This is a genomic window from Pseudomonas sp. NFACC42-2 (assembly GCF_900116055.1).
Lineage (GTDB): Bacteria > Pseudomonadota > Gammaproteobacteria > Pseudomonadales > Pseudomonadaceae > Aquipseudomonas > Aquipseudomonas marginalis.
Map to the genome: position 1 here is coordinate 1 of NZ_FOZO01000012.1, position 57671 is coordinate 57671.

The 57671-nt window shown below is 61.4% G+C and carries 51 protein-coding genes, 2 tRNA genes and 2 pseudogenes (1 of these 55 running past the window's edge); 27 read left to right on the forward strand and 28 right to left on the reverse strand.

Features of this window, described 5'->3' with window-relative positions:
• Positions 1–299: pseudogene (locus BM416_RS20200) on the forward strand (IS481 family transposase); the annotation flags it as partial.
• A gap of 143 nt (positions 300–442) precedes the next feature.
• Here the strand turns inward: BM416_RS20200 and typA are convergent.
• Together typA and thiI are read right to left on the reverse strand one after the other, a co-directional pair.
• Positions 443–2263: a translational GTPase TypA gene (gene typA / locus BM416_RS20205; protein WP_024072901.1), complete on the reverse strand. Its 1821-nt coding sequence runs from the start codon at positions 2261–2263 to the stop codon at positions 443–445.
• Positions 2264–2402: 139 nt separating this feature from the next.
• Positions 2403–3857, reverse strand: coding sequence for a tRNA uracil 4-sulfurtransferase ThiI (gene thiI / locus BM416_RS20210; RefSeq protein WP_065940748.1), 1455 nt, complete (start codon positions 3855–3857; stop codon positions 2403–2405).
• A gap of 334 nt (positions 3858–4191) precedes the next feature.
• Between thiI and glnA the strand changes: the two genes are divergently transcribed.
• The 5 genes from glnA to ntrC all read left to right on the forward strand — a co-directional run bounded on the left by glnA (position 4192) and on the right by ntrC (position 9582).
• Positions 4192–5598: a glutamate--ammonia ligase gene (gene glnA / locus BM416_RS20220; RefSeq protein ID WP_024072899.1), complete on the forward strand. Its 1407-nt coding sequence runs from the start codon at positions 4192–4194 to the stop codon at positions 5596–5598.
• 104 nt (positions 5599–5702) lie between these two features.
• Positions 5703–6242, forward strand: a complete 540-nt coding sequence (locus BM416_RS20225; RefSeq protein WP_092489240.1) for a chorismate mutase — start codon at positions 5703–5705, stop codon at positions 6240–6242.
• A 99-nt stretch (positions 6243–6341) separates the two neighbouring features.
• Positions 6342–6767 carry a cupin domain-containing protein gene (locus tag BM416_RS20230; protein ID WP_092489241.1) on the forward strand — a complete coding sequence of 142 codons (426 nt, stop codon included), beginning with the start codon at positions 6342–6344 and terminating at the stop codon, positions 6765–6767.
• Between the two features lie 296 nt (positions 6768–7063).
• Entirely contained in the window at positions 7064–8149 is a 1086-nt protein-coding gene (gene glnL, locus BM416_RS20235) for a nitrogen regulation protein NR(II) (RefSeq protein ID WP_024072896.1), read from the forward strand.
• On the forward strand, positions 8146–9582 hold the full coding sequence (gene ntrC / locus BM416_RS20240; RefSeq protein WP_027605069.1) for a nitrogen regulation protein NR(I): 1437 nt from the start codon (positions 8146–8148) through the stop codon (positions 9580–9582). Before glnL ends, ntrC begins: the two co-directional genes overlap by 4 nt.
• 469 nt (positions 9583–10051) lie before the next feature.
• Here ntrC and BM416_RS20250 read toward each other — a convergent pair whose 3' ends face one another.
• On the reverse strand, positions 10052–10492 hold the full coding sequence (locus BM416_RS20250; RefSeq protein ID WP_092489242.1) for a hypothetical protein: 441 nt from the start codon (positions 10490–10492) through the stop codon (positions 10052–10054).
• On the opposite strand from BM416_RS20250, the gene BM416_RS20255 reads away from it, so the two are divergent.
• Positions 10491–10946: a tRNA (cytidine(34)-2'-O)-methyltransferase gene (locus BM416_RS20255; protein ID WP_010563141.1), complete on the forward strand. Its 456-nt coding sequence runs from the start codon at positions 10491–10493 to the stop codon at positions 10944–10946. The two genes, BM416_RS20250 and BM416_RS20255, sit on opposite strands and share 2 nt — an antisense overlap.
• A gap of 126 nt (positions 10947–11072) precedes the next feature.
• Here BM416_RS20255 and secB read toward each other — a convergent pair whose 3' ends face one another.
• From secB to BM416_RS20270, 3 genes are read right to left on the reverse strand one after another with little or no spacing between them, the layout of a single operon-like run.
• Positions 11073–11552, reverse strand: coding sequence for a protein-export chaperone SecB (gene secB / locus BM416_RS20260; protein WP_014716520.1), 480 nt, complete (start codon positions 11550–11552; stop codon positions 11073–11075).
• 42 nt (positions 11553–11594) lie between these two features.
• Entirely contained in the window at positions 11595–11849 is a 255-nt protein-coding gene (gene grxC / locus BM416_RS20265; RefSeq protein ID WP_010213876.1) for a glutaredoxin 3, read from the reverse strand.
• Position 11850: 1 nt separating this feature from the next.
• A complete protein-coding gene (locus BM416_RS20270) occupies positions 11851–12264 on the reverse strand; it encodes a rhodanese-like domain-containing protein (protein WP_092489243.1) in 414 nt (137 codons plus the stop codon).
• Between the two features lie 151 nt (positions 12265–12415).
• Here BM416_RS20270 and gpmI point away from each other — a divergent pair, with 151 nt between their 5' ends.
• From gpmI to BM416_RS20290, 4 genes are all read left to right on the forward strand, one after another.
• Positions 12416–13942, forward strand: a complete 1527-nt coding sequence (gene gpmI, locus BM416_RS20275) for a 2,3-bisphosphoglycerate-independent phosphoglycerate mutase (protein WP_092489244.1) — start codon at positions 12416–12418, stop codon at positions 13940–13942.
• Positions 13943–14127: 185 nt separating this feature from the next.
• Complete coding sequence (locus tag BM416_RS20280) at positions 14128–15423, forward strand: murein hydrolase activator EnvC family protein (RefSeq protein ID WP_092489245.1); 1296 nt, start codon at positions 14128–14130, stop codon at positions 15421–15423.
• A gap of 30 nt (positions 15424–15453) precedes the next feature.
• On the forward strand, positions 15454–16770 hold the full coding sequence (locus BM416_RS20285; RefSeq protein ID WP_065940744.1) for a S41 family peptidase: 1317 nt from the start codon (positions 15454–15456) through the stop codon (positions 16768–16770).
• 1 nt (position 16771) lies between these two features.
• Positions 16772–17551, forward strand: a complete 780-nt coding sequence (locus BM416_RS20290; protein WP_065940743.1) for a divergent polysaccharide deacetylase family protein — start codon at positions 16772–16774, stop codon at positions 17549–17551.
• On the opposite strand, the gene BM416_RS20295 is transcribed toward BM416_RS20290, so the two are convergent.
• The 7 genes from BM416_RS20295 to BM416_RS20325 form a co-directional block, all read right to left on the reverse strand.
• Positions 17542–18297, reverse strand: a complete 756-nt coding sequence (locus BM416_RS20295) for a substrate-binding periplasmic protein (protein WP_092489246.1) — start codon at positions 18295–18297, stop codon at positions 17542–17544. The genes BM416_RS20290 and BM416_RS20295 overlap by 10 nt on opposite strands.
• 66 nt (positions 18298–18363) lie before the next feature.
• On the reverse strand, positions 18364–19134 hold the full coding sequence (gene hisF, locus BM416_RS20300; protein WP_003171107.1) for an imidazole glycerol phosphate synthase subunit HisF: 771 nt from the start codon (positions 19132–19134) through the stop codon (positions 18364–18366).
• A gap of 9 nt (positions 19135–19143) precedes the next feature.
• Positions 19144–19881, reverse strand: coding sequence for a 1-(5-phosphoribosyl)-5-[(5-phosphoribosylamino)methylideneamino]imidazole-4-carboxamide isomerase (gene hisA, locus BM416_RS20305; protein WP_027605077.1), 738 nt, complete (start codon positions 19879–19881; stop codon positions 19144–19146).
• Positions 19882–19920: 39 nt separating this feature from the next.
• A complete protein-coding gene (locus BM416_RS20310; RefSeq protein WP_027605078.1) occupies positions 19921–20178 on the reverse strand; it encodes a DUF2164 domain-containing protein in 258 nt (85 codons plus the stop codon).
• A complete protein-coding gene (hisH, locus tag BM416_RS20315) occupies positions 20179–20817 on the reverse strand; it encodes an imidazole glycerol phosphate synthase subunit HisH (protein WP_065946680.1) in 639 nt (212 codons plus the stop codon). It abuts the gene before it with no gap.
• Positions 20817–21410 (reverse strand): imidazoleglycerol-phosphate dehydratase HisB, encoded by a 594-nt coding sequence (gene hisB, locus BM416_RS20320; RefSeq protein ID WP_017849940.1) that lies wholly within the window; start codon positions 21408–21410, stop codon positions 20817–20819. The genes hisH and hisB overlap by 1 nt, the downstream gene beginning before the upstream one ends.
• A 169-nt stretch (positions 21411–21579) precedes the next feature.
• Positions 21580–23241: an OFA family MFS transporter gene (locus BM416_RS20325; protein WP_065940740.1), complete on the reverse strand. Its 1662-nt coding sequence runs from the start codon at positions 23239–23241 to the stop codon at positions 21580–21582.
• 325 nt (positions 23242–23566) lie between these two features.
• Between BM416_RS20325 and BM416_RS20330 the strand changes: the two genes are divergently transcribed.
• The 4 genes from BM416_RS20330 (at position 23567) to BM416_RS20345 (ending at position 27289) form a co-directional block, all read left to right on the forward strand.
• The gene (locus BM416_RS20330) at positions 23567–25777 is read left to right on the forward strand and encodes an AsmA family protein (RefSeq protein WP_092489247.1); all 2211 of its coding nucleotides are present in this window, start codon (positions 23567–23569) and stop codon (positions 25775–25777) included.
• Complete coding sequence (gene mutY, locus BM416_RS20335; RefSeq protein WP_092489248.1) at positions 25774–26841, forward strand: A/G-specific adenine glycosylase; 1068 nt, start codon at positions 25774–25776, stop codon at positions 26839–26841. Before BM416_RS20330 ends, mutY begins: the two co-directional genes overlap by 4 nt.
• Positions 26838–27110: an oxidative damage protection protein gene (locus tag BM416_RS20340; RefSeq protein WP_027605083.1), complete on the forward strand. Its 273-nt coding sequence runs from the start codon at positions 26838–26840 to the stop codon at positions 27108–27110. The genes mutY and BM416_RS20340 overlap by 4 nt, the downstream gene beginning before the upstream one ends.
• Positions 27111–27213: 103 nt before the next feature.
• Positions 27214–27289, forward strand: a tRNA-Phe gene (locus BM416_RS20345).
• Between the two features lie 129 nt (positions 27290–27418).
• Here BM416_RS20345 and BM416_RS20350 read toward each other — a convergent pair.
• The 3 genes from BM416_RS20350 to BM416_RS20360 all read right to left on the reverse strand — a co-directional run bounded on the left by BM416_RS20350 (position 27419) and on the right by BM416_RS20360 (position 30438).
• Positions 27419–27694, reverse strand: a complete 276-nt coding sequence (locus BM416_RS20350) for a hypothetical protein (protein WP_092489249.1) — start codon at positions 27692–27694, stop codon at positions 27419–27421.
• Between the two features lie 88 nt (positions 27695–27782).
• Positions 27783–29387, reverse strand: coding sequence for a glycosyltransferase family 39 protein (locus BM416_RS20355; protein WP_092489250.1), 1605 nt, complete (start codon positions 29385–29387; stop codon positions 27783–27785).
• A gap of 85 nt (positions 29388–29472) precedes the next feature.
• On the reverse strand, positions 29473–30438 hold the full coding sequence (locus BM416_RS20360) for an arsenic resistance protein (protein ID WP_092489251.1): 966 nt from the start codon (positions 30436–30438) through the stop codon (positions 29473–29475).
• A 172-nt stretch (positions 30439–30610) separates the two neighbouring features.
• Here BM416_RS20360 and BM416_RS20365 point away from each other — a divergent pair, with 172 nt between their 5' ends.
• Entirely contained in the window at positions 30611–31549 is a 939-nt protein-coding gene (locus tag BM416_RS20365; RefSeq protein WP_092489252.1) for an alpha/beta hydrolase family protein, read from the forward strand.
• Between the two features lie 17 nt (positions 31550–31566).
• A complete protein-coding gene (locus BM416_RS20370; protein WP_092489253.1) occupies positions 31567–31980 on the forward strand; it encodes a hypothetical protein in 414 nt (137 codons plus the stop codon).
• Positions 31981–32120: 140 nt separating this feature from the next.
• Here the strand turns inward: BM416_RS20370 and gabP are convergent, their stop codons facing one another.
• On the reverse strand, positions 32121–33512 hold the full coding sequence (gene gabP / locus BM416_RS20375) for a GABA permease (RefSeq protein WP_090401045.1): 1392 nt from the start codon (positions 33510–33512) through the stop codon (positions 32121–32123).
• Between the two features lie 555 nt (positions 33513–34067).
• On the opposite strand from gabP, the gene BM416_RS20380 reads away from it, so the two are divergent.
• The 5 genes from BM416_RS20380 to BM416_RS20400 all read left to right on the forward strand — a co-directional run bounded on the left by BM416_RS20380 (position 34068) and on the right by BM416_RS20400 (position 38231).
• Positions 34068–34841, forward strand: coding sequence for an ABC transporter ATP-binding protein (locus BM416_RS20380; protein WP_027605090.1), 774 nt, complete (start codon positions 34068–34070; stop codon positions 34839–34841).
• A 13-nt stretch (positions 34842–34854) separates the two neighbouring features.
• Entirely contained in the window at positions 34855–35607 is a 753-nt protein-coding gene (locus tag BM416_RS20385) for an ABC transporter substrate-binding protein (RefSeq protein WP_065940732.1), read from the forward strand.
• 74 nt (positions 35608–35681) lie between these two features.
• Positions 35682–36374 (forward strand): ABC transporter permease, encoded by a 693-nt coding sequence (locus BM416_RS20390; protein WP_027605092.1) that lies wholly within the window; start codon positions 35682–35684, stop codon positions 36372–36374.
• Complete coding sequence (locus tag BM416_RS20395; protein ID WP_027605093.1) at positions 36374–37063, forward strand: ABC transporter permease; 690 nt, start codon at positions 36374–36376, stop codon at positions 37061–37063. Before BM416_RS20390 ends, BM416_RS20395 begins: the two co-directional genes overlap by 1 nt.
• Complete coding sequence (locus tag BM416_RS20400; protein WP_092489254.1) at positions 37044–38231, forward strand: methyltransferase; 1188 nt, start codon at positions 37044–37046, stop codon at positions 38229–38231. The genes BM416_RS20395 and BM416_RS20400 overlap by 20 nt, the downstream gene beginning before the upstream one ends.
• Before the next feature lie 241 nt (positions 38232–38472).
• Here BM416_RS20400 and bcsQ (BM416_RS20405) read toward each other — a convergent pair whose 3' ends face one another.
• The 11 genes from bcsQ (BM416_RS20405) to BM416_RS20455 all read right to left on the reverse strand — a co-directional run bounded on the left by bcsQ (BM416_RS20405) (position 38473) and on the right by BM416_RS20455 (position 55029).
• Positions 38473–39402, reverse strand: coding sequence for a cellulose biosynthesis protein BcsQ (gene bcsQ / locus BM416_RS20405; RefSeq protein ID WP_092489255.1), 930 nt, complete (start codon positions 39400–39402; stop codon positions 38473–38475).
• Positions 39403–39577: 175 nt separating this feature from the next.
• Positions 39578–40702, reverse strand: coding sequence for an alginate O-acetyltransferase AlgX-related protein (locus BM416_RS20410; protein ID WP_092489256.1), 1125 nt, complete (start codon positions 40700–40702; stop codon positions 39578–39580).
• A 12-nt stretch (positions 40703–40714) separates the two neighbouring features.
• Positions 40715–42130, reverse strand: a complete 1416-nt coding sequence (locus BM416_RS20415) for an MBOAT family O-acyltransferase (protein ID WP_092489257.1) — start codon at positions 42128–42130, stop codon at positions 40715–40717.
• A gap of 17 nt (positions 42131–42147) precedes the next feature.
• Complete coding sequence (locus tag BM416_RS20420; RefSeq protein ID WP_092489258.1) at positions 42148–42813, reverse strand: DUF4397 domain-containing protein; 666 nt, start codon at positions 42811–42813, stop codon at positions 42148–42150.
• Positions 42813–43478 carry an SGNH/GDSL hydrolase family protein gene (locus BM416_RS20425; RefSeq protein WP_027605099.1) on the reverse strand — a complete coding sequence of 222 codons (666 nt, stop codon included), beginning with the start codon at positions 43476–43478 and terminating at the stop codon, positions 42813–42815. The genes BM416_RS20420 and BM416_RS20425 overlap by 1 nt, the downstream gene beginning before the upstream one ends.
• A gap of 17 nt (positions 43479–43495) precedes the next feature.
• Positions 43496–47335 (reverse strand): cellulose biosynthesis protein BcsC, encoded by a 3840-nt coding sequence (locus tag BM416_RS20430; protein ID WP_092489259.1) that lies wholly within the window; start codon positions 47333–47335, stop codon positions 43496–43498.
• The gene (gene bcsZ, locus BM416_RS20435; RefSeq protein WP_027605101.1) at positions 47317–48513 is read right to left on the reverse strand and encodes a cellulose synthase complex periplasmic endoglucanase BcsZ; all 1197 of its coding nucleotides are present in this window, start codon (positions 48511–48513) and stop codon (positions 47317–47319) included. Before bcsZ ends, BM416_RS20430 begins: the two co-directional genes overlap by 19 nt.
• On the reverse strand, positions 48510–50777 hold the full coding sequence (gene bcsB, locus BM416_RS20440; protein WP_092489260.1) for a cellulose biosynthesis cyclic di-GMP-binding regulatory protein BcsB: 2268 nt from the start codon (positions 50775–50777) through the stop codon (positions 48510–48512). The genes bcsZ and bcsB overlap by 4 nt, the downstream gene beginning before the upstream one ends.
• Complete coding sequence (gene bcsA / locus BM416_RS20445; RefSeq protein ID WP_027605103.1) at positions 50774–52993, reverse strand: UDP-forming cellulose synthase catalytic subunit; 2220 nt, start codon at positions 52991–52993, stop codon at positions 50774–50776. The genes bcsB and bcsA overlap by 4 nt, the downstream gene beginning before the upstream one ends.
• Positions 52990–54045 (reverse strand): cellulose biosynthesis protein BcsQ, encoded by a 1056-nt coding sequence (gene bcsQ, locus BM416_RS20450; protein ID WP_371856062.1) that lies wholly within the window; start codon positions 54043–54045, stop codon positions 52990–52992. The genes bcsA and bcsQ (BM416_RS20450) overlap by 4 nt, the downstream gene beginning before the upstream one ends.
• A 573-nt stretch (positions 54046–54618) precedes the next feature.
• Positions 54619–55029 (reverse strand): hypothetical protein, encoded by a 411-nt coding sequence (locus BM416_RS20455; RefSeq protein WP_092489261.1) that lies wholly within the window; start codon positions 55027–55029, stop codon positions 54619–54621.
• 188 nt (positions 55030–55217) lie between these two features.
• Between BM416_RS20455 and BM416_RS20460 the strand changes: the two genes are divergently transcribed.
• The 5 genes and pseudogenes from BM416_RS20460 to BM416_RS20480 form a co-directional block, all read left to right on the forward strand.
• Positions 55218–55293 (forward strand) — tRNA-Thr (locus BM416_RS20460).
• A 183-nt stretch (positions 55294–55476) separates the two neighbouring features.
• Positions 55477–55692: pseudogene (locus BM416_RS30925) on the forward strand (CopG family ribbon-helix-helix protein); the annotation flags it as partial.
• Between the two features lie 364 nt (positions 55693–56056).
• Positions 56057–56563: a sigma-70 family RNA polymerase sigma factor gene (locus BM416_RS20470; RefSeq protein ID WP_092358685.1), complete on the forward strand. Its 507-nt coding sequence runs from the start codon at positions 56057–56059 to the stop codon at positions 56561–56563.
• A complete protein-coding gene (locus BM416_RS20475; protein ID WP_092489262.1) occupies positions 56560–57522 on the forward strand; it encodes a FecR domain-containing protein in 963 nt (320 codons plus the stop codon). Before BM416_RS20470 ends, BM416_RS20475 begins: the two co-directional genes overlap by 4 nt.
• 98 nt (positions 57523–57620) lie before the next feature.
• Positions 57621–57671, forward strand: partial view of a TonB-dependent siderophore receptor gene (locus BM416_RS20480; protein ID WP_092489263.1) — the beginning only. It continues 2373 nt past the right edge of the window; only the first 51 of its 2424 coding nucleotides appear in the window; it begins with the start codon at positions 57621–57623; its stop codon lies beyond the right edge, outside the window.

The window sequence follows — 57671 nt, forward strand, 5'->3', positions numbered from 1 at the left end:
TACGCCCTCACGAAGCGCTCGGCATGAAAAGTCCGGGAGACTTGTATGTGCCGTCCACCCGAATTTATCCAGGGTGCTTGCCCGATGTGGAATATCCGGCAGAAATGAAAGTTCGAAGCGTCAGGCAGGACGGATCGATCAAGTGGAACGGCAAGTTGGTATTTATCAGCGAGGCGCTGTCCGGGGAAAGGATAGGGCTCAAAGAAGCTGAAGATGATGCTTGGGATTTGTACCTGTGTGATTATCCCTTGGGGAGGCTTGGACGAGGTATGACCCGCGTCCAGGCCTCAAATGTGTAAACGATGTCCCCGGTTTCAGATGTAAACGATGTCTACGGTTCTACACCCCGATGAGGCCAGTACAGCCACCACAGAAACTGCAGGCATAAAAAAACGCCCCCGGCCTTTCGACCGGGGGCGTTTTTCATTCAGCCTGAGTTAACTCAGTTCTTGGCTTTCTTGGCAGCGCGGGTACGCTCGCCTTCGTCCAGGATCTTCTTACGCAGGCGGATCGACTTCGGCGTCACTTCGCACAGTTCGTCGTCCTGGATGAATTCCAGGGCCTGTTCCAGGGTGAAGCGAACAGGTGGAACCAGGGCGATGGTTTCGTCTTTACCCGAAGCACGCATGTTGTCGAGCTTCTTGCCTTTGGTTGGGTTGACGCCCATGTCGTTGTCACGGCTGTTCAGACCAACGATCTGACCGTTGTAGATCTCTTGGCCGTGTTCAACGAACAGCTTGCCACGCGCCTGGAGGGTTTCCAGGGAGTAGGTCAGTGCCTTGCCGGTTTCTACCGATACCAGGACACCGTTCTGACGGCCGGACATGTCGCCGGACTTCATGGTGTCGTAGCGATCGAAGATCGAGGTCAGGATGCCAGCGCCGTTGGTCAGGGTCAGGAACTGGTTACGGAAACCGATCAGACCACGAGCAGGGATGTTGTATTCCAGACGCACACGGCCTTTGCCATCCGGCACCATGTTGGTCAGGTCGCCCTTACGCAGGCCCATCTCTTCCATGACCTTGCCCTGGGATTCTTCAGGGGTGTCGATGGTGACGTTTTCGAACGGTTCCTGCTTCACGCCGTCAACGGTACGGATGATCACTTCTGGACGACCAACGCCCATTTCGAAGCCTTCGCGACGCATGGTTTCGATCAGTACCGAGAGGTGCAGCTCACCACGGCCGGAAACCTTGAACTTGTCAGCCGAGTCGCCTTCTTCAACGCGCAGTGCAACGTTGTACAGCAGCTCTTTGTCCAGACGTTCCTTGATGTTACGGGAAGTCACGAACTTGCCTTCTTTACCGCAGAAAGGCGAGTCGTTTACCTGGAAGGTCATGGAAACGGTTGGCTCGTCGACGGTCAGAGGCTTCATTGCCTCGACAGTATCCGGCTGGCACAGGGTGTCGGAGATGAACAGCGAGTCCATACCGCTGACGCACACGATATCGCCGGCGAAAGCTTCTTCAACGTCGATGCGGTGCAGGCCGTGGTGACCCATCAGCTTCAGGATACGACCGTTACGCTTCTTGCCGTCGGCGCCGATAGCGACAACCGGGGTGTTCGGCTTGACGCTGCCACGGGCGATACGGCCAACGCCGATCACACCCAGGAAGCTGTTGTAGTCCAGTGCCGAGATTTGCATCTGGAACGGACCGTCACGGTCAACCTTCGGTGGTGGAACGTGGTCAACGATCGCCTGGTACAGCGGGGTCATGTCTTCCGCCATGGCGGTGTGTTCCAGACCGGCAATGCCGTTCAGGGCCGAGGCGTAGATCACTTGGAAATCAAGTTGCTCTTCGGTGGCACCCAGGTTGTCGAACAGGTCGAAGATCTGGTCCAGAACCCAGTCCGGACGCGCGCCTGGACGGTCAACCTTGTTGATGCACACGATCGGACGCAGGCCGGCTTCGAAAGCCTTCTTGGTCACGAAACGGGTTTGCGGCATAGGGCCGTCTTGAGCGTCAACCAGCAGCAGAACGGAGTCAACCATCGACATTACGCGTTCTACTTCGCCGCCGAAGTCGGCGTGGCCCGGGGTATCCACGATGTTGATGTGGTAGCCGTTCCAGTTGATAGCGGTGTTTTTTGCCAGGATGGTAATACCGCGCTCTTTTTCCTGGTCGTTGGAGTCCATCACGCGCTCGTCGTTGAGCTCGTTGCGCTCCAGGGTGCCGGATTGACGCAGGAGTTTGTCTACCAGGGTGGTTTTACCATGGTCAACGTGGGCAATGATGGCGATGTTACGTAGATTTTCGATCACTTGTGTATCTCGATCAGAGGATTCGGTGTGCTGACAGGTCGTGGCAGCGATTAACAGTAGAGTCAGGCCTTGCCGTTACAGCTTGACGGCAGAGTCGGGGGGCCGGTGACGCAGGCCACAGGCAAACAGCCCCGGGCTCTTAGCTCGGTCGATAAACGCGCACATTGGCATGCCCCTCACTGAGCAAATGGTGGGCATGCAGGCGACTCATCACGCCTTTGTCGCAATACAGCAGGTACTGACGGCTGTTATCCAGTTCCTTGAAACGCGCGTTCAATGCATAGAACGGCAGCGTTTGTACGTCGATGCCGGCGATTTCCAGCGGCTCATCTTCAGCGGCATCCGGGTGACGGATGTCGATGACGATCTGGCCGGCCAGGGCTTCGCTGACTTCTTCGATCTGCACATCCTGGCCCAGTTCGTCGATAACACGATCGATCGGGACCAGCTTGGCGTTCTCGAGCGCACGCTCCAGAACCGCCATATCAAACTGTTGTTCTTCGTACTCCACGCGGTTGCGCTTGGCGTGGGTCTTGGGGTTCACCGAAATGACCCCGCAGTATTCAGGCATGTGCTTGGCAAAGTCGGCGGTGCCGATTGTTTCTGCCAAGTCGATGATGTCCTGCTTGTGGCTGGCGATCAGCGGGCGCAGTACCAGCTTCTCGGTCACGCAGTCGATCAGCGACAGGTTCGGCAGCGTCTGGCTGGAAACCTGGGAAATCGCCTCACCGGTCACCAGCGCGTCGATCTGCAACTGATCGGCGATTCGGGACGCGGCGCGCAACATCATACGCTTCAAAACTACGCCCATATGACTGTTATCGACTTTACCGAGAATTTCGCCCAGCACTTCCTCGAACGGTACGCTCACAAATAGCACGCGCTGGGAGCTGCCGTACTTCTTCCAGATAAAGTGCGCAACTTCCATCACGCCCAATTCGTGTGCACGCCCGCCCAGGTTAAAGAAGCAGAAGTGGCTCATCAGGCCGCGGCGCATGATCTGGTAGGCCGCCACCGTGGAATCGAAACCGCCGGACATGAGGACCAGGGTCTGTTCCAGGGCGCCCAGCGGGTAGCCGCCGATGCTGTCGTGCTGGCTGTGAATCACAAACAACCGTTGGTCGCGAATTTCCATGCGCACTTCAATTTGCGGCGCCTTGAGGGAAATTCCGGCGGCGCCGCACTCGCGACGCAGCTTGCTGCCGACGTATTTCTCGACGTCCATGGAACTGAACGGGTGCTTGCCGGCACGCTTGCAGCGCACCGAAAAAATCTTGCCTTCAAGGCTGTCGCCGAAGTGCCGTTTGCATTTTTCGGTGATGTCGTCGAAGTCCCCCAGGGGGTACTCATCCACCTGCAGGAAATGCGCGATACCCGGCATGCAGCTCAGGCGCTCGGTCATGTCCTTCAAGGCTTTGGCGTCGGTCAGGCGGGTTTCCAGCTCGAGGTTGTCCCACACACCGTTCACCACCACAGCCGGGTCCAGATCGCGGAGCACGGCACGGATGTTCTTGGCCAACTGACGGATGAAACGCATCCGTACCGGTCGGCTCTTGATGGTGATCTCGGGGAAGACTTTAACGATTAATTTCATGGAAACAGCGCGCGCAGGGCCTGCCGAAAAAGGGGGGCGCGGATTATAGCGGAAATCGCTCAAGGTTTAACCAGTTAATATGCACAACACTCGACTCGCACTAAAGAGGTGCATTTGCACTCGCGCGCGCCACATTGCGGTGCGCCAATTTCGGGCATTTGTCGCAATGCACCTTTATAGGGGCGTTTTTGGAGCAAAAAACCCATGTTGGCGCACTGGCATGCAATTTGCTCTCTTGTGAGGCAGGTTGCCATGGCGGACTATCCGCGCCGGCATCACCCACATTCTAAGGGCTAACTCCACTACCCCAGCCCGAAGCCACCCGGAGGACACTATGTCGAAGTCGGTTCAACTCATCAAAGATCATGACGTTAAATGGATTGATCTGCGCTTCACGGACACCAAAGGCACTCAGCACCACGTGACCATGCCGGCTCGCGACGCGCTGGATGATGCTTTCTTCGAAGAAGGCAAAATGTTCGACGGCTCCTCCATCGCTGGCTGGAAAGGCATCGAAGCCTCCGACATGATCCTGATGCCGGACGACAGCACTGCCGTCCTCGACCCGTTCACCGAAGACCCAACCCTGATCATCGTCTGCGACGTGATCGAGCCTTCGACCATGCAAGGCTACGACCGCGACCCACGTGCGATCGCCAAGCGTGCCGAGGAATACCTGAAGTCCACCGGTATCGGCGACACCGTATTCGTAGGCCCGGAGCCGGAATTCTTCATCTTTGATTCGGTCAAGTTCAAGTCCGACATCTCCGGCTCCATGTTCAAGATCTTCTCCGAACAAGGTTCGTGGATGTCCGACCAGGACGTGGAAGGCGGCAACAAAGGCCACCGTCCAGGCATCAAAGGTGGCTACTTCCCGGTTCCGCCGTTCGACCACGACCACGAAATCCGTACCTCCATGTGCAACGCCATGGAAGAAATGGGCCTGGTCATCGAAGTTCACCACCACGAAGTGGCGACTGCCGGCCAGAACGAAATCGGTGTGAAGTTCAACACCCTGGTTGCCAAGGCTGACGAAGTCCAGACCCTGAAGTACTGCGTACACAACGTGGCTGATGCCTACGGCCGTACCGCTACCTTCATGCCTAAGCCGCTGTACGGCGATAACGGTTCGGGTATGCACGTTCACCTGTCCATCGCCAAAGAAGGCAAGAACACCTTCGCTGGCGAAGGTTATGCCGGCCTGTCCGACACCGCCCTGTACTTCATCGGCGGCATCATCAAGCACGGTAAGGCCCTGAACGGCTTCACCAACCCATCGACCAACTCCTACAAACGTCTGGTCCCAGGTTTCGAAGCACCGGTCATGCTGGCCTACTCGGCTCGCAACCGTTCCGCCTCGATCCGTATTCCTTACGTGTCCAGCCCGCGCGCTCGCCGTATCGAAGCTCGCTTCCCGGATCCAGCAGCCAACCCATACCTGGCTTTCGCTGCCCTGGTCATGGCCGGCCTGGACGGTATCCAGAACAAGATCCACCCTGGCGACGCCGCCGACAAAAACTTGTACGACCTGCCGCCTGAAGAGGCCAAAGAGATCCCACAAGTGTGCGGCAGCCTGAAAGAAGCCCTGGAAGAGCTGGACAAGGGCCGTGCGTTCCTGACCAAAGGCGGCGTATTCAGCGACGACTTCATCGATGCCTACATCGAGCTGAAAAGCGAAGAAGAAATCAAAGTGCGCACCTTCGTACACCCACTGGAATACGAGCTGTACTACAGCTGCTGATCCGGTAGCGCTGCTTGACGCAGCGTGATGAAAAAGGCCTCCTTCGGGAGGTTTTTTTTGCCCGGGAATTAACCCGAATCCCCCCTCCCATAAGGAGATCCGCATTGAAACGTCGATTTGCATTCGCTTTAGTGTTTTTCAGCGCCAGTGCATTGGCTGCGCCACCCACTCTTGAGCCGCTGCTCAACAGCATCGCCGAACGCCTGGAGATCGCCGACCAGGTGGCCCTGAGCAAATGGGACAGCAAAAAACCTGTAGAAGACAAAAAGCGCGAACAAGAGGTGATCGCCAGCGTCATGGCCCAGGCACCGAGCTACAAATTGGCGCCCGCCACCGCTGAGCAATTTTTTTCGGCGCAGATCGAGGCGAACAAACTGGTGCAGTACACCCACCTGTCCGACTGGCAGTTCCAGGGCAAGGCACCGGACGATCCGCGCCCGGACCTGGTGAAGCAGATACGCCCGCAATTGGATGAGCTGCAGAAACGCCTGCTGCAGCAATTGGCTGACTTCACTCCGCAGCGTACCGACCCACAGTGCCCTCAATGGCTGGCCGAAGCGGTGCATGAGCCGCTGAACGATCCGCTGCGGCAACTGGCGATGATCCGCGCTACGGCCGAGCTGTGTATCCGCACAGGCGAATAACGGATGACACCCACATCATTTTAGGCACCTTCCGGCATCCCTCCCCGAACAGCGATCGTAGCCTGGCCGGCCACTCAGCGAACGGGATGAAGCCAAACCATGGAAACCCTCAAATGCTTGATCGCAACAGCGACCTGCCTGTCTGCCCTAGGCTGCAGCAGCCAGCCGAAAGACGTCGTGCAAATCGAAAAGGAAATCCTGCTGCAGAGCAGCGCATCATGGGACGGAACACCTTACCAGACTTACCCCTCCAGCCCGCCGGAACTCACGCTGTTGCGACTCAAGATCCCCGCGAATACGCAGTTACCCTGGCACAGCCACCCCATGCCGAATGCAGCGTATATCCTCTCGGGCGAGCTGATCGTTGAAGCCCGTAAAGGCGGGCAAGCCCTCACCCTGACACAAGGGCAAACCCTGGCCGAGATGGTAGGCACAGTGCATCGCGGCAGAACCGGAACCACACCGGTGGAGCTGCTGGTCTTTTACGCCGGCAGCGCGGGCATGCCACTCTCACAGCCGCATTGATAAATGCCCACCACGGAGATCGCTCTCGCACACCCGCCGAGAGCACTCTCTCATCACTTCCTGAACAACCTTCACAAAACAGCACTATATTGGTGCAATAGCCTGCACCCCTCCCACCGCTTCACACCATTTTGGTTCGAAACTTCGCGAAGAAGCTGGCAGTACGCCACAGTTTCGCGCCTTAAACGCCTATTTCAGGGCCTGCACGCTTCTTTTCGGAGCCTTGGTTTGGTTTTTGCATTTTCCTTGTATCAGCGTGTGCCTCAAGCACGCGCCTTGCTCCAAAAGAGGTCCCGATGACCATCAGCGATGCACTGCACCGTTTGCTACTCGACAACCTGACCACCGCGACCATCCTGCTCAATGACGACCTGCGCCTTGAGTACATGAACCCGGCGGCAGAGATGCTCCTGGCCATCAGCGGCCAGCGCAGCCATGGGCAGTTCATCAGCGAATTGTTCACCGAGTCGGCCGAAGCCTTGAGTTCGTTGCGCCAGGCAGTGGAGCAGGCACACCCGTTCACCAAGCGTGAGGCGATGCTCACGGCACTCACCGGCCAGACGCTGACCGTCGACTACGCCGTAACCCCGATCCTGAGCAACGGCGCCACGCTGCTGCTGCTCGAAGTGCACCCCCGCGACCGCCTGTTGCGCATCACCAAGGAAGAAGCCCAGCTGTCCAAGCAGGAGACCAGCAAGATGCTGGTGCGTGGCCTGGCCCATGAGATCAAGAACCCGCTGGGCGGCATTCGCGGCGCGGCGCAGTTGCTGGCCCGTGAACTGCCGGACGAGCACCTCAAGGACTACACCAACGTCATCATCGAAGAGGCCGACCGTCTGCGTAACCTGGTGGACCGCATGCTCGGCTCCAACAAGCTACCGTCGCTGGCGATGACCAACGTGCACGAAGTTCTGGAGCGCGTCTGTCAGTTGGTAGAAGCCGAAAGCCAGGGCTGCATCACCCTGGTGCGCGACTACGACCCGAGCATTCCCGACGTGTTGATCGACCGCGAGCAGATGATCCAGGCGGTGCTCAACATCGTGCGCAACGCCATGCAGGCCATCAGCAGCCAGAACGAGCTGCGCCTTGGCCGCATCAGCCTGCGCACCCGTGCCCTGCGCCAGTTCACCATCGGCCACGTGCGCCATCGCCTGGTGACCAAGGTCGAGATCATCGACAACGGCCCGGGCATTCCTGCGGAACTCCAGGAAACCATTTTCTTTCCCATGGTCAGCGGCCGCCCGGACGGTACCGGGCTGGGCCTGGCCATTACCCAGAACATCATCAGCCAGCACCAGGGTCTGATCGAATGTGAGAGCCATCCCGGCCACACCACATTCTCGATCTTTCTGCCTCTGGAACAAGGAGCCCCCTCGACATGAGCCGTAGTGAAACTGTGTGGATCGTCGATGACGACCGTTCTATCCGCTGGGTCCTCGAGAAAGCCTTGCAACAGGAAGGCATGACCACCCAGAGCTTCGACAGCGCCGACGGGGTGATGAGCCGCCTGGCGCGCCAGCAGCCCGACGTGATCATCTCCGACATCCGCATGCCCGGCGCCAGTGGCCTGGACCTGCTGGCGCGGATTCGCGAGCAGCACCCGCGCCTGCCGGTGATCATCATGACTGCGCACTCGGACCTGGACAGCGCTGTCGCGTCCTATCAGGGCGGTGCCTTCGAGTACCTGCCCAAGCCGTTTGACGTGGACGAGGCCGTGGCGCTGGTCAAACGCGCCAACCAGCACGCCCAGGAACAGCAGAACCAGGAAGCTCCGCCGACCCTGACCCGCACCCCGGAAATCATCGGCGAAGCGCCGGCGATGCAGGAAGTGTTTCGCGCCATCGGGCGCTTGAGCCATTCCAACATCACCGTGCTGATCAACGGCGAGTCGGGTACCGGTAAAGAGTTGGTGGCCCACGCCCTGCACCGACACAGCCCGCGGGCGGCCTCGCCGTTTATCGCGCTGAACATGGCGGCGATCCCCAAGGATCTGATGGAGTCCGAGCTGTTCGGCCATGAGAAAGGCGCGTTCACCGGCGCAGCCAACCTGCGTCGCGGCCGCTTCGAACAGGCGGACGGCGGCACGCTGTTCCTCGATGAAATCGGCGACATGCCGGCCGACACCCAGACCCGCCTGCTGCGCGTACTGGCGGACGGCGAGTTCTACCGCGTGGGCGGGCACACACCGGTCAAGGTCGATGTGCGCATCATCGCCGCGACTCACCAGAACCTGGAAACCCTGGTGCACGCCGGCAAGTTCCGTGAGGACTTGTTCCACCGTCTCAACGTGATCCGCATCCACATCCCGCGCATGTCGGACCGCCGCGAAGATATTCCGACCCTCGCCCGCCACTTCCTCAGCCGCGCCGCCCAGGAGCTGGCCGTCGAGCCGAAGCTGCTGAAAAGCGAGACCGAGGAATACCTGAAGAACCTGCCGTGGCCCGGCAACGTGCGCCAGCTGGAGAACACCTGCCGCTGGATCACCGTGATGGCGTCCGGCCGCGAAGTGCATATCGGCGACTTGCCGCCGGAACTGCTGAGCCTGCCGCAGGATTCGGCCCCGGTGACCAACTGGGAACAGGCGCTGCGCCAATGGGCCGACCAGGCCCTGGCACGCGGCCAGTCGAACCTGCTGGACAGCGCCGTACCGGCCTTCGAGCGGATCATGATCGAAACCGCCCTCAAGCACACCGCCGGCCGCCGTCGCGATGCCGCCGTGTTGCTGGGTTGGGGTCGCAATACCCTGACGCGCAAGATCAAGGAGTTGGGCATGAAGGTCGATGGCGGTGATGACGATGAGGGCGACGACGCCTGATCTCCCATCTACCGAGGTCCAAATGTGGGAGGGGGTTTGCTCCCTCCCACATTTGGACCTCCACACGGACTCAGCATCGTGCACCGCTTCAATGCACCCTGTTCTAGCATCGCGCACACGTTCCAAGCCCGAAACCAGCGTTTTGTTAAGAAAATGCTGAACCCCGAAAACACCAAAGCCCCGTATTCCGGGGCTTTGCGCTTTCTGGAGAAATTTTTTGGCACAACTTAGCCACTCTGGCACGCGCCCTGCAATAACCCCAGTACAACCCAGTTTCGGGGACCTTGGTACAGGCAGGCCGAGAATCCCCTCTTTACACCCGGGGTGCTTGATGCGAACCGCGTCGCGCTCCACACCGCTTTCGGGAACCTCGGTACAGGCAGGCCGGGGATTCCCTCTTTAACACCGAAGCCTCTGGCTTCACCCCGTTTTGGGAGCCCTGGTACAGGCAGGCCGGGAACTCCCTCTTTTATTGCTCTTGGAGATGGATCTCCAGCCGCCAGCGGTCATCCACCTCCTCGCCCTTCCACTCCCCGCGCAACGGCCGAGCCGCCACCAGGTTCAGCAGCAAGCCCGCATCGGTCTTGCGCACGCGCCAGTTCACATCCTTGTCGTTGACCTTGAGCTGCCCACTGGCGGCCTTGCCTTGTGCGTCAAACAGCAGCGCCACGGTGCCGTCGATGTGCTCGCCGTGCAGCTTGGGTTCGCGGCTGAACCACACCACCACACCGTCCGCCGCCGTCTCTATCTGCTGCAGTTCGACCGGGTCAGGGGTGGTCAGGCGACCGATCATCAGGCCCACCATCAGGCCGACAATCGCCAATGAGCCCATGACCCTCGGCATTAGCTTCGGCCTTGGGTCTTCTTCAGGGGTAGAATGCAGCGCATCTTTGCCTTCGGAGCCGTGCATGTTTCACGTCATCCTTTTTCAACCAGAAATTCCGCCGAATACCGGCAACGTTATCAGGCTGTGCGCCAACAGTGGCTGCCACCTGCATTTGATCGAGCCCCTGGGCTTCGACATGGACGACAAGCGCCTGCGCCGTGCCGGCCTGGACTACCACGAGTATGCCACCCTGCAACGCCATGCCGACCTGGCCAGCTGCCTGGAAAGCCTGGGCCACCCACGGCTGTTCGCGTTCACCACCAAGGGTTCGCGACCGTTCCATGATGCCAGCTTCGCCGAAGGCGACGCCTTCCTGTTCGGCCCGGAAAGCCGTGGCCTGCCGGCCGAAGTACTCGACGCCCTGCCGGACGGGCATCGCCTGCGCCTGCCGATGCGCGAAGGCTGCCGCAGCCTGAACCTGTCGAACACCGTCGCCGTTGCCGTCTACGAAGGCTGGCGCCAACTCGGCTTCAAGTAACACACATAACAAATGTGGGAGGGGGCTTGCCCCCGATGGCGGAGTGTCAGTCGACATCTACGTGACTGATCCACCGCTATCGGGAGCAAGCCCCCTCCCACATTGGGTTCTGCGTCGGGTTCGAGATTACTGAACCGTCGGCGCGCCTTCCTGTTGCATGCGCTGCAGCTCTTGAGCGTACAGGGCATCGAAGTTCACCGGAGCCAGCATCAACGCCGGGAACGAACCACGGGTGACCAGGCTGTCCAGGGTCTCGCGGGCATACGGGAACAGGATGTTCGGGCAGAACGCACCCAGGGTGTGGCTCATGGACGCTTCGTCCAGGCCCTGGATCAGGAAGATACCGGCCTGTTGTACTTCAGCGATGAAGGCCACTTCTTCGCCATTCTTGACGGTGACCGACAAGGTCAGCACGACTTCGTGGAAATCGCCTTCCAGTGCCTTTTGACGGGTGTTCAGGTCCAGGGCAACGCTTGGGGTCCATTCCTGGCGGAAGATAGCCGGGCTTTTCGGCGCTTCGAACGACAAGTCACGCACATAGATACGCTGCAGCGAAAATTGTGGGCCTTGGGCTTCTGCTGCTTCGGTGTTCTGTTGGTCAGTCATCGCAGATCCTTCTTGATCTTGGGGTCTTTTAGGGGTTAGGAGTCAGACGAGCAGCAGCGCATCGAGTTTACCGGCGCGCTCCAGGGCAAACAGGTCGTCGCAACCACCGATGTGTTTGGCGCCGATCCAGATCTGCGGCACTGACGTGCGCCCCGCCTTCTGGGCCATTTCGGCACGCACCTGGGGTTTGCCATCGACCTTGATCTCTTCGAAGGCAACGCCCTTTTTCTCCAGCAGGGCCTTGGCCCGCATGCAGTAAGGGCACCAATCGCTGGAATATACGACGACCTGGCTCATATCACTTCACCAGCGGCAGGTTATCGGCGCGCCAGCTGCTGATGCCGCCGGACAGCTTGGCGGCGGTGAAACCGGTCTTGAGCATCTCGCGGGCGTGGGTACCGGCGTGCTGGCCCTGGGCGTCGACCAGGATGATGGTCTTGGCCTTGTGCTTTTCCAGCTCGGGCAGGCGCGCGATCAGCTTGTCCTGAGGAATGTTCAGGGCACCGACGATGTGGCCGGTAGCGAAATCCTTGACTGGGCGGATATCCACCACAATGGCCTCATCCTTGTTGACCAGCGCGGTCAGCTCCGACGTGCTCAGGCTGCGGCCACCACGGCTCAATTCGTGAGCGATCAGCAGCGCCAGCAGGATGACGAAGGCACCCACGAGCAGATAGTGGGCAGTGGCAAATGCAATCAGGTGATCAACCATCAAGGAGGTTCCAGGGCGTTAAAATGGCGGTAAGTATACACAGCCGTCAGGGGGGGCCAACCCCCGTAAGGCGGTGACGTGGTCGGAACTTCGCTTTAAACTGCCACTCCCTTTTCAATTGCCTTCCTTTATTACCGCCGCGAGAGGATCTATGACTACTACGCCTAAACCTTTGGTCCTGATAATTCTCGATGGCTTCGGACACAGTGAAAGCCACCACGACAACGCGGTGTACGCGGCCAAGAAGCCCGTACTCGACCGCCTGACCGCGACGGTGCCCAACGGCCTGATCTCCGGCTCGGGCATGGACGTGGGCCTGCCGGACGGCCAGATGGGCAACTCGGAAGTCGGCCACATGAACCTCGGCGCCGGACGAGTGGTCTATCAAGACTTCACCCGCGTGACCAAATCGATCCGCGATGGCGAGTTCTTCGAGAACCCGACCCTCTGCGCAGCGGTAGATAAAGCAGTGGCCGCCGGCAAAGCCGTGCACTTCATGGGCCTGCTGTCCGACGGCGGCGTTCACAGTCACCAGGACCATCTGGTGGCAATGGCCGAGCTGGCCTTCAAGCGCGGCGCCGACAAGATCTACCTGCACGCCTTCCTCGATGGTCGCGACACCCCGCCAAAAAGCGCGCAATCCTCCATCGAGCTGCTGGACGCCACCTTCGCCGCCCTGGGCAAGGGTCGCATCGCCAGCCTGGTGGGCCGCTACTTCGCCATGGACCGCGACAACCGTTGGGACCGCGTGTCCCAGGCCTACAACCTGATCGTCGACGGCCAGGCCGAATTCCACGCCGCCACCGCCCAGGAAGGCCTGGAAGCCGCCTACGCCCGTGGCGAGAGCGATGAATTCGTCAAGGCCACCACCATCGGCGAGCCGGTCAAGGTCGAAGACGGCGATGCCGTGGTGTTCATGAACTTCCGCGCCGACCGTGCCCGCGAGCTGAGCCGTGTGTTTGTCGAAGACGGTTTCAAGGAATTCGAACGGGCGCGCCAGCCAAAAGTCCAATTCGTGGGCCTGACCCAATACGCCGCCAGCATCCCGGCCCCCGCAGCGTTTGCTGCCGGCAGCCTGGACAACGTGCTGGGCGACTACCTGGCGAAGAACGGCAAGACCCAGCTGCGTATCGCTGAAACCGAAAAATACGCCCACGTCACCTTCTTCTTCTCCGGCGGCCGTGAAGAACCGTTCCCGGGCGAAGAACGCATCCTGATCCCATCGCCGAAAGTCGCCACCTACGACCTGCAGCCGGAAATGAGCGCGCCGGAAGTCACCGACAAGATCGTCGACGCCATCGAACACCAGCGTTACGACGTGATCGTGGTCAACTACGCCAACGGCGACATGGTCGGCCACAGCGGCAACCTGGAAGCTGCGACCAAGGCCGTGGAATGCCTGGACCTGTGTGTCGGCCGCATTGTCGAGGCCCTGGACAAAGTCGGCGGCGAAGCGCTGATCACCGCCGACCACGGCAACTGCGAGCAGATGTCCGACGAAACCACCGGTCAGGCCCATACCGCCCACACCACCGAGCCGGTGCCGTTCATCTATGTAGGCAAGCGCGACTTCAAAGTGCGTGAAGGCGGCGTGCTGGCGGATGTGGCACCGACCATGCTGATGCTGATGGGGTTGGAGAAGCCCAAAGAGATGACCGGGACCTCAATTCTGGTCTGATCTCAACAAACATGTGGGAGGGACTTGTCCCTTCCCACATGGGATCTGCGGTGCTTGGTAGATGTCTTTTTGCCATACCACCGCCGCTCGGCACCTATCTTGCCTTCCAGGCCGAATTGGGCGTTTTTTTTGCAGCGCTTGGCGGGCATACTAGGCCGTCCCTTTCCCTGGTGTCGCCCGCCTCTATGCTTCGCGCCTTGATTACCCTCGCTCTTGTCTGCCTGCTCCAACCGGCGTTTGCCGACGAGCGCGCACAAACTCAACAACAGTTGGACGCTACGCGTCAGGACATTACCGAGCTGAAAAAACTGCTCGGCAAGCTCCAGGAAGAAAAATCCGGGGTGCAGAAAGACCTGCGCGGCACGGAAACCGAAATGGGCAAGCTGGAGAAGCAGGTCCAGGAGCTGCAAAAAGAACTAAAGAAGAGCGAGTCGGAACTGGAGCGACTCGACGCTGAGAAAAAAAAACTCCAGAGCGCACGCGTTGAACAGCAACGCTTGATCGCGATCCAGGCCCGCGCCGCCTACCAGAGCGGCCGCCAGGAATACCTCAAGCTGCTGCTCAACCAGCAGAACCCGGAGAAATTCGCGCGCACCCTGACCTACTACGACTACCTGAGCAAGGCCCGCCTGGAGCAATTGAAAAGCTTCAACGAGACCCTGCGCCAGTTGGCCAACGTCGAACAGGAAATCGCCAACCAGCAGTCGCAGCTGGAGGACCAGAAAGCCAGCCTCAACGCCCAGCGCGACGAGCTGGACAAGGTCCGCAAGGAGCGCCAGCTGGCCCTGGCCAAGCTCAATGACGACGTGAAGGCCCGCGACGCCAAGCTGCAGGCCCGCGAGCAGGACCAGGCCGACCTGGCCAAAGTGCTCAAGACCATCGAAGAAACCCTGGCACGCCAGGCACGCGAGGCCGAAGAAGCGCGACAGAAAGCGCTGATCGCCCAGCAGGAAGCGGAAAAAAAGCGCCAGCGTGAGGCCGAACTGACAGCCACCAGCGATGCCCCCGCACCGCGTAAACCGGCACATGCCGCCCCTGGCCCGCTGGTTTCCAGTGCCGGCGAGTCGTTCGGCGGGCCTTTTGCTTCAGCCCGCGGCAAACTTCCATGGCCGGTTGATGGTCGACTGCTGGCACGCTTTGGGGAAACCCGGGGCGATGACACCCGTGCCAAGTGGGACGGGGTGATGATCAGCGCCTCTGCCGGCAGCCAGGTCCACGCCGTACATGGCGGGCGCGTGGTGTTTGCCGATTGGCTGCGGGGCGCCGGTTTGCTGGTGATTCTCGACCACGGTAATGGCTATTTAAGCCTTTATGGCCACAATCAGACGTTACTCAAGTCGGCAGGTGATGTTGTAAAAGCCGGTGAATCCATCTCCACTGTCGGTAACAGTGGTGGCCAGGACACCCCGGCGCTGTACTTCGCTATTCGTCAGCAGGGTCGCCCGAGCGATCCCGCACAATGGTGCCGGTCCCAAGGATAGGGTCGCATCTACATTAGGAGTTCGTTCGACATGCTGCATTTGTCCCGCCTCACTTCGCTGGCCCTGACGATCGCCCTGGTGATCGGCGCGCCTCTGGCTTTTGCCGACCAGGCCGCCCCGGCTGCACCCGCCGCCACGGCCGCGACCACCAAGGCGCCATTGCCGCTGGACGAGCTGCGCACCTTTGCCGAGGTCATGGACCGGATCAAGGCCGCCTATGTCGAACCTGTAGACGACAAGACCCTGCTGGAGAATGCCATCAAGGGCATGCTCAGCAACCTTGATCCGCACTCCGCCTACCTGGGGCCGGAAGATTTTGCCGAGCTGCAGGAAAGCACCAGCGGCGAATTCGGCGGCCTGGGCATTGAAGTCGGCGCCGAAGACGGCAATATCAAGGTCGTTTCGCCCATCGATGACACCCCGGCGTCCAAGGCCGGCATCCAGGCCGGTGACTTCATCGTCAAGATCAACGGCCAGCCGACCCGCGGCCAGACCATGACCGAAGCCGTCGACAAGATGCGCGGCAAGATCGGCCAGAAAATCACCCTGACTCTGGTGCGCGATGGCGGCAACCCGTTTGACGTGACGCTCACCCGCGCGACCATCGTGGTCAAGAGTGTGAAGAGCCAGCTGCTGGAATCGGGCTACGGTTACATCCGCATCACCCAGTTCCAGGTCAAGACCGGCGAAGAAGTGGCCAAGGCCCTGGCCAAGCTGCGCAAGGACAACGGCAAGAAACTCAGCGGCATCGTGCTCGACCTGCGCAACAACCCGGGCGGCGTGCTGCAGTCGGCGGTGGAAGTGGTCGACCACTTCATCACCAAGGGCCTGATCGTCTACACCAAGGGCCGTATCGCCAACTCCGAGCTGCGCTTCTCGGCCACCGGCAACGATCTCAGCGAGAACGTGCCATTGGCCGTGCTGATCAACGGCGGCAGCGCCTCGGCCTCGGAAATCGTCGCCGGCGCCCTGCAAGACCAGAAGCGCGGCGTGCTGATGGGCACCACCAGCTTCGGCAAAGGCTCGGTACAAACCGTGCTGCCGCTGAACAACGATCGCGCCCTGAAGATCACCACCGCGCTGTACTACACGCCGAACGGCCGCTCGATCCAGGCCCAGGGCATCGTGCCGGACATCGAAGTGCGCAAGGCCAAGATCACCAACGAAATCGACAGCGAGTACTACAAGGAAGCAGACCTGCAAGGTCACCTGGGCAATGGCAACGGCGGTGCCGACCAGCCAACCGGCAGCAGCAAGAAAGCCAAGCCGATGCCGCAGGACGATGACTACCAGCTGGCCCAGGCGCTGAGCCTGCTCAAGGGCCTGAGCATTACGCGCAGCCGTTGATATGCGTGTTGCCCTGATCATTGCTGTGCTGTGCAGCCTGGCAGGGGTCGCCCAAGCGGCCCCTGCCGGCGAATCCCACAAAGCCTACCTGACCCTTATCATCGACGACCTAGGGCAAAACCTGCCCCGGGATCGTCGCGTGCTGGCCCTGCCTGGACCGGTGACCACGGCGATCATGCCCGACACGCCCCACGCCGCCGAATTCGCCCGCGAAGCGCACAAGGCCGGCAAGATCGTGATCCTGCACATGCCCATGGACCCTGCCACCGGCCCGTTCGCCTGGCACCCTGAACTCTCCCTCGAAGAACTTGGCCAACGCCTGGACGCGGCCTTCAAGGCCGTGCCCTACACCGCCGGCATCAACAACCATATGGGCAGTCGCATGACCGCCCAGCCAGCCGCCATGGCCTGGCTGATGGCTGAACTGCAGCGGCGCAACAAGTTCTTCGTCGACAGCCGCACCAGCGCACAGACCGTGGCCGCCGCCGAGGCGCAGAAGATCGGCCTGGCCCATGTCTCGCGGGATGTATTCCTCGATGATGAGCGCACCGAAGCGGCGATTGCCACGCAGCTGCAAACCGCGATCAAGCTGGCGCATAAACAGGGTTCGGCGGTGATGATCGGCCACCCCTATCCGCAGACGCTGGCGGTGCTCGAGCGCGAATTGCCCAAGCTCCAGGCCCAGGGCATCGAGTGGATTGATATCAAGCTGATGATCAGTGTGCGCAGCAATCAAGCCATGGCGGGGCACGGCAAGAACGGCGTCTACCGCTACAAATAGTCCGCCATGATCTGTTCCACCCGCCCTTCAGAGCGCAACTGATCCAACGCTGCCTGCAGCCTGGCCACCGTCTCATCCGGTACGTCCTTGTTCAGCGCCAGGTACAACTGGGCGCTGTTGAACCGCAGCACAGTCTTGAGCCCGATCACACCGACCTGGCGCGCCAGGTAACGCCCGGCCGGATCGCCGGTGGCCCACAGGTCGATCTGGCCATCCACGAGCTTTTGCGCGTTGTCCTGGTCACGCAACACCACCACCGGGTTAAGGCCCTGCTTCTCCAGGGTCTCGGCGATGGCATCGCCTTTATAGGCGCCGATCCTGTAGCGGCGCGCGTGCTCCAGGTCGTCGAGCTGGATCTTGCTGTCGGCCTTGGCCAGCAGCACCCAGTCGTCCGGGCCAATGGGGCCGACCCACTTGAACAACGCTTCCCGATCCGGCAGGCGCGCCATCACAAACACGCCATAACCGGGTTTCTCCAGGGCAAGCTTGTAGATTCGCTCCCAGGGAAAACGCAGGGTGAGATTGTAGGAAATGCCGGCACGCTTGAAGGTTTCGCGCACGATGTCCACGGCGATGCCTTCGATGTTCTCGTCCCTGGCGAAGTTCTTGCCGTTCTTGGCCATGTTGTAGGGCGGGAAATTTTCCGTCAGCAATACCAGGGAAGCGTCGGACGGCTCTTCGGCGTGGGCCGCACTCACCATGAAGATGGAGGTGCTGGCGAGGGCAAGCAGCAGGGTCTTGAACATGAAGGCTACCGGAATCCATGGCAAGCGCAGAGAGTGCCGCGCGCCTGCCATGGTGTCCAGCAACGTTTAGCGAACGACGATACCGCGCGCCGCCATGTAGGCCTTGGCCTCGGGAACGGTGTATTCGCCAAAGTGAAAAATACTCGCCGCCAGCACCGCGCTGGCATGGCCTTCGATCACGCCGTCGGCCAGGTGTTGCAGGTTACCGACGCCGCCGGAAGCGATCACCGGAATACCCAGCGCATCGCTGATGGCGCGGGTCACGCCCAGGTCGAAGCCGTTCTTCATGCCGTCCTGGTCCATGCTGGTCAGCAGGATTTCCCCGGCGCCCAGGCCTTCCATCTTCATCGCCCACTCCACCGCGTCCAGGCCGGTCGGCTTGCGACCGCCATGGGTGAAGATCTCCCAGCGCGGGGTTTCGCCCGGGCCGGAGACTTTCTTGGCGTCGATGGCGACCACGATGCATTGCGAGCCGAAGTGCTGTGCGGCTTCGCCGACGAACTCCGGGTTGAACACCGCAGCAGTGTTGATCGAGACCTTGTCCGCACCGGCATTGAGCAGGTTGCGGATGTCCTGCACGGTGCGCACGCCACCGCCCACGGTCAGCGGGATAAACACCTGGCTGGCCATGCGCTCGACGGTATGCAGCGTGGTGTCGCGGCCGTCGACGCTGGCGGTGATGTCGAGAAAAGTAATCTCGTCGGCACCCTGCTCATCGTAGCGACGGGCGATTTCCACCGGGTCGCCGGCGTCACGGATGTTCTCGAACTTGACGCCCTTGACCACGCGACCGTTGTCGACGTCCAGGCAAGGGATGATGCGTTTGGCCAGCGCCATGGTCAGTCCTCAGCCGTTGTAGGCATCGCAGTAAGCCTGGGCTTCGGCGACGTCCAGGGTACCTTCGTAGATCGCGCGGCCGGTGATGGCGCCGATGATGCCGGGGGCCTTGGCGTCCAGCAGTGACTTGATGTCACCGAGGTTGTGAATGCCGCCGGAAGCGATCACCGGAATCTTCGTCGCCGCCGCCAGCGCAGCGGTGAACGGCACGTTGCAGCCCTGCATCATGCCGTCTTTGGCGATGTCGGTATAAACGATGGCGGACACGCCGTCGGCTTCGAACTGCCTGGCCAGGTCGATGACTTGCACGGTGCTGATTTCAGCCCAGCCGTCGGTGGCGACGAAACCGTCCTTGGCGTCCAGGCCCACGATCACTTTGCCCGGGAACGCGCGGCAGGCTTCGGCAACGAAGGCCGGGTCTTTCACGGCCTTGGTGCCGATGATCACGTAGCTCACGCCGGCCTTGACGTAATGCTCGATGGTTTCCAGGGAGCGGATACCGCCGCCGATCTGGATCGGCAGGTTCGGGTAGCGCCTGGCGATCGCGGTGACCACCTCGCCGTTGACCGGCTGGCCTTCGAAGGCGCCGTTCAAGTCCACCAGATGCAGACGCCGGCAGCCCCCTTCCACCCATTTGGCAGCCATGCTCACCGGGTCATCGGAGAACACGGTGGAATCTTCCATACGGCCTTGGCGCAGACGGACGCAGGCGCCGTCCTTGAGATCGATAGCGGGGATAATCAGCATCTGGCAAACCTTATTCGATATTCAGCAATGCTTGGGAAATCAGGGTTTCTCAAGCGACCACAGGTCGCTTTCGATGCTTTCGAACCTTTCTTTAAGGAGCGTCTGCGTATCGAAAATCGCCCTGTTGTAATAGTGCGGAGCCACTTCGGTGGTGAACAGCTCAAGAATCTCGGCGACCTCGAACGAGCCCAGCTTGAGCTCGAAGCGGTCTTCCATGAAGCGTTTGATCTTGAGGGTAGCCTCACTTTCCTGCTCCGGCGTGAGGGTCAAGATCGGCAGCTTCGGCTTCCTGGCCATTTACCAGCGCCCATCCCAGGCGGCGAAGTTCTGCAGCAATTGCAGGCCATGGGTATGGCTCTTCTCCGGGTGGAACTGCACGGCAAAACGCGAACCTTCGGCCAACGCTGCGGCGAAGTCGACGCCGTAGTGCCCACCACCCACCACCTGGCGCGGTTTACCGGCGGCGATGTAGTAGCTGTGCACGAAGTAGAAGCGCGCCATGTCCGGGATGTCGTGCCACAGCGGGTGATCCACTGTCTGGCTGACTTCGTTCCAGCCCATGTGCGGGACTTTCAGGTGGGCACCGTCTTCGTGCAGGTCCTTGCCGAAGAACTTCACCTGGCCGGGGAACAGGCCGATGCAGTCGACGCCGTCGTTCTCTTCACTGCGATCGAGCAAGGCTTGCATGCCCACGCAGATGCCGAGGAACGGACGATCCTGGCTGACTTCGCGCACCAGGCTGTCAAAGCCCAGGCGGCGGATCTCGGCCATGCAATCGCGGATCGCGCCCACACCGGGGAACACCACGCGGTCGGCTTCGCGAATCACGTTGGCATCGCTGGTGATCAGCACCTTGCCGGCCCCTACGTGTTCGAGGGCCTTGGCCACCGAGTGCAGGTTGCCCATGCCGTAATCGATAACCGCGACCGTCTGCATTACAGGACGCCCTTGGTCGAGGGCATCTGCCCGGCCATGCGCTCATCCAGCTCCACGGCCATGCGCAGCGCGCGGCCGAAAGCCTTGAACACGGTTTCGATCTGGTGGTGGGTGTTGGTGCCGCGCAGGTTGTCGATGTGCAGGCTGACGAGTGCGTGGTTGACGAAGCCCTGGAAAAATTCCTGGAACAGGTCGACGTCGAAGCCGCCCACGGTGGCGCGGGTGTACGGCACGTGCATCTGCAGGCCTGGGCGGCCGGAGAAGTCGATGACCACACGCGACAGCGCTTCGTCCAGCGGGACATAGGCGTGGCCGTAGCGACGGATGCCTTTTTTGTCGCCGATGGCCTTGGCAAACGCCTGGCCGAGGGTGATGCCTACGTCTTCCACCGTGTGGTGGTCGTCGATATGCAGGTCGCCCTTGCTGACGATATCCAGGTCGATCAGCCCGTGACGGGCGATCTGGTCCAGCATGTGCTCAAGAAAAGGTACACCGATATCAAATCGGGCCTTTCCGGTGCCATCCAGGTTGATCGAGGCTTTGATCTGGGTTTCCAGAGTGTCGCGCTCGACGGACGCCTTACGTTCGGCCATCACCAGCTCCGCAAAATCATTGGGCGAAAAAGGCAGCCATTATAGGGGCGCGGGCGCTAAACAGAAACATCGAAGGGGATAAGACTGACGAGTTGAGGCGGGGAATGTCGGGGATAGACATGTATACACAAGCGGGCGCTCCAGGATGGTGCGCCCGCTTGTATTCAACTTAGTGGAACAGTACCGCCGTCTTCTGCAGGGTCACCCACACACCCCACGCCAACGGAATACCCACAACCAGCCAGGCCGCGATCGCCAATGGCACGGTGCCGGGCGCCGCTTTCCACTCCAGGGAAGTGCTGGCATCAGCCCCTTTGTCATGGCCCAGCGCTTGCTCTGCGGCAAGTTCTGCATCGGTCATGAAGTACTTGTCGGCCACCGGGCGGACCAGCATGTTGCAGATAAAGCCCAGCACCAGCAGGCCGGCGAGTATGTACAAGGTGATGTCATAGGCCGCAGCGCGTTCAACGCCGATGCTCAGTTGATACTCACGCAGGTAGTTCACCAGCACCGGGCCCAGCACGCCCGCCGCTGCCCAGGCAGTCAGCAGGCGACCGTGGATCGCGCCGACCATCTGGGTACCGAACAGGTCGGCCAGGTAGGCCGGGACCGTCGCAAAACCACCGCCGTACATCGACAGGATGATGCAGAACGCCGCCACGAACAGCGCCACGTTGCCCAGGTGCCCCAGGTTCGGGATCAGCGCATACAGGGCAAAGCCCAGGGCGAAGAACACGAAGTAGGTGTTTTTACGCCCCAGGTAGTCGGAGAACGACGCCCAGAAGAACCGGCCACCGATGTTGAACAGGCTCAGCAGGCCGGTGAAGCCCGCAGCGATGGCGGCAATCGACGCCAATTGCCCGGCGTCCAGTTGGCCAAACGGCACATCGACACCCAGCAGCTTGCCACCGAACACTTCCTGCAGCAGCGGCGAAGCCATGCCGAGGATGCCGATACCGGCCGACACGTTCAGGCACAGCACCAGCCATACCAGGCGGAATTGCGGGGTTTTCCACGCCACATTCACGTGCACGTGACGGTGAGTGATCATCGCGTTACTGGCTTTTTTCGCCGGTGCGGTCCAGCCCTCAGGCTTCCAGCCAGTGGGGGGAACGCGGTAGGACAGCGCGCCGCCGATCATGAACACGAAGTAGATCGCAGCCATGACCAGGAAACTCTGCCATACGCCTACGCTGGTCGGCGAAGCAAAGTGCCCCATCAGCGCAGCAGCCAGCGGGGCGCCCACCATTGCGCCGCCGCCGAAGCCCATGATCGCCATGCCGGTGGCCATGCCGCGCTTGTCCGGGAACCACTTGATCAGGGTCGATACGGGCGAGATATAGCCCAGGCCCAGGCCGATACCGCCAATGACCCCGGAGCCGATCCACATCAGCCAGATCTGGTGGGTATAGATACCCAGCGCCGAGATCAGCAGGCCGCCGCACCAGCACAACGCCGACACAACACCGGCCTTGCGCGGCCCGGCATGTTCCAGCCAGCCACCCCAGATCGCTGCCGAGCAGCCCAGGAAGATGAAGAACAGGGTGTAGATCCAGCCCAGCATGGAGATGGGCCAGTCGCATTGGGATGAGAAGACCTGGGCGATGAAGCTCATGTCCGGTGCACAGGCGACAGGCTTGGTGATACCCAGCGCCTTGGACAACGGCAACCAGAACACCGAGAAGCCGTAGGCCATGCCGATGCACAGGTGGATGGCCAGGGCGGCCGGTGGAACCAGCCAGCGGTTGAAGCCGGGCTTGGCGATAATGCGCTCCTTCGACAGGAACGCAGGCTGGGCGGCGGTAGTGCCGGCCACAGTGCTAGTGCTCATTGATGAATCCCCCAGTTATTAGTATGCGTTCGTCAGGCGCTCTCTCCCTCGGCCTTGCACGCAAAGCGTGGCCGTTTTTGTAGAGTGAAGCTCCATTTTGGCGCGACGATAAGTCGCAGAAGGCGAACGAACGGCTGAAGATTAGCATTAGCGGATGACAGAAAAACCAAAATGACATCATCTTTTTGCGATTTTTCGGTTTTATTGGCGTCAAAAACCCGCTTCCCGACCTGTGGATACAATGTAACGATCGGTGACCTGACGCAGGCCGTCGGGCGTTATACTCTGCGGCTAAATTTTGAAATCGACATACAAGGACTCGCCCATGAAAGCGTTCGGCAAAATCCTGGGTCTGGTACTTCTCGGGCTGTTGCTGATCATTGTGGCTCTGGGCTTTGCCCTGACCCATCTCTTCGATCCCAACGACTATAAAGACGAGATTCGCCAGATTGCCCGCGACAAGGCCCACATCGAGCTGACGCTCAATGGCGATATCGGCTGGAGCCTGTTCCCCTGGCTCGGCCTGGAACTGCACGAAGCCAGCGTGGCGACCCTGACCACGCCGACCCAACCCTTCGCCGACCTGCAAATGCTTGGCCTGTCGGTGCGCGTGCTGCCGCTGCTGCGTCGCGAAGTACAGATGAGCGATGTGCGTGTCGAAGGCCTGAACCTGCGCCTCAACCGCGACAAGCAGGGCCATGGCAACTGGGAAGACATCGGCAAGAACGCGCCGGTGGCAACTGCCGGAACCCCCGCGCCGGCGCAAGCGCCTGCCGAGCCCGAAGCGGAAAAACCGTCCAAGCCGATCCGCCTGGATATCGACAGCCTGACGGTCAACAACGCCCGCGTCGAATACAACGATGAACAGACCGGCAAGCAATTCAGCGCCGAAAGTATCCAGCTGAGCACCGGCGCCGTGCACGAAGGCGCGAGCATCCCGGTGAAACTCACCGCCTTCTTCGGCAGCAACCAGCCGGTGATGCGCGTCAAGACCGAGCTCAACGGCAACCTGCGTATCGAGCGCGCGCTCAAGCGCTACCAGTTCGAAGACATGAAAGTCACCGGCGAAGCCACTGGCGAGCCGCTGCAAGGCAAGACCGTGACCTTCTCCACCCAGGGCCAGCTACTGGTGGACCAGGCGGCCAATATCGCCGAATGGACCAACCTGAAGCTCTCGGCCAACCAGTTGCGCGCCTTGGGCGAACTGAAGGTCAACGACCTGGACAAGACCCCGCAGCTCAACGGCGCGCTGTCCATCGCCCAGTTTGACCTGGCCAAGTTCCTCGACAGCGTCGGCAACCCGCTGCCGCCCATGGCCGAGGGCAGCCTGAGCAAGGTCGAGCTGGTCAGCCGCCTCAAGGGCACGCCGACCAGCCTGGCGCTGGAAGACCTGAACCTGAAACTCGATGGCAGCACCTTTACCGGTCGTATCGCCGTGGACGACTTTGCCAAGCAGGCGCTGCGCGTGCAGCTCAAGGGCGATACCTTCAACGCCGACAACTACCTGCCGGCCAAGTCCGAATCCGCCAAGGGCGCGACCGCCGCCCGCCAGGCCGAGGTGCAGAACAGCGAAGCCGGCGCCATGGCGGCCGGGGGCACCACGCCACTGCCGGAAGCACCGACCAAAGGCGCCTGGAGCACCGACAAACTGCTGCCACTGGCCCATCTGCGCAAGCTGGATGTGAATGCCGACCTCGCCTTCGACCAACTGACCCTGAGTAAATTGCCGATCCAGAATGCCGCGCTGAAAGCGTCCGGCGTCGACGGCCAACTCAAGCTCGACACCCTGAGCGGCGGGCTCTACAACGGCACCTTCCAGGCCAACGGCAGCCTGGACGTGCGCCAGGACATTCCGCTGCTGGCCCTGCAAAGCCGGATCAGGCAGGTGCCGGTCGAACGCATCCTGCAGGCCCAGGGGCAAACGCCGCCGGTGAAAGGCCAGGTCACCCTCGACAGCAACCTCAGCGGCCGCGGCAACAGCCAGAAAGCCCTGATCGACAGCCTCAACGGTACCGCCAGCTTTGTGATCAACAACGGCGTGCTGCTCAACGCCAACCTCGAGCAGCAACTGTGCACCGGTATCGCCCTGCTCAACCGCAAGACCCTGAGCGGCGAACAACGCGGCAAGGACACCCCGTTCCAGGAGTTGAAGGGCAACCTGACCTTCCGTAACGGCGTCGCCAACAACCCCGACCTGAAAGTGCGCATCCCCGGGCTGGCGGTCAATGGCAACGGTGACGTCGACCTGCGCGTACTGGGCATGGATTACCGCGTCGGCATCATCGTCGAAGGCGACCAGCGCGAAGTACCGGACCCGGCCTGCGAAGTCGGCGCCAACTTCCAGGGCATCGAAGTGCCGCTGCGCTGCCGTGGCCCACTGGAACTCGGTGCCAAGGCCTGCCGCCTGGACAAGGACAGCCTGAGCCAGGTCGCGATCAAGGCGGCCGGCAACAAGCTCAGCGAGAAGCTGGAAGAGAAGCTCGACAAGGTCAATCCGCAGCTCAAAGATGCTTTGAAAGGCCTGTTCAAACGATGAAAAACGAGCAGTTTTCAACGGCGGTGCTGGACTGGTACGACCGCCACGGCCGCCATGACCTGCCCTGGCAACAGGGCATCACGCCTTACCGGGTGTGGGTTTCGGAGATCATGCTGCAGCAGACCCAGGTCAGCACGGTGCTCAATTACTTCGACCGCTTCATGGCCTCCCTGCCAACGGTCGAAGCCCTGGCCGCCGCGCCGGAGGACGAAGTGCTGCACCTGTGGACCGGCCTGGGTTATTACACTCGGGCGCGCAACCTGCAAAAAACCGCGAAAATCATCGTGGCCGAGTACGGCGGCGAGTTTCCCAGGGATGTGGAAAAACTCACCGAGTTGCCCGGCATCGGCCTGTCCACCGCCGGCGCGATTGCCAGCCTGAGCATGGGAATGCGCGCGCCGATCCTCGACGGCAACGTCAAACGCGTGCTGGCGCGCTTCACCGCACAAGAGGGCTACCCCGGCGAACCCAAGGTGGCCAAGCAGCTGTGGGCCACCGCGGAGCGCTTCACACCCCATGACCGTGTCAACGCCTACACCCAGGCGATGATGGACATGGGCGCCACCCTCTGCACCCGCAGCAAGCCCAGCTGCCTGCTGTGCCCGCTGGAAAAAGGCTGTGAAGCCCACCTGCTCGGCCTGGAGACACGCTACCCGATCCCCAAGCCGCGCAAGAGCATCCCGCAGAAGCGCACGCTGATGCCGATGCTGGCCAATGCCGAAGGCGCCATCCTGCTTTACCGTCGCCCTTCCACCGGCCTGTGGGGCGGCTTGTGGAGCCTGCCCGAACTGGACGACCTGCAAGACCTCGAACACCTGGCCAACCAGCACGCACTCGAGCTGGGCGAGCACCAGGCACTACCGGGGCTGATCCACACCTTCAGCCACTTCCAGCTGGCCATCGAACCCTGGCTGGTGCAGGTCGAGGAATCCGCCCATCACGTGGCCGAGGCCGACTGGCTCTGGTATAACCTCGCCACCCCGCCGCGCCTGGGCCTTGCCGCCCCGGTAAAGAAACTGCTGAAACGCGCGGCCGATGTATTGAACGCAGGAGAGTCGTCATGACCCGCACCGTAATGTGCCGCAAGTACAACGAAGAATTGCCAGGCCTGGAACGCCCTCCGTACCCAGGTGCGAAGGGCCAGGACATTTTCGATCACATCTCCGCCCAGGCATGGGGCGACTGGCTGAAACACCAGACGCTGCTGATCAATGAAAAACGCCTGAACATGATGAACGCCGAAGACCGTAAATACCTGTCAGGCGAAATGGACAAGTTCTTTTCCGGCGAGGATTACGCCAAGGCTGACGGCTACGTGCCGCCTGCTCAATAATTGATCAAAAATCGGGGTCGGCACGTAAGCGACGGTAATAATTAAATATTTTTTGAAAACTTGCTTGACGACCCCCTGAAAAACCCGTTTAATGCGCCCCGTTGCCCAGATAGCTCAGTCGGTAGAGCAGGGGATTGAAAATCCCCGTGTCGGCGGTTCGATTCCGTCTCTGGGCACCACTCATTAGTTTCAGGTGGTGCCAAAACCACCCGAAAGCCCACAAGAAACCCGCCCAGTGCGGGTTTTTTGTTGTCCGGGATTTATAGATGCCGCCTGGGGCGATCGAGCATCGCCCCAGAGGATTTCAGTTAGCTGCGATCCGACATCAATGTGAACACCGCCACCCGCTCCTGATCGGATATCTCAAAGCCGCGCTCTTCCACCCGATCCAGCCAGCCCTGGGCTGACAGCTGCTCGCCAAAGCGTACCAGGCGCCCGTAACGCTCGAAGACCGCCCTCAACACATTGATCATCGCCGGATAGCTGCAGCCACCATCGAAGCCAATGCTCAGCCTTCCGATTCGCGAGCGCTCAATTACATAGCCACTGACGGGCCGGTCAAAGTCCTTTTTCGTCATATCCATGCGCTTCCAATACGGCAAGTTCAAAAAACGGCACAGCCAATATCACCGACCGGTCACTCGATCGGCAAACATACAGCAAGGTGCCGGTTCACTTCAGCAAAAACACCATCAGCGGGTTGTCGTTCAATCGCCCTTCAAGGCTCGGCTGCAGGCGCTCCAGGGGCGTTCCCGGCAACAGCGCCGTTTCCTTGCGTGCCACGATCACCCAGGCAGGACGGGGCAAAGCATCCAGCCGTCCAACCTCGTTACCCGCGATAAACACGGGCTGCTCGTCGTGGTCCAGGTTCATCATGTAGCGCACGGCCCAGGTATCACGCCCCAGATTGAGAAACACCAAGGTACCCGGCTGCTTCACGCGAAGCGCCTCCACCTGCCCCACAAATCTCCGGGTATCGAACTGCAAATCCTTGGCCGGCTCCACGACAGCCACCAACACCAGCCATTGCGCCGCCAATGCAACGAGGCTGAGCCACACCAGTCGCTGCGGCCGTCGCCAGACACCCAGCGCCGCCACTTGCAGCACCAACAGGACAGCAATCAGTAGCGGCAACGAAACGTTAGGCCAGTAACCGTGCTTCTGCCACCCATGCCGACAGACAAACACGGCAACCACGCACAGCGCCGGCAGCGCCGCGACAAGCCACTCGTAGCCCCTGCGCACGCCCGAAAGCCAGCCTTGCGCCTGAAGCAGCCCATAGGCCGCGACAGCCGCAAACATCGGCACCATGGGCAGAATGTAATAGGCACGCTTGAAATGCGGCACCGACAAGCCCAGCAGGATCATCAACCCACAGGCACCGAGCCGCACCACCAATTGCACCGGGTCATCAAACCGCTCCGCCCAACGATGACGCAGCGCAACCAATGTGACCAACGCCAGCGGCACCACGGGGAAGTAACGGTACAGGCTCAGCTGGAAGTAGAAATAGAACGGCTCGCCGCTTTCATCAAGGCGCCCGCCCACTTGCATCTTGAACACTTCATCGGCAAACCCATCGCCGCCGCTGATGCGCGCCAGCTTCACCAACAGCCACCAACAGGCCGCCAGCAACACCAGGCCAACGATGCCGTGGATCAACACCTGCCTGACCCGCGCTCCAGGTCTGCCCAGTGCCCAATACACGCACACCACGCCGCAGACCTCGATCAAGCCCAGCGGGCCGCGTATCGCGAAACCCAGGATGAACAGCGGGAACACCGCAAGTTGCCTGAGCCGTGAGCCCAGGCGCGCACCACTGTGCAGCAGGTAGAAACTGCCGACACACAACAACGCCACCATCTGGTCCAGGCATACCGAGCGGGACTTCTCGAGCAATTGGGTAGTGAGCAACGTCAGCAGCACCGTGAGCAACGCCCACGGGCGACTCGCCGGGACCAGCAAGCGATAGATCAAGGCTACGACCCCGGCGGATGCAAGGGCAGTGGGCAGCACATTGGCCAAATGGTTGGGCGCACCGAACAACCGGGCAAATACGTAACTGAAGAAGGTCGCGGTACCAGGGTAGTCCGCGTAAGGCTGCCCATAGGTGGTGGGGAAAAGACTCGCGCCATGGCGAAACATTTCCTGCAGAAACAGCGCCCAGCGACCGTCAAAGCCCTGGGGCTGCTGGTCCCAGATACCCAGCGTGAACAGCAACAGCGCGAACAGGAAAATGCCCAGGGACTCCAGGCGGAAACGGTTGCAGTGATCCATGGGCTGGCCTGTCAGGTAGGGAACGCCGACCTAGGGTGCCGAACGTATCCCTAATAGCACCTGAACAAACCTGAACATTCACGTTTCACCGACCTGCAGGCCACACCAGCCTCGGGATCAGGCGCACGTAGATCAACTCGCCCACCAACTCGACCAGGGTTTGCAGGATCACCGCCGTCGCCGCCACGCCGCGCACGTCTTCTGGCAACGCCAGGGCCAGCGGCAACACCACCAATGAGTTACGCGTCGATGCGCTGAACGTCACCGCCCGTGCCGTCGCCGCCGGCAGCGCGAACAGCCTCGCAGCCAACGCCCCGATCACCGGCGCCAGCAACAGGAACGCCACGTACACCGGGATCACCGGCAGCAACAGGTTAATGTCACGCACCACCGAAGTGATTTGCGAACCGATCACCACCACCAACACCAGCGCCATCGCCGGCACCGGCAACCATGCCCAGGCGTCGCTCCACGCACTGACGCCCGATGAGCGCCGCGCCAGGAATGTGGTGATCACCGCCAGCCCCATGGGCAGCACGATCAACAACAGGAACGCCTCGATAAACGGCCCCGCCTGCACCACCCCCCCGGACTGCGCCCCCAGCATCAACCCCAGGTACACCGGTAACAGCAGCAACTGCAGCAACAACAGCACCGGCGTCGCCGCCAGCATCAAGCGCGAGTCGCCTTTACCGATATGGGTAAACACCACTACATAGTCGATACACGGCGTCAGCAACACCAGCAATGCGCCCACCAGCAACGCAGGGCGCTCCACCAGGCCACGGGTCAAGGCCCAGACCAGCAACGGCACGAGGATGAAATTGGCCAGCAGCAGCGCCGACAGAAAACGCTTGTGGCCCAAGCCCTGGCGCAGGTCCAGAAAAGGAATTTGCAGGAACATCGCATACATCAACACCGCGATGGCGGGCGTGACCAGCGCGCCGAGGCCCTGGGTCAACGAAGGCGCGAGCAGGCCGAAAGCACCAGCCAGGAGGACAGCGGCGAAGTAGACGGGGATCTGGTGGTGTTCGAGGGTGTCGCGGGTCATGGTCGAGCTCAGATCAATCGAAAGATCGTCAGCCTATGCACCCAAAGGGCCAAGGTCGAGCGTCATGGCCATCTTCACACCCATGGCGCGCTAAATTTGTTAATTTCGACTCCCTATAAAAAGCGCGTGAGCCTCCAAGCACCACAAAAAAGCGCACGGATCGAGCGGACCTATGAACCTGCCAACCCGCCCCACCCAAGAAGCATTCCTCGAATCCGCCGCAGACGGCCACCCCCTCGGCGGCTTCACCTGGCGCCACCCGCGCACCGACCTAGAACGCCCGGTCGTCATCATCAACGCCGCCACCTCCGTGCGTTGCCGCCATTACTCACGTTTCGCCGACTACCTGTTCGCCAACGGCTTCGACGTGATCACCTACGACTATCGCGGCATCGGCGAGTCCCGCAGCGGTTCGTTGCGTGGGTTCAAGGCGTCGTGGTCGGATTGGGGCACGCTGGATTTCGAAGCGATCCTGCTGCGGGCACAGCGGGAGTTTCCAGGCCAGCCGATTGATGTGGTCGGCCACAGTTTTGGCGGCTGTGCGGCGGGGTTGGGGGCATCCGGCGCGGTGATCCGGCGAATCGTGACCGTGGGCGCGCAGTTCGCCTACTGGCGCGATTACGCCGCCGCCGGGCGCTGGCAGATGTTTGCCAAATGGCATGTGGTAATGCCGATGGTCACGGCACTCTGCGGGTATTTCCCCGGCAAGCGCCTGGGTTGGCTGGAGGATACGCCGGCAGGCGTGGTGCGCGACTGGAGCACGCCAACGCCCAGGTATGAGACGCGGCCCAGCGGGCGGGCCCTGGCGGACTTGCCATTCAGTCGCGTGAAGGCGCAGGTGCTGGCGATCAGCATCACCGATGACCCCTTCGGCACTGTGGCGGCGATTGAACGGTTGCTGGGTTACTTCGATGGCAGCGAGCGCACCCATCTGCGCATCGCCCCGGAAGACATCGGCGAAAAACAGGTCGGACATTTCGCGTTCTTTCGCAGCGAGTATCAGGATCGATTGTGGCCGATTGCACTAGCATGGCTGCAACACGGTCAATTAACGGCGGATACCCTTGGGATTTCCCTCAACCTGCGCTTCAATACCCCACCCAGATCCTGACCCAAGGACGTGAGCCCATGGCCTCGCCGAACAAGCAGCAAAAACGTGCCCACCGGGCCAAGGCCAAGGCCAAGCAGAACCGCACCCAGCGCGCCGTCGCGAACAAGCCGGATGCGTTTGCCGGCGATGACGACCGCATTGACCTTGAGTCGGTGGATTTGACCGAGCTGTTCGTGGAGATGCGCACCGCCGGCGAGACCAGCCAGCAGGCCCTCTGCGCGGTATTCCTGGCCCACCCGCTGCTCGCGCTGGTGCTGGAGCAGGAAGGCGAAGAAGAAGCCACCGACTTTATCCTGGCGGCACTGATCGAGTATCGGCAGTGGGCCACCGACAGCGACGATGAAGCCGCCGCACTGGCGTGGATCGAGTCGCCGCAGTTCCAGGCGGATTACGTCGCCGCCTCCCAGGCCCTCACCAACTCCCAAGACTGACGCAAAACAAAATGTGGGAGGGGGCTTGCCCGCGATAGCGTGGTATCAGTCAATTAGATGTCGACTGACGCACCGCTATCGGGGGCAAGCCCCCTCCCACATTTGAACTGCGGCGCAATCAAGCACCGCATTCCATCACATCAATTCAGCACCGCAGCGCCCACTCTCTGCGCCTTGCGACGGCTGGACACAAACAACCCCGCCGCCACTACCAGCAAGCTCAAGACCCCAGTCGCGATGATCTCGACCCGATGCGCTTCCTGGAACAGCATGATGGTCAATGTGCCGACGATGAATACCATCACCGCGTAGGTCAGGCCTGGGAACAGCCACATCTTGAAGACAATTTTCTCGCCCGCCGCCATGCGCTTCTGGCGCATACGCAGTTGCGACACTGCAATCACCAGATACACCAGCAACGCGATGGCGCCAGAGCTGGCCAGCAGGAATTCGAACACTGCAGCCGGCGCCACGTAGTTGGCAAATACCGCCAGGAACGCCGCGCCGGTGGACAGCAATACCGCCCAGTAAGGCGTGCCGCTCTTGTTGGTGCGCTTGGCCACGGCCGGTGCATCGCCGCGACGGCCCAGGGAGAACAGCATGCGCGAAGCGGTGTACAGCGCCGAGTTCAGGCAGCTGGTCACGGCAACCAGGACCACCAGGTCGACGATCAGCTTGGCGTTCGGGATACCCATGCGTTCCAGCACGGTCTGGTAGGAACCTACCGCCGCCAGGGTCGGATCATTCCAAGGCACCAGGGACACGACGATGAAGATCGACAACAGGTAGAACAAACCAATCCGCCAGATCACCGAGTTGGTGGCCTTGGTGATTTGCTGGCCTGGGTTCTTCGATTCAGCGGCGGCGATGGTGACGATCTCGGTGCCCATGAAGGAGAACATGGTGGTCAGGATCGCGGCCAATACCGCGCCCATGCCGTTGGGCATAAAGCCTTGGGTGTCAAACAAGTGGGAAACGCCGCTGACCTGGCTGGTGGGCAGGAAGCCGAAAATCGCCGCCAGGCCGAGGATCACAAAGCCCACGATCGCCACGACCTTGATCAACGCAAACCAGAACTCGAACTCACCGTAGTTCTTCACGCTGAACAGGTTGGTGGCCGTCAACAGCAAGGTAATGATCAGCGTGAAGGCCCAGATGGCCACATCCGGGAACCAGGCGTGGAGAATGGTCGCGGCGGCGTTGGCTTCCAATGGAATCACCAGCACCCAGAACCACCAGTACAACCAGCCGATGGTAAAGCCGGCCCAGTGACCGATCGCACGGTCGGCATAGGTGGAGAACGAACCGGTGTCCGGCGACGCCACGGCCATTTCGGCCAGCATGCGCATCACCAAGACCACCAGCGTACCCGCTGCGGCATATGCCAGCAGGACCGCAGGGCCGGCGGCAGCAATCGCGTGGCCGGAGCCGACAAACAAACCGGCACCAATGACGCCGGCAATCGACAGCATGGTGACGTGACGCGGTTTGAGCCCCTGTTCGAGGTCATTGGAGCTTTGCGTACTACTCATTGACACACCTTTGCGAGGAATTGCGAAAACGGTCCGCCCGGCCTGGGTTCTTCCTCGTGAAAAGAAACCAACAGGGCGTTCTTTATTTTTTACGCAAGATTTGCGCCAAAATGTTACAAAACCGCGATTGACGCGGCCTGTAGGACGATTCAACAGTCATCGCAAGTCATTGAGAACAATGGCATTCCGCTATAGCGTTACCGTGCGACTCACTTTCAAGACGAACAAGTGCACCAAAAACACACACGAAAAGTACGCAGCGCGCCATAAAAGGGCCGATAGCTACCGTTTGCCCGTTTAACCCTTCCAACACCCGGCCAAAGCTGGCACCATCGCGCCCTTTTTCACGCGAAGCCTGCGAATTCACGGGTTAAAACGGTTGTTCGGTTGTTGATGGCGCGACACCCTGCTGTGCCGATGCGACACCCTGCCGCACACCGCCCGTTTACCGCCCGCCACGCTGTTGGCCGCCATCAGGACGCTATGCTAGCTTGGCGCCTCGCCAGGAAGGCGGCCCAACAGCGAAGATCGCAATGAACACAATGAGGACCCCACATGGCCGAGGCCACGCCCGCGCTTGAAATCCGCAACTTGCATAAACGCTATGGTGAGCTGGAGGTACTCAAAGGTATCTCGCTGACCGCTCGCGACGGCGATGTGATCTCGATCCTGGGTTCCTCCGGTTCCGGCAAGTCCACGTTCCTGCGCTGCATCAACCTGCTGGAAAACCCACACCAGGGCCAGATCCTCGTGGCCGGTGAAGAACTCAAGCTCAAGGCCGCGAAAAACGGCGAGCTGCAGGCCGCCGACGGCAAGCAGATCAACCGCCTGCGCAGCGAAATCGGTTTTGTGTTTCAAAACTTTAACCTGTGGCCGCACATGAGCATCCTCGACAACATCATCGAGGCCCCTCGCCGCGTGCTCGGCCAAAGCAAGGCCGAAGCAATAGAAGTGGCCGAAGCCCTGCTGGACAAGGTCGGCATCGCCGACAAGCGCCATGCCTACCCCGCGCAATTGTCCGGCGGCCAGCAACAACGGGCGGCCATCGCGCGCACCCTGGCGATGCAGCCCAAAGTCATCCTGTTCGACGAACCCACTTCGGCGCTTGACCCGGAAATGGTCCAGGAAGTACTTAATGTGATCCGCGCGCTGGCCGAAGAAGGCCGTACCATGCTGCTGGTCACCCACGAAATGGGCTTCGCCCGTCAGGTCTCCAGTGAAGTGGTGTTCCTCCACCAGGGCCTGATCGAAGAGCAAGGATCGCCACAGCAGGTGTTTGAAAACCCGCTTTCGGCGCGCTGCAAACAATTCATGTCCAGCAACCGCTAACGGAGCAACATGCATGCAGAACTATAAAAAATTCCTTCTGGCCGCGGCCGTCTCGATGGCGTTCAGCGCCACGGCCATGGCAGAAACCCTGACCATGGGGATCGAAGCGGCCTACCCGCCGTTCAACAATAAAGACGCCAGCGGCCAAGTGGTCGGCTTCGACAAAGACATCGGCGACGCCCTGTGCGCCAAGATGAAAGTCGAGAAGTGCGACGTATACGTGTCCGACTGGGACGGCATCATCCCGGCCCTGAATGCCAAGAAGTTCGACTTCCTGGTGTCCTCGCTGTCGATCACCGACGAGCGCAAGCAAGCCGTCGACTTCACCGACCCGTACTACTCCAACAAGCTGCAGTTCATCGCGCCCAAAGCCACCGCAGACTTCAAGACCGACGCCGCCTACCTGAAGGGCAAGGTCATCGGCGCCCAACGCGCGACGCTGGCCGGCACCTACCTGGAAGACAAGCTGCCTGACACCGAAGCCAAGCTCTACGACACCCAGGAAAACGCCTACCTTGACCTGACGTCCGGCCGCCTCGACGGGATCCTCGCCGACAAGTACGTGCAGTACGAATGGCTCAAGAGCAAAGACGGTTCGGCCTACGAGTTCAAGGGCGACCCGGTTGTCGAGAGCGACAAGATCGGTATCGCCGTACGCAAGGGCGACCCGCTGCGCGAGCGCCTGAACAAAGCCCTGGCAGAGATCAAGGCAGACGGCACCTACAAGAAGATCAACGACAAGTACTTCCCGTTCAGCATCGAATGACCTGAACGGCCTGCCCGGCGCGCTCACTTGAGCGCGCCGGCTTTCAGCAATGCCTGCCGCGATATGAAGACACCATGAATTTCGATCTCTACGGATTCGGCCCGGCGCTCGCTGCCGGCGCGCTGATGACCGTCAAACTGGCCCTCACGGCGTTATGCCTGGGGCTGGTACTCGGCCTCGCCGGTGCCCTGGCCAAGACTTCCCCGTACAAGCCGTTGCAATGGCTGGGCGGTACTTACTCGACAATCGTTCGCGGTGTGCCGGAGCTGCTGTGGGTGCTGCTGATTTACTTCGGTACGATCAACGCCATGCGCTCACTGGGTGAGCTGCTCGACATTCCCGACCTGTCCCTCAGCGCCTTTGCCGCTGGCGTGATCGCCCTGGGCCTGTGTTTCGGCGCCTACGCCACGGAAGTGCTGCGGGGTGCAATCATCTCCATTCCCAAGGGCCACCGCGAAGCGGGTGTGGCGCTGGGCCTGTCGAAGTTTCGTATCTTTACCCGGTTGATCATGCCGCAGATGTGGCGCATCGCCCTGCCGGGGCTGGGCAATCTGTTCCTGATCCTGATGAAAGATACCGCGCTGGTCACGGTCATCGGCCTCGAGGAAATCATGCGCCATGCGCAGATCGCCGTAACCGTCACCAAACAGCCTTTCACCTTCTATATGGTCGCCGCATTCATCTACCTGGGCCTGACGTCGCTGTCGATGGTGGCCATGCACTTCCTGGAACAACGCGCCGCCCGCGGCTTCGTGAGGACGACGTAATGGAATGGGAAGTCATCATCAAGTGGCTGCCGAAGTTTATCCAGGGCGCCATCCTGACCCTGGAGCTGGTGAGCATCGCTGTGATCCTCGGCCTGATCCTGGCCATCCCCCTGGGTATCGCGCGCTCGTCCAGGCATCTGTCTGTGCGCGCCCTGCCCTACGCCTACATCTTTTTCTTTCGCGGCACGCCGCTGCTGGTGCAGTTGTTCCTGGTCTATTACGGCCTGGCCCAATTCGACAGCATCCGCTCAAGCTTCATGTGGAAGTACCTGCGCGACCCGTTCTGGTGTGCCACCGCCACCATGACGCTGCACACCGCCGCGTACATCGCCGAGATCCTGCGGGGTGCCATCCAGGCCATTCCGCCTGGGGAAATCGAAGCCGCCCGTGCGCTGGGTATGTCCAGGCCCAAGACGCTGTTCTACATCATCCTGCCCCGGGCCGCGCGCATCGGATTGCCGGCCTACAGCAACGAAGTGATCCTGATGCTCAAGGCCAGCTCGCTGGCGAGCACCGTGACCCTGCTGGAACTGACCGGCATGGCCAGGACGATCATCGCGCGCAACTACCTGACGGTGGAGATGTTCTTCACCGCCGGCGTGTTCTACCTATTGATCTCCTTCCTGCTGGTACGCGGCTTCAAACTGCTGGAACGCTGGCTGCGCGTCGATGCCTGCCAGGGACGTTGAAGCCCGCTTCGAGGCGCTGGATGCGTTTCTGATCGAGCACCAAGGGCTGTGGCGACCACGGCCCTTTGTGCATCGGCAGCTGCCTTGGGAAACCGAACATCCGCAACTGGCCCGATGGCTGCGCCAACGCTCGTTGTCCGACGCGGAAACCAGCCACAACCATCCCCACACCCTACCGGCGCCAGCGCCTTTTCCCGCACTGGCCCGCGAAGCCCTGCGCCTCAGCGCTGTGGATAAGTTACCGACGCAGCCCCTGCAACCGGCGGCGCACCGCCTGAATGTCGACGTACCCGGGCGCAAGTGGCAGCAAATCGAAGCCTTCGGCGCCGCGCTCCAGTTTGCGCAAACACCCCGGCATTGGCTGGACTGGTGCGCCGGCAAGGGCCACCTCGGCCGCCGCCTGCTGCACCCCAACCAACAGCTGACCTGCCTGGAATACGACCCGGCCCTGATCGCGGCTGGCCAGGCCTTGAGCGACCACCACGGCCTGCCCGTCACCCATCGCCTGCAAGATGTCATGGCGGACGTGAGCCTAGACCCCGAGCACACCCCCGTCGCGCTGCATGCCTGCGGCGACCTGCATGTGCGCCTGCTGCAACTGGCCAGTGCCGCCGGCTGCAAACAACTGGCCATGGCGCCGTGCTGCTACAACCGCATCAACACGGACGCCTACCAACCGCTGTCCGAAGCGGGCCGTGCTTCAGCCTTGCGGCTGTCGCTCGACGACCTTGGCCTGCCCCTCAGCGAAACCGTCACGGCCGGCAAACGCGTGCGGCTGCAGCGGGACACCTCAATGGCCCGCCGCCTGGGTTTCGATCAGTTACAACGCCAGTTACGCCACTGCGACGAGTACCTGCCCACACCGTCCCTGCCCGCCGGTTGGCTGGACAAACCCTTCGCCGACTACTGCCAGGCGTTGGCCTGCCTCAAAGGGTTATCCACAGGTGAACAGGATTGGGCGGCGCTGGAAGCGCACGGCTGGCGACGTTTGGCCGAGGTCAGGAACCTGGAGTTGCTGCGTGGGCTGTTTCGGCGCCCACTTGAAGTGTGGCTGGTACTGGATCGGGCACTGTTTCTGGCCGAACGTGGCTACAGGGTCGAAGTGGGCAGCTTCTGCGAAACCACACTGACACCACGCAACTTGATGGTGCTTGCCGAGCGCGATTAAGGGGCAGAATTGTCGCACCCCAGCTTGTGGATAACTCTGTTGATGGAATCGTTACAAGGCCTGCGGCCATCTGCGCTACAGGCAAAAAGCCACGTTGTTCATTTTTTGTTCACAGAATAAAAAGCACGTAAAACAGGCAGTTGCGGGGGTGATGAGAACGACTCCACAACCTGATCATTTCGTGACAGCCCAAACAACAAATTGTGCATAAGCATCTGGCGTCAAGCACATAAACCGGCATTTACAGTTGCTTTTTGCGGGCAATCAGCAGGCGGCAAAGTTCATTGATATCGTCACCGGCCAGGCTCAACGCCTGGCTGTCCAGCGGGTCGGTGCCGAACGCCAGGGCTTCACTGATCCCTACGTCGTGATGCACCTCAAACGGCTCTTTCGTCCCCAGTCGCTGCCGGAATGCCTCAACCATATCCAGGCTGAAGGCGCTGTCCTCATCCAGCTGGTTAAGCACGTAGTGAACGTGCGGCGCCCGGTCGCACCCAAGGTGCGGCGCCAGCAGCCCATCGAGTTGGTCCAGGGTTCCCAGGGACGCCGCGTCGGCCTGGGCGATCACCAGCACCACATCCGCCACGCTCACGGCCTGGTGGAAATAGACGCTGTTACCGGCGGGGGTATCGAGGATCACCGTGTGGCGGGCGTCCAGGCCCAAGGCGTGCAGCCGCTGCGCCAGCCAGTACGGTTCATGTTTCAGCCAGCGCTGCAGGGTGTCCTGCTGCTGGATATCGGTGTCGCCAAAGGTAATGACGCGGCTGCCGACAAAACCGGGCTGCTGGATGTGTTTCCAATGCGCATTCTGCAGGCTGGCGAGGCCGATGCCCGGTGAGGTCGGAGCGACACCGAAGTGACGGCGCAAGGCGTTTTGCGGGTCCAGGTCCACCGCCACCACCGATTCGCCCAGGCGCTGCAGACCACTGCTCAACAGGGTCGCCAGGGTGCTGCGCCCCACGCCTCCGTTGACCGACACCAGCGCCACCACGCAGGGGCGCCGCTCGGCCTTCTCCATCAGCGTGGACTGTACAGTGGAATCCTGAGGGGGAAAGGGGGTGCCATCCTCCACGGGAATGCTGCCAAAAAAGTGCAGTCGCGAATTCAGGCCACGGGGGTCACGGCTGACATCTTTGCCAAGCAGAGCAAGAAGACCGTCGGTAAAGCTCATAGCGCACCCTCCTCACGGCGAAGCTTAAAGACGTGAAAAGGTCAGCTGATACGACTGCTTACCGCAGGTCTTCTTGTGGTCGCCCTTGTGCAGGCAGTCTGCTTCAAGCGCACAAAAGTGTCATTATTTTGATGATTAAGCCGTCTATTTTTTAGATAAACGGCAAAACGTCAAATTACCGACTGATACTGATCGCATCGTATGGGGTCTGCAGATCCCGCTCTGGAATTTCCCAAATCAACAACTTCGGCGGGGTTTGCTTGAACGCCGGGCTGTCGAAATACGCCTTGGCCGCGCCGGAGAACTCGCCGCCGTCCTTGCTGAAATTGCCCACGGGAGCGTTCAGGGCTTTCTGCAGGAAGCCGACAAAGTTGGAATTGCGCGAGAACGACGTCCCGATCAGTGCCACATTGGGCAACCCGGCGTCGCCGAACAGGTCGTCAGTGTTGCTGGTGGCGCCACCCGCTTCGTGGGCGGAGCTGGCCGCGACCGATTCCCCCGGGGGTTGCAACTTCGGCGGTAACCAGTCGAGACCGGCCAGGCGCACCAGATCACCGGGGCGCACGGCAAGCGGTGCCTGGGTGATCTCAAAGGTTTGCTCGGGCGTAGCCTTGATCTCACGTTGCTGGATGCGTTTTGCCAACGCCTGGGCGCCGGCGTTGGAGCCGATTTCGCTCCAGTGGGTGTCGGTGCGCAGGTATGACTCGGGCCCGAGGGGTCTTAAGGTATCGGTGAGGTCCAGCGCGGACACGCCAGCGGCCTGCAAAGTGGCCGTCCAGTCCTGAATCCGGCTGTTGAGCACTGCCGGTCGGTACAAGCCACACAGCTGGGCAACCGCAATGCGGCTCTTGTCCGGTACCACCACCACTTGCAGCTCGATACCTTTTTCACCCAGTTGCCGCTGCAGGTCGATCACGGCCTGGGCCTTGGTCTGTGCGTTGGCTTGGGCGTGGCGGTTGATGCGCAGTTCATCGCTGATAAACAGCCAGCCCGGGCAACCCGGCCGCACGCGTGGGCCGGTGTCGCCGAACGCCAGCCAGCTTGCGCCACGTTCCAGGTTGGCCGCCTGGATCGCCATCGGCGCCTTGGCCAGTTCCTTGGCGAAACGGTGGGTCAACTCACCGTGCAGCAGCATGTCGCTGTCGACCTTGGCGGGCAAGAAGCTGATCGGCCCCTTCACCATCAGCCAGGCACAGGACAGCAGCCCCGCCGCCAGGAAGGGTACCAGCACCCAGGCCGCCAGGGGGCTGGTGCGAACAGCCAAGTCGCTCGGAGGAGTCGGCGCGGTAGGAGCGGGCATGGTCGGGCGTCCTTAGAACTGAAAGTACAGAAACGGTACGGCGTCGCGGCTGGCGATCAGCGCGAACGACAACACAAACCCGGCCACCGGCCACAACGAAGCGGCCACCACAAACCAGGGCTGGGTACCGAAACGCTGCTCGCAACGCACCTGCCAGATCGGCGCAATGATGCACACCAGGCCCAGCAACGCCGCCATGCCGTGGGCCGGGCGCATGGCCACGGCCATGGCGTCACCCAAGGCCACGCCATGCATACCGAACTGACCGGCGTACATGGTCAGCGCCGAATGGAAGTCCGGCGCGCGGAACAAGGTCCAGGCCAGGCACACAAACAGCAACGTCAGGATGTGCGACAGCACCGGCGGAATGCGCGGCAGGCTCGACCGCGACCAGGCGCGATCCACACACAGCGCGATACCATGCGCCGCCCCCCACAACAGGTAGTTCCAACTGTCGCCGCCGTGCCACAACCCGGCGATCGCCATGGTCAGGAACAGGTTGCGATAGGTACGCCACACGCCGTCGCGGTTACCGCCCAGGGCGATATACAGGTAGTCGCGCAACCAACTGGACAACGACAAGTGCCAACGACGCCAAAAGTCCTGGATGCTGCTGGCCAGGTACGGTCGGTTGAAGTTTTCCGGGAAGTGAAAACCCAGCATCAGGCCCAGGCCGATGGCCATGGCGCTGTAGCCGGCGAAGTCGAAGAACAGTTGCAGCGAATAAGCCAGGCAACCGATCCACGCATCCACCATGCTCGGGTTTTCCAGGTGGAAGGCAATGTCCACCAACGGCGACAAGGTGTCCGCCACCAGCACTTTCATGCCCATGCCGATCATGAAGCGCCGCGCACCGAGGGAGAAATTCGGCCAGTTGAAATAACGCTGGTTCAGCTCCCGGCGAACCCAGTCATAACGGATGATCGGGCCTGCAATCGAGTGGCCGAACATCGAAATGTACGTGGCGTAATTGATGAAGCTGCGTTCCACCGGCACCGTATGACGGTGCACGTCCACCAGGTAGGAAATCGCCTGCAGCACGATAAATGACAAGCCGGCCGGTAAGGCCACGCGCTGCCAATCCAGCGGCATGGCGCCGTACCAGGTGATCACCTCGCTCACGGTACCGGCGACAATGTTGGCGTACTTGTACCAACACAGCACCGCCGTGTTGAACACAATCAACGCGATCAACAGGCGCACCCGGCCTTTGCCGTCCTCACGGGAACGGTCCACCAGCAGGCCGCCGACCCATGCCACCACGGTCAACACCATGTGCAGGAACAGGAACAACGGGCTCAGCCAGCCGTAGAACAACCAGCTGCCGATCAACAGGATGACGTTGCGCCAGCTCGGACGAGCCAGGGCATAGATCAACAGAAAGGCCGGCAGGAACAGCGTGAGGAATTCGAGTGAGGCAAAGACCATGGTGGTGTCGGGCCCGATCAGTTAGCGAGTGCGTCGGAAGCGAACAGCAACTTCGAACCTGCAGCCGAAGGGACGGCCAGCACGCTATAGCGCTCACCCGCCTTGAGGGTGAACGTCAGCGGCTGGCCCACCGGAGCACCGGCGCACTTGAGCTGCACCGACAATTCCAGCGGGTTGATCATGCGGCGTTGCAACGAACCTTCGGCCACCTTCTTGAACAGCTCGGCCTTTTGGGCCACGGCTTCCAGGCTGGCGTCGGCGCAGGCGGCGTCGGCGTTGATAAAGGCCAGGGAAGCCTTGAGCGCGTTGAAGTCGTCCGGTTGCTCACGCACCACCAACTGGCGCGTGGCGCCCTGGGCGTCGACCAACGCGACCACGGTGGCGAATTCGCCGGGGGCCACGGTCACCGACAGGTCGGCGTTTTTGCCGTCGCGGCTCAACACGCCCTTGATCGGCTTGTCACCCCCCACCACCGGCAGGAAGGCCGACACGGCTTTATCCCCGCTCAACACCAGGCTGGCCTTGGAACCGTCCGCCACCAGCTTCAACTCGCCGGGAGTGCCATTGGCAAAACGCAGGAACGCTGCGTCCTGCTCCGGGCCGGTGGGGTACAACGGGATGTCGGCGCTGTAGGCGCTGACACTGGCGAGCACGGTCGCCAGGCCCAGGGTCATGCGTTTCATTATTTGCTTCCTTTACCGTAGGCCGATGGCGGCAGGTCGCCCAGCGCCGTACCAATGGCCTTGGCCCATTTCTGGTAGCCGTCGATGGTGAAGTGCTGGCCGTCAGTGGTGATCCACTCGCCCGGCTTGGAGAAGGTCAGCGAATCGATGTAGGTGCACGGCGCCACGTTACTGGCCAGGAAGGCCGACATCAGCTTGGTGCGGGTGTCGTCCTTCTTGTACTGGGAACCGACCTTGCCCCACGGCGGACCGACCCACACGCACTTGGTGCCGGTGTCGGTGATCGCCTTGGTCAGCGAGGTCACGCTTTTCCAGGCCCAGGCCTTGGGGAACACCGGGTTGGTGTAGGAGCCCATGGTGTCGCCGATGATCAGCACGACAACGTCGGGTTTGTCCTTGGCGATCAGTTCCTGGATCGGCGTGGTGCTCATGGCGTTCTTGCCGTAGATCACCGCTTTGCCGGTGGGCAGGCGCTCGCCGCCACACTCGACTTTTTTCGGTACGACCCAATCCGCCGCACCAGCACCGCAGGCACCGATGGAATGAACCACCGCGCCTTGCTTGGTCAGGTTGTCTTGCAGCGGGTTGAGCAACGAATCGGGAAAGCTCATATGACTTTCGCCCAGTACCAGCATGGTTAGGCCGGCAATCGCAGAAACAGGCATGAATGACTCCGATTTAATCAGTTGGAATAAGGGGAACGGTACGGGCTGACCGGCAAAGGCATAGGTCCGCTCAGGTCTTCGAACAAGTAGCGCAGATAAGCATTACCCGCGTACTGGCGGTAATCCTGGGCGTTATCGAGTCCGATTTCACCCCCCAGGTAGAACCGCGAGCTGAGACGGTATTCGGCAGCCGCGTTGAAGCTGTAGCCGACGCCGGTTTTGCTGGTGCTCTCGTACTTGGGATTACCCCTGGACGCTTGCAGCGTGCTTTCGCCCGGGAAGAAATCCGCCCCATCTTGCGCGATATGCTGCAGGCCTACCGAACTTTTTACCTGGTAACTGAAGCGATCAAAGCTTTGTGCCCAACGAATCGGCACGCCCAGGGAGAAGAAGCGCTGCGGACTGAAGTAACCACCGTTGCCGTAGGTGTAGAAGTCCTGGTTTTCCTTGAAGGTCATCGCCGAGCCGCTGATGCCCAGGGTCAACGTGTCCCGCTGGTTGTTGCGCAGGTACCAGTAGATGCCGCTGCCCAATTCCAGGCGGGTGTTGTCTTCGACGTTATTGCCCAGCAATTCATGCAGCGACGCGTAGCCGTAGACGCCCAGCTTCTGGTTGTCATAGCTCAGCTCACCACGGCCGCCGTTGGCGGTGACGCCGCCCCATTTGTTGCCATCGCCGTCTTCGGAACCCGCGAAGGAGGTGACACTGTCGGTGACCGGACGCCGGGAAATATTGGCGCCATAGCGGAAGTTCGAATTGGCCTCGAACGGACGCGAGACACTCACGCCACCCACCAGGGTGTTGTAGAGGAAGCCCAACGGGCTGACCCCGACGTCGGCCTTGAGGCCTTCATCCGGATTCTCGAACGCGACGGCCAAGCCAACACCGGTGTCGCTCTGGGAGCCCGCCGGGGTGGTGGTGCCTTTGCCGAAACGCGACAACGCATCGCTGCCCACGCTGCCCGCACTCAAGTGCACCGGCGTGACGCGCAACGCTATGGTGTTATCGCCCACCGGCATGCGCGCTTCGAACGGCGCTTCCACATCGGTGATCTTGCTCAAGCCTTTCTCGCCGTTATTGCTGCGCACGCTCAAGCCCTGCACCACATACCCGGTACGGTCACGCAGGATGGTATCCAGCGCACGCCGTGCCGGGCTCAGCTCGGGGCTGTCGATGGAGGCGATGGTCGACGGCGGCACAAACGGGTCGCTCAGGTCGTTGGACGTCGCGCTGGCAAACGCGCTGGACGTGACGGTCTTGGTCGGTGCATCGATCGGCGGCGGCACGGCGCCGGCGACAGTCAGGTCGGTGACCTGGCGGCGCTGGCCCGGCAAGCCCACGAAGGGGTTAGACGATTTGCCCTGAGGTTCGGCCTGGGCCACCTGGGTCCTGGCCTTCATCGCGGTTTCAATCGCCAGGGCCTTGCGCAGCAGTTCAGCGGCTTCGCTGTTCTTGCCCAGGCCCTGATAGATGCGTGCCGCCGAAGTGAGGATCTCCGGGTTGCCCGGTTCGAGCGCCAGGGCCTTGTCGCTGGCCGATTGCGCCAGGCTGCGGTCGTTGCCTTTCAGGGCGATGTCCGCCAGCCCCAATTGCAGGCGCGCATTGTTCGGGTTCTGCTGGATCAACGGCGTGTACAGCTCCATGGCCTTCTTGCCGTTGCCGCTGGCCGCGTACATGCGCGCCAGGGCACCGACACCCAATGCGTCGTTCGGGCGCTGGGCCAGGGCCGGGGAAAGCATGTCGTAGGCCGCCACCAGGTCGTTCTTCTCGCGCAGGGCGTCGGCCTGCTTGACCCGGTACAGGTAGATCAAATCGTCATAGCGCTGGCGACCGATCTCGGTCAACGGCTGGCCTTGCACTTCGCGCAGGATCTCGCCCGCCTCGCTGTACTTGTTGGCCTTGAGCAGTACGTTGGCGTACAGCAGTTTCTGGTCGACGGTCGGATTGGGGTTGTTCTCCACCACCCTCTGCATCATGTCCAGGCCGAACTGCGGTGCGCCCACGTCAACATAAGCAGCAGCCAGCACGGCCACGCGCTCAGGTTTTTGCCGGGTCAGCGACTCGGAACGACCAAGCAGCGCCAGGGCTTCCGGACGCTGGCCACGGCGCGCTGTTTCGATGGCGATGTCCGTCTGCTGATGCAGGGCGATGTCGATCGCCAGCTCGTTCATGTCCGCCGTGCGTTGGGCGGTGGGGATACGCCCGAGGGTGGCCTCGGCTTGTTTCCACTCGCTCAGTTCAGCCGACAACAGGGTACTGGTGTACAGCGCATCCGGTTGGTTGGGCTGGGTCTTGAGCAGGCCGTCGATCAGGGCACGCGCATTGCGGATCTGACCGTCGCGCAGGTACATGCGCGCCAGGGCAAAGCGGTTCCAGGGGTTTTCCGGGTCGGCGTCGAGGGCCTGGCGGTAGGCGGCTTGCGCGGCCTTCAGGTCACCGCGCTGCTCGGCCAGTTTGCCGACCTGGGTAGCGCGCAGTGCGTTGATTTTCACGCTCGGCGCAAACTTGGCGCGCTGGGCCGGCGACACCGAGTCGATCAGCTTCAGGGCTTCATCCGGCTGGCCGGATTGGGACAATACGTTGATCAAACCGCTGAGCGCATCCGGGTCGCCAGGGTGACGGGCCAACACCTTGCGGTAGCCGGCTTCGGCAACGTCGAACTGGTTGTCCTGGGCCTGGAAACCGGCCAAGGCGATTGCCGCACCCGGTTGGCCCGGGTTCAGGCGCTCGGCCTGGGCCACCAGGTCACGGGCCTGGGCACCGCGGCCGGCGCGCTGGGCGTCACGACTCTGGCTGATCAGGTTCCAGTAACGCACGTCGTTCAGGGCCGACTGCCACGCGGCGCCGCCGGGCAAGCGCGTGGCCTGCACCAGGTAGTTTTCCGCGTCGCTGAAACGCTCTTGCTGTTGCCGCAACACGCCCATGCCACCAAGGGCATCGACGTCATTGGATTTTTGCGCAAGGCGCGCCGTGAGCAGTGGCTCGGCGGTTTTCAAGTCGCCGTCGTCCAGGGCCTTGAATGCCTTGGTCATCTGCGGATCACGCTGCCAGGCACCGCCGCCCTTGCCTTGGGCGATGCCCTTGTCCATGAGCGCGCGGATCTCGGTGTCATCCGGGTGCACGGTGAGAAATTGCTGGAACAGCGACACCTGGTCCGGCTTCGGTGGGCCGAGCCAGACCAGCGCAAAGCGCCAGGTTTCATCGGCGTTGCCGCCCACATCGTTGTTCGAGGCCAGCTTGGCCAACGCACGGATACCGTCCGGCCGGGTTGCCGGGTTGCGTGCCAGGTGCTTGGCCAGGAACAGCGCAACGATCGGATCGTTGGGCCGCTCACGGGTCAGGCGCTGAAGGCCGGCAATGGCCTCATTGGTGCCCTTGGCGGTAAAACCCAGGGTGTTGTAGTACTCACGGGCAATCAGGCCCTGGGGCTGGCGGCCCTGGAAAATCTGACGGTACAAGGCCACAGCCTTTTCGCGCTCGTCTTCAGGCTCACCCAATTCACGCGCCTGCTCCAGCAGCTTGGCATTTTCCGGCATGTTGACGGTGATGTCCTGCTCCAGCTGCAACGCCTGGCGCGGCACCGGGCTCAGCGCTTGCAGTCGGGCCAGGTACTTTTGCGCCTCGGCCGGGTGGTTCTGCTGCATCTGGATCAAGCCGATGCCATAAAGCGCATCCGGCTGCTCGGGGCTCAGGTTAAGCAGTTTCTGCCAGGTCTCCAGGGCCCGCTCGGGGTTTTTCTTCGCCTGCCAGTAGTAGCCCTGCTCGATCAGCAGGGACTGCGGGTCGCTGGTTTCAGCGAAGCTGGCGGTCGAGGCCAGGGCGGCGAGAATCGCAATGGCTAGCGTGTGACGGCGCATGCTGCCTCCCAGGAAAGTTTGACCGTACCGTCTTGTTCAAAACGGTACTTCTGATCGGAAAAGCCTTGGCTGAACAGGCTGAGCATGTAGTCGTAGTAGATCGGCTGCGCGCTGTCCGGCGCCGAGGGCGCCAGGGCTTTGTTGAGCGCGTCGTCGACCTTGGCCTTTTGCAGTTGTGCCAGGGCGGTTTCGCCACGGGCCTGGAAGAAGGCAATGGTCGACGCCGAGAAGCCGATCGGCGAATAGCCGTTGTTCTTCTCGACTTCGCCGGTGGTGACGTGGATTTTCTCCGGCGGGAAGCCGGTGGCCGCCGCAGCCGTCGCCCGGGACATGCCCCCCAGGGACTTGAGCATGCCCGCCGCGAGTGGATCGGCCTTGGCGGTCATGCCGGCCCACATGTAGGTGCGGATCGCGTCGTAGCTGCCCAGGTCATCGGAGAACGGGTCGACCACAAACAGCCCGGTGTTGGCACTGGTCGCGCGATAACCGACCCAGTTGGCCGCCAGGCCATGGGGGTTGCTGGCGGTGTCGGCGAGCATCCGCGCGTTGCTTTCGGCCACTTCGTTCCAGCCGGCATTCGGCCGCTCTTTATGGAAGCGGCGTAGCTGCGCCAGCACCTGGTAGCTCGGGTTGAACCGCCACAGACCACCGGCATGGGCGTAACCCACCGGCCCCGGCAACAGCATCTTGCCCAGGCCCGGCACACGCACGATCAGGTTGCGTTCCACATTGGCCAGCACCAATTGCGCATCGGCGCGGTATTGCGGTGCATTCCACACGCGGGCCGCTTCAAGCAGGGCGTAGGCCATCCACAAATCCGCGTCGCTGGCAGAATTGGGGTCGATCACGCCCCAGGTGTTGTCAGGCTTTTTGCCCCACAACCAACCTGGCAGGTTCTGGCCGATATCGGCCCCCGACATGTTGGCCTTGGTCCAGGTCCACAGCTTGTCGAAGCTGCCACGGTCGTTGCCGACCAGGGCGAAGAACATCGCGTAGGACTGCCCTTCCGAGCTGCTCTCGGTAGGTTTCATGGAGGAGTTGAGCACGCGGCCGTCGTCCTGCACGAAGCGCTTGGCATAGTTCTGCCACAACGGCCAGTCGCAGCTTTGCGCCTGCGCCACGCCAGCACACATCAGCGAGCCCAGCGCTATCAGGGCCATGCTACGCAGCGGGCTCATGCCAACCGCCGTTTTGCACGGGCACGCAGTGACAGGTAGATCAGCGACGTGACCACCGCCAGACTGAGGAAGGTGATCAACAGCATCCACCCCAGGTGCTGGGACAGTTGCCACTGCATGAACTTGAAGTAGTTGAGCTTGCCGACGTAGTACTGCTCGTCCGCCACCAGCGAGCTGATTTGCGTGCCTTGCACCACCGCCAGGCTGCCCTGGATCGAATCTTTGTAGTCGTCGCCGCCGATCAGGGCGGAGGTAGCTTCCAGCAGGCCTTGCGGCTGGTTGCTGGCGATCAGGACCACGCTGCGCCCGGACTTGAGCGGCGATTGGAAACCGGCCAGCCAGGTGCTGCTGCTCAAGCTATTGAAGGTGATCCCGGTATTGGCCTTGTGGATATTGGCCGCCGGATCGGGGCTGACCCAGCTGCGCACATAACGCGGCAGGTCCGACAACAGGAACTGATGCTGCGCGCCATCGCTGGTCGCCGGCAGGTACTGCTGCCACTGCTTGAGCAGCGGTTGGTTGGCGGCGGTGGCGAGCACCAGCAGGTCCTTGTCGGCGACGCTTTGCACATCTTTGGCCTGTACCACTTTCACCGCAGTTGCCGGGTAACCGGTGGCTTCGCCGAAGCGGCCGAGCACGGTCAGGTAAGCGGTGATTTCATCGGTGCCGAAGTTGTCCGGCATGACCACGGCGGATTCCGACAGGTCGGCCAGGCGCGTGAACGGGAAACCGGAGTCGTTGAACACACCCAGGTTAGGCATGGCGATGTAGTGCTGGTAACCGGTGACATCGAGGGTCGAGTCCGGGTCGACGGAACCGCGCATGTTGTCGACGATAATGTCGCGGCATTCGCCTTCCTTGATGTAGTCGTACATAAAGCGCAGCTGCAGCTTGGACTTCGGCGATGCCGAGCTGATCGGCAACAGGGTCGTCACTTCACGGGGCAGGCTTTCGTCTTTCTTCAACTGGTCGAGCAGGGTTTGACCGCCGCCCAGGTTGGTCACCGACGGCAACGCCACGGACTTCATGAACTGGTCATTCAGACCGATCAGCAGCGCGGAATTGGTCGACACCTGCTGTGGGGTGTAACGGTATTTGAGGTGCAGCGGCACGCCTTCTTCACGCCAGTTGAACAGGTCAGGCGGCAGGCGCATGTCGACGCTGATGGCGCCGGGATTGTAGCCCGACACACTGAGTTTCTGCTGCTCGACCAACTCACCGAGGCGCACCGGGCGGTCGCTCGGCAGCCAGTTCGGGGCGTCATAGGGACGGCGCGGCGCGAGGGCTTCGAGCTTGGTGATGACCACGCTGTTGCCGGCCAATACCGGGCTACCCAGCACCACGGCGGTGGCGGCGCGCTTGAGCTCTTGCGCGTCACGGCCGGTGATGATCAGCAGCTTGCCATTGGCGTCGGTGGGGTTGGCGATCAGGGTCAACGTCGGGCCGGTCGGCTTGGCGATGGCGACACCGTGCACATCCATGGCTTCGGCGGTTTGCACCAGCACGATGGCATTGCCCTTGGCCGGCAGCTCGCCGAGGGTGGTCGGGAAGGTCGCGCCACGGTAGCTGGCGAGGCCGCCGATCCAGGACGACAACGCACCGGCCGCTTCCAGGGCGGCACTGTCCGGCGCGGTGGCGAACACGAACGGCAGGCTCACCCGGCGCGCGTCACGCTTATCGAAGAATGGCAGCGGCAGCACGGCCAGGTCGTCCTTGAGGACGATCGGCTCGACCTGCACTTTCAGCTCACTGCTGTTGCTGATCTTGGCCCACAGGCTGCTGTGCAACGGGTCTTCGCAGGACATGGTGTAGTGACCGATGAACTGCAGGCTCAAGCGGTTGAATTCGGTGATCAACTTCGGCGGGATCTGCACCAGTTGTTCCTGCTGAGTGCCGGCACCCTCTTTGGGCAACGCCAGGCTGGCGGCTACTTCGCCGTTGACCAGCACGTTGATCTGCGACAGGTCCGCCAGCAACGCCGGCGAGTAGCTGTACTTGAGCAACAGTTGCGCGCCCTTGACCACTTCGTCGGCACGAATGTCGAAGTTGACGCTGTCGGAAGACTCCACCCCTTGCAGGTTCATGGTGTCGCGACGCCCCAATTGCTTGAGGGTCAGGCTGTAGCCGTTGTCGGTGCTTTGCACGGGCACGGTGGTCACCGCTTGCTCGGCAGCTTGCGCCAGGGTGTTGAAACCCATCAGCGAGGCGATCATCAGCGCGAGTGCACGGCGCGGATGAGGGCGAGCGAAAATCTTCGAGGTCATGGCTTGTCCATCAGCGTATCAAGCGGTTTTTTGGGGGTGCGGCTCAAGGCCAGACGCAGTTCGTGTAGGGTGGCGCGGCCGAGGGTGAACAGGCCGCCGATGCCGATGGAGCTGACTTCGCGCAGGGCCGCCAGCGGCGTATCCGGTTGGCCGGCGCCCCAGCTCGCGGCCCAGGTGTCGGCGCGGGAGAAGGTCAGGCGTACCAATTCGCTTTGCTGGCGCAGGCTGAGGGGTTCGAACTGGGCGCCGATCTGCGCCCCTTTGCTGAACACCACGCGCGCATCGAACAGGCTGTCCTGGCCGTTGCGCGAGAGCACCAGTTGCACGCGCTCGCCCTGGGTGATCGAGTGACCATCGGTGAGCATCAGGCCGAAGCCGTTCTGCGAGAAATCCTGGGTAGTGCCATCCAGCACACGGCCGTCGGCACAGATAATGCTCACCGGTAGCTTGGCGCTGACGCGCGGCTCGGAACGCACCTGGCGCGCCTCCGAGGCCACGGCTACGGCGGCACTGGTGATGATCAGGTTGTAGAGGGTCCAGGTCAGGTTGATCGCCACCGTCACGGCCGTGGACGCATCGCCCCAGATCAACTGATGAATACCAAAGCCCAGGCCGACCAGGTTCACGGCCAACAGCACCAGGTAAGGGCGCGCCAGCTTCCAGTCGAAGAACTGCTTGTCGATGATGCCGCCCTTGTCGGTGACGTTGAAGCCACCGGCCTTGGGGTTGACCAGCGCCACCAGCACCGGCGGCAGGATGTACCAGGCCAGTACGGTCTCGTATACCTCGTTCCAGAACGAGTGCCGGAAGCGGCCCTGGATGCGTGAGTTGGTCAGGCTTGAATGCACCAGGTGCGGCAGTACATACGCGACGATCATCAGCGCCGAGGCATGGAAAATCTCCGCGCCAAAGACCAAATAGGCCAGCGGCGCAGTGAGGAACACCAAACGCGGCAAACCATAAAAGAAGTGCAACATAGCGTTGGCGTAGCAGATGCGCTGGCCCCACTTGAGGCCCTTGCCCAGCAGCGGGTTGTCGGTGCGGAAGATCTGCGCCATGCCCCGCGCCCAGCGAATCCGCTGGTTGATGTGGCGCGACAGGCTCTCCGTGGCCAGGCCCGCGGCTTGCGGGATCGCCAGGTACGCCGTGTTGTAGCCCAGGCGGTTGAGCTTGAGCGCGGTGTGGGCGTCTTCGGTCACGGTCTCGACGGCCACCCCGCCGATTGCCAGCAGCGGCTCACGGCGAATCACCGCACACGAGCCGCAGAAGAAGGTGGCGTTCCACAGGTCGTTGCCGTCCTGCACCAGGCCGTAGAACAACTCGCCCTCGTTGGGCACGGCGCGGAAGGTGTCGAGGTTCTTTTCGAACGGGTCCGGCGAGAAGAAGAAGTGCGGCGTTTGCAGCATCGCCAGCTTCGGATCCTTGAGGAACCAGCCCAGGCTGACTTGCAGGAAGGAGCGCGTCGGCACGTGGTCGGCGTCGAACAGCGCGATGTATTCGCCGTCGGTGACCTTCAACGCTTCGTTGAGATTACCGGCCTTGGCGTGGAAGTTGTTGTCGCGACGGATGTAGTTGACCCCGACCTTGCGGCAGAACTCGCGAAAGTCATCACGGCGGCCGTCATCGAGCACGTGCACGCGCAGCTTGTCCTTGGGCCAGTCCATCGCCTGGGCGGCGAAGATGGTCAGCTTTACGATGCTCAGAGCTTCGTTATAGGTGGGGATGAACACATCCACCGTCGGCCATTCTTCCGGCTCGGTCTTGAGCCACACCGGGGTGCGACGCAGCGGCCAGGCGGTTTGTACGTAGCCGAAGATCAGCACGATCAGGGCGTAGAACTCGGCGGCGACCAGGCCGTAGCCGAAGAACATGTCGAGCCAGGTTTCAAAGCCCAGGGTGGAGGTGAGTCGCCAGAACATATAGCGCAGCGAGGCCACCAGCGACAGCACCACCAGCGCGAGGATTGCCAGGCGCCCCGGGATCCTGCGCAGCACCAGCACCGCCATGAAGCACACAGCGGCAAACAGGCATTGGCTGTAGAGGTCCAGCGGCGCACTGATAACGCCAAAAAACAGCAGGGCACCGAGCACGCAACTGGCAAATACCAGCACCGTACGTAGCGCCGCAGGCCAGCGATTGAAGCGCGCGATGGCGCCATTCAGGCGCTGTTCAGCGCGCCCTTCGACGAAGGGCGTGGAGGACGTATTGTCGGTCATGGAAGGTCCGAGTCGATGTGTTCGAGCAAGGCGCGGCACAGGGCGTGGACGTCCTGGCAGCCGATACTGTTGACGGTAGGGTCGAGGGGATCACGCCCGTAGGCCTGGGCTTCGCTGAACGCCAGGTCGCGGTGTACCGTGCCCAGCAGGGCACTGCCGAGGCGCGTCTTGAACACCTCGGCCATGTCCAGGCTGAAGCGGTGGGCGGCGTCCAACTGGTTGATCACATAAAAGCGTTGTGGCGGTTTTGCGCGTTGCAGGTATGGCGCCAGCACGCTGTCCATCTGCTCCAGGGTGCTGAACGACGCCACATCCGACTGCACCACCACCAGCACCGCGTCGGCGACCGACATGGCTTGGCGGAGGTACACGGTGTTGCCGGCCGGTACGTCGATGATGACCGTGTCCTGGCCGTTCAGCTTAAGGCTGGCCAAACGCTTGCCAAGCCACTCGGGATCCTGGCCCAGCCAGCGATTCAAGCTCTGCTGCTGCTCGTGGTCAGTGCCACCGAACGCCACCAGGCGGCAACCGCCAAAGCCGCGTTCAGGCAGGGCTTCCCAGCTTTCGTTAAGCAAGCTGGTGGCGCCGACACCAGGGAAGTCGAGGCCCAGGCACAGGTGGTGACGCAGGGCGTTTTGCGGGTCCAGGTCGAGGGCAAGCGCCGGGTGCCCCTGGCGCTGCAAGCCACTGGCAATCGCAGCAGACAAGGTGCTACGGCCGACGCCCCCTTTAACCGAAACCACCACCACCACTTTCGGCGTGGACTGCTCCGAATACACCTCGCCTTGCGGGCCCGATATTACTTCGGACAGTGGCAGGTGGTCGGCATCGCCATGGTTCAGCTCTTCGAGCAAACGCAGCAACGGGGCCGATGGGGCTTCATCCAAGAGAGCTGCCACTGCAGGCGGGGGAGCAACAACCTCAACCTCCGGGCTCTCCAGGACCTCTACTTCGTCCTCGATAAACTCATGGATAAAGTCAATTTCGCGGTAGCCATTCGGGTTGGCACCCAGCTTGTTGAATAGTTTGGAAATGTCATCTGCTCGACTCACTCACTGCCCCTCCCCACCTGGTTTGCGCTTTAAAGGCGATAAAAAGGCCAGCAAAGAGCTGACCTTGTATTTTTATAGTTATGTGCTGGCCGAGGCATTCTGTGATATCACATTGATGGTGTCAGTATTTTGATGCTTTTAGCTCGATCTTATCCGACGAACGGCGTGGCGCCATTTTTATGACTCCATCGACGATAAAAATGCATTCGTTGTAAGAACATGAACTTGCACTGATTTATCGTGATTTTTGTTGGCCTGATGGTCAAAAACGGCACAAATCTGACATACCCATAAACAAATAATCCGTTGCCTCAAATCTGTCTCGAAAATTTGCCTACACGATTTTGCGATTAAACCCACTATTCATATCGCGCGACAGAATACGCAAACCGCGGCTGGATTCAAGGCAAAACCCACCCGGCGGTCGCCCGCGACGTCTATGCACAACTAAGCAAAACCCACGCCGCTGGACACTTCCTCGACCCTCAATGAACCCACCCATTGAACCAAGAGGATACCCAGCACGAGCGCAAACGCGTTGACCATCGTCAGCCTGCGGGCATTGGCTCAGGCTTATTGATGAACCCGCCGCTCGGTGAATTCATAATCACCCTGGCAATCGCTGGTGGGGTCCGCTGCCACGCTCACGTAATGCACGGTGTCCGGGTCCACCAGCTTATAGGTGTACACATCCGGCGAACGCACCCCATCGGTGCGCAACTCGTTCTTACCGTCGGCCGCCGACCACGACCCCTGCTCGGTCTGAATCACCTGCGTCTGCTGCGCATCGCGAAAGAAGGTAATGGTGAAACGGCCATCGGCCTTGAGGTGGTTGGTCCACGACAGGAACTGACAGTTGCCGGTTTCCGAACGCAGGCCTTTCCAGGTACCGACCAGCGCGGGGTCGTTGCCGGGCTTGGTAATGGAGCACGCGCTGAGAGCGGCGGCGAGGAGGATGAGGCACAGGGAGAGAGTCCGTTTCACGTGGGGCTTCCTTAGGCAGGGATGAATTCAAGATCGCACCGGCCAGACCGCCCGGCGACGAGGGAAGAATCCTACCCGTGCTTGCCGGAAAAAGGGGCGTTCGTGAAAAAAGCTCGGGTTCTGCAAAAATAGTCAGAATTCAGGGGTTTACAGAACGTTGCCAATCGCTATAATCGTCGCCCTAACACGCCGGTATAGCTCAGTTGGTAGAGCAACTGACTTGTAATCAGTAGGTCCCGGGTTCGACTCCTGGTGCCGGCACCATACAAAACAAAGCCCTCACAGAAATGTGAGGGCTTTGTTGTTTCTGGGTTGATACAACCCAGTCGCTCGCCTGTAAATCCTTCCCCAAACCGACAAACCGCTATTGGTGGCCGACTACCAGCCGAAGCATAACGTCCGCATACCATGTACACAGCGCATACAGAACACGTGTGGAACAACGTTATGGCAGCCTCTCCCGTTATGTCTTTCCGAGTAAAGCCCGAACTTGTCAGCGAGTTGGATCAACTGGCGCGGGCGACCGACCGAGATCGTCAATACCCCCCTGCAGCGGGCTTTGAGCCGCTACGTGACCGCTGAGTCCTGGCATTCAAAGCCGTGCAGGAGGGCATTGCAGATACTGATGCCGGCAACGCCACTGATTGGGAATTGAGGGAGGCAGCCGTCTTCCACATCTCAACAGCCTGGAAATGCTGGAGCATTTCCCCCATGCAGGGAAAGCGTCTCCAGTGCCCGATTGCCGGGAGCTGCTTATCACCGCGTATCCGTATCGAGCGACCTCTAGTTTGCAAGGTGACCGCGAAGCGCACCACAGCACCAAGCCCCGTAACTCGGGGCTTGGTGCTATTTGGCGTTTGAATGAATATCGGCAACTGCAAGAAAACAAACCCGGTCAGGGTAATTCAAAGGTCTTCAGGAATATGGACGTAGAATTCCACCCCATCAAACAGGTGTAAACACTGTACAACCATGCGCCCGATCAATACGATGAGAAGCATTATCATTCACGCAGTGCGAGCCTCACATGCAGGATGCCAGCCCAACATCGTCCGTCGAACAGTTGTACGAGAATCATCACGGCTGGCTGCAGGGCTGGCTAAACCGGCGGTTGGGGCACAGTGCCGACGCCGAGGATCTGGCCCACGACACGTTCATCCGTGTGCTGCGCGCCCCTCAGCAGGTGTGCGAGTTGCGCCAGCCCATGGCGTTTCTCGCGGCGATTGCCAATGGACTGCTGGTCAATCGCTGGCGCCGCCAGGAGATCGAGCGGGCTTATCTTGAAGCGTTGGCTGCTCGGCCCGAAGGGGGGGAATCGTCACCCGAGGACCGGTATCTGGTGATCGAAACCTTGTTGCAACTCGACTCGCTATTGATTGGGCTCTCTGAGCGCATACGACAGATTTTCTTCATGTCTCAGCTCGACGGCCTGACGTACCCGCAGATCGCTGCGCAGTTGGGTTTGACTGTGGCTCAAGTGCAACGGGCCATGGGCAAGGCATTCAGCGTTTGCTATGCGAGCCGTTTCGAATGAGGGCCGAGATTAATCCGCAGGTGCGCGATATTGCCATTGATTGGCTTGTCAGGACGCAGTCCGGGCTTATGAGTGCGCCTGATCTGGAAGCATTGCAGTGTTGGCGCGAGGCGAGCGATGAGCATGAGCAGGCCTGGCAGCGTGTCGCCAGCTTGCCGCTGTTGCAGCAGCCCGGAGCGAATCTTTTGCGCGATGCCACCGCGCGCAGGGCACTGGCGTCGGCGGGGCCGGACATGCAGAAACGTCGGCAGTTACTCAAGCGCCTGTTGGTCCTTGGTGCGGTTGGCACCGTTGCCTGGCAAGGCGCGGGGTCCACGCCAGTGCGCGCCGCGCTGGCGAGCCACCGCACAGGAACAGGCGAGCGTCACCAGTGGACCCTGGTTGATGGCAGCTCGCTATGGCTGAACACGGCCAGTGCGGTGAACCTGGGTTTTAATGACCAGGTGCGGCGCATCCAGATGATAGAGGGCGAGCTGGCCTTGAATGTGCGAGCAGAATCGCGCCCGCTGCAGTTGATCACGCCGGACGCGATCCTGCAGAGCCGCGATGCGCAGTTGCAAGTGCGCCATGACCGGCAGGGCACGCAGGTCACCGTCATGGGCGGCCAGGTGCAGGTGCACTCACGCGGCCAGCCAACGTCCTCTTCACTTGAGGCCGGATGGCAGGCACGGGTGGATCGCCTGGGTATCGGCGTACCGAGCCGCCCCGACCTGCTGGTCGCCCAGGCCTGGCTGCGCGGGATTCTGCCGGCGGATCGCCTGCGCCTGGATGCCTTGGTGGCGGAACTCTCGCGTTATCGTCCCGGTGTTTTACGTTGTCACGAGCAGGTCTCAGGGTTACGCCTCACGGGCAGTTTTTCGCTGGATGACACCGACGCAGCCTTGACCCTGGTAGCGCGCACGCTGCCGGTGCGAATCGAGCGCATGACGCGGTATTGGGTCTCGATCGTGCCCGCCTGAAATATTTTTTCCGCTGCACGATAGTTTTTTCGTACTCGCTTGGCCTATAGGGATCACCCACCCGCCAGAGGTGGGTCTTGACCCCTTAGGAGCCCCGTATGACTTCACCTTCCCGCGCCCTGCGTGCCCGTACGCTTGGACTGTTGTTG

Excerpts from the sequence above, each read along its gene's own strand:
- hisF (WP_003171107.1), bottom strand. The coding sequence starts at position 19,134 with ATGGCGCTGGCCAAACGCATCATCCCTTGCCTGGACGTCGACAACGGT.
- BM416_RS20295 (WP_092489246.1), bottom strand. The coding sequence starts at position 18,297 with ATGTTCAAGACCCTGCTGCTTGCCCTCGCCAGCACCTCCATCTTCATG.
- secB (WP_014716520.1), bottom strand. The coding sequence starts at position 11,552 with ATGACTGACCAACAGAACACCGAAGCAGCAGAAGCCCAAGGCCCACAA.
- BM416_RS20325 (WP_065940740.1), bottom strand. The coding sequence starts at position 23,241 with ATGAGCACTAGCACTGTGGCCGGCACTACCGCCGCCCAGCCTGCGTTC.
- hisA (WP_027605077.1), bottom strand. The coding sequence starts at position 19,881 with ATGCTGATTATCCCCGCTATCGATCTCAAGGACGGCGCCTGCGTCCGT.
- BM416_RS20250 (WP_092489242.1), bottom strand. The coding sequence starts at position 10,492 with ATGCACGGCTCCGAAGGCAAAGATGCGCTGCATTCTACCCCTGAAGAA.
- BM416_RS20280 (WP_092489245.1), top strand. The coding sequence starts at position 14,128 with ATGCTTCGCGCCTTGATTACCCTCGCTCTTGTCTGCCTGCTCCAACCG.
- BM416_RS20270 (WP_092489243.1), bottom strand. The coding sequence starts at position 12,264 with ATGGTTGATCACCTGATTGCATTTGCCACTGCCCACTATCTGCTCGTG.
- BM416_RS20390 (WP_027605092.1), top strand. The coding sequence starts at position 35,682 with ATGAATTTCGATCTCTACGGATTCGGCCCGGCGCTCGCTGCCGGCGCG.
- BM416_RS20380 (WP_027605090.1), top strand. The coding sequence starts at position 34,068 with ATGGCCGAGGCCACGCCCGCGCTTGAAATCCGCAACTTGCATAAACGC.
- bcsQ (WP_092489255.1), bottom strand. The coding sequence starts at position 39,402 with ATGAGCTTTACCGACGGTCTTCTTGCTCTGCTTGGCAAAGATGTCAGC.
- BM416_RS20285 (WP_065940744.1), top strand. The coding sequence starts at position 15,454 with ATGCTGCATTTGTCCCGCCTCACTTCGCTGGCCCTGACGATCGCCCTG.
- BM416_RS20360 (WP_092489251.1), bottom strand. The coding sequence starts at position 30,438 with ATGACCCGCGACACCCTCGAACACCACCAGATCCCCGTCTACTTCGCC.
- hisH (WP_065946680.1), bottom strand. The coding sequence starts at position 20,817 with ATGCAGACGGTCGCGGTTATCGATTACGGCATGGGCAACCTGCACTCG.
- BM416_RS20410 (WP_092489256.1), bottom strand. The coding sequence starts at position 40,702 with ATGCCCGCTCCTACCGCGCCGACTCCTCCGAGCGACTTGGCTGTTCGC.
- BM416_RS20385 (WP_065940732.1), top strand. The coding sequence starts at position 34,855 with ATGCAGAACTATAAAAAATTCCTTCTGGCCGCGGCCGTCTCGATGGCG.
- BM416_RS20350 (WP_092489249.1), bottom strand. The coding sequence starts at position 27,694 with ATGGATATGACGAAAAAGGACTTTGACCGGCCCGTCAGTGGCTATGTA.
- bcsZ (WP_027605101.1), bottom strand. The coding sequence starts at position 48,513 with ATGAGCCCGCTGCGTAGCATGGCCCTGATAGCGCTGGGCTCGCTGATG.
- BM416_RS20365 (WP_092489252.1), top strand. The coding sequence starts at position 30,611 with ATGAACCTGCCAACCCGCCCCACCCAAGAAGCATTCCTCGAATCCGCC.
- glnA (WP_024072899.1), top strand. The coding sequence starts at position 4,192 with ATGTCGAAGTCGGTTCAACTCATCAAAGATCATGACGTTAAATGGATT.
- hisB (WP_017849940.1), bottom strand. The coding sequence starts at position 21,410 with ATGGCCGAACGTAAGGCGTCCGTCGAGCGCGACACTCTGGAAACCCAG.
- ntrC (WP_027605069.1), top strand. The coding sequence starts at position 8,146 with ATGAGCCGTAGTGAAACTGTGTGGATCGTCGATGACGACCGTTCTATC.
- BM416_RS20470 (WP_092358685.1), top strand. The coding sequence starts at position 56,057 with ATGCAGGATGCCAGCCCAACATCGTCCGTCGAACAGTTGTACGAGAAT.
- BM416_RS20290 (WP_065940743.1), top strand. The coding sequence starts at position 16,772 with ATGCGTGTTGCCCTGATCATTGCTGTGCTGTGCAGCCTGGCAGGGGTC.
- BM416_RS20330 (WP_092489247.1), top strand. The coding sequence starts at position 23,567 with ATGAAAGCGTTCGGCAAAATCCTGGGTCTGGTACTTCTCGGGCTGTTG.
- gabP (WP_090401045.1), bottom strand. The coding sequence starts at position 33,512 with ATGAGTAGTACGCAAAGCTCCAATGACCTCGAACAGGGGCTCAAACCG.
- thiI (WP_065940748.1), bottom strand. The coding sequence starts at position 3,857 with ATGAAATTAATCGTTAAAGTCTTCCCCGAGATCACCATCAAGAGCCGA.
- BM416_RS20355 (WP_092489250.1), bottom strand. The coding sequence starts at position 29,387 with ATGGATCACTGCAACCGTTTCCGCCTGGAGTCCCTGGGCATTTTCCTG.
- BM416_RS20425 (WP_027605099.1), bottom strand. The coding sequence starts at position 43,478 with ATGCCTGTTTCTGCGATTGCCGGCCTAACCATGCTGGTACTGGGCGAA.
- BM416_RS20475 (WP_092489262.1), top strand. The coding sequence starts at position 56,560 with ATGAGGGCCGAGATTAATCCGCAGGTGCGCGATATTGCCATTGATTGG.
- BM416_RS20420 (WP_092489258.1), bottom strand. The coding sequence starts at position 42,813 with ATGAAACGCATGACCCTGGGCCTGGCGACCGTGCTCGCCAGTGTCAGC.
- BM416_RS20400 (WP_092489254.1), top strand. The coding sequence starts at position 37,044 with ATGCCTGCCAGGGACGTTGAAGCCCGCTTCGAGGCGCTGGATGCGTTT.
- BM416_RS20255 (WP_010563141.1), top strand. The coding sequence starts at position 10,491 with ATGTTTCACGTCATCCTTTTTCAACCAGAAATTCCGCCGAATACCGGC.
- BM416_RS20430 (WP_092489259.1), bottom strand. The coding sequence starts at position 47,335 with ATGCGCCGTCACACGCTAGCCATTGCGATTCTCGCCGCCCTGGCCTCG.
- bcsA (WP_027605103.1), bottom strand. The coding sequence starts at position 52,993 with ATGACCGACAATACGTCCTCCACGCCCTTCGTCGAAGGGCGCGCTGAA.
- glnL (WP_024072896.1), top strand. The coding sequence starts at position 7,064 with ATGACCATCAGCGATGCACTGCACCGTTTGCTACTCGACAACCTGACC.
- gpmI (WP_092489244.1), top strand. The coding sequence starts at position 12,416 with ATGACTACTACGCCTAAACCTTTGGTCCTGATAATTCTCGATGGCTTC.
- grxC (WP_010213876.1), bottom strand. The coding sequence starts at position 11,849 with ATGAGCCAGGTCGTCGTATATTCCAGCGATTGGTGCCCTTACTGCATG.
- BM416_RS20230 (WP_092489241.1), top strand. The coding sequence starts at position 6,342 with ATGGAAACCCTCAAATGCTTGATCGCAACAGCGACCTGCCTGTCTGCC.
- BM416_RS20415 (WP_092489257.1), bottom strand. The coding sequence starts at position 42,130 with ATGGTCTTTGCCTCACTCGAATTCCTCACGCTGTTCCTGCCGGCCTTT.
- BM416_RS20370 (WP_092489253.1), top strand. The coding sequence starts at position 31,567 with ATGGCCTCGCCGAACAAGCAGCAAAAACGTGCCCACCGGGCCAAGGCC.
- mutY (WP_092489248.1), top strand. The coding sequence starts at position 25,774 with ATGAAAAACGAGCAGTTTTCAACGGCGGTGCTGGACTGGTACGACCGC.
- bcsB (WP_092489260.1), bottom strand. The coding sequence starts at position 50,777 with ATGACCTCGAAGATTTTCGCTCGCCCTCATCCGCGCCGTGCACTCGCG.
- BM416_RS20310 (WP_027605078.1), bottom strand. The coding sequence starts at position 20,178 with ATGGCCAGGAAGCCGAAGCTGCCGATCTTGACCCTCACGCCGGAGCAG.
- BM416_RS20395 (WP_027605093.1), top strand. The coding sequence starts at position 36,374 with ATGGAATGGGAAGTCATCATCAAGTGGCTGCCGAAGTTTATCCAGGGC.
- BM416_RS20340 (WP_027605083.1), top strand. The coding sequence starts at position 26,838 with ATGACCCGCACCGTAATGTGCCGCAAGTACAACGAAGAATTGCCAGGC.